We start from the raw sequence: 55,918 nt of genomic DNA, 5'->3' as shown, positions 1-55,918 counted from the left end.
GAGATGACCAACGGCGAGGGCACCGACAAGGGTGTGGACGCCGTCGGCTACCAGGCCCAGTCGCACAAGGACGTCAGCCACGAGGAGCCCGCCGTCGTCCTCAACACGCTGGTCGAGACGGTACGACCCACCGGCCTGCTCGGCATACCGGGGTTGTACGTGCCCTCCGACCCGGGCGGGCCCGACGAGCACGCCAAGCACGGCCAGCTGCTGGTCTCCATCGGCAAGATGTTCGAGAAGGGCCAGCAGATGGGTACCGGCCAGTGCAACGTGAAGCAGTACAACCGCCAGCTGCGCGATCTGATCATCGCCGGGCGCGCCAAGCCCAGCTTCGTGGTCTCCCACGAGCTGCCGCTGGCCGACGCGCCCCAGGCGTACCAGAAGTTCGACAAGCGGATCGAGGGCTACACCAAGGTGGTCCTGCACCCGGGCCACGCGCTCGCTGCGTGAACGCGGGCTGAGACGAGCCGCCGCGGCCGGCTCCGCCCCGGGCCCCGTTCGGGTCCGGGGCGGAGCTCCGTGGCGGCTCCTTCACGCATGCGAGACGCGCGGGTCGGTGGGAAAGGAACAAACGGCAGCGGTTCCCTGTTGACGCCGGTCGGAAAAGGCACGGCCAAGAACAGGGAGGCACCCGTGGCGGGAGACGAGATCAGGGGCACGGCACTCGGGACCGCCCCGGTACCCCTGTCCGTACTGGACCTGGTGACCGTGGGCGCGGGGTACACCGCGACCGACGCGCTGCGCACCAGCGCCGCCCTGTCGAGGACCGCGGAGTCCCGCGGCTACCACCGCTACTGGGTCGCCGAGCACCACTCGATGCCGGGCGTCGCCTCCTCCTCGCCGGCCGTGATCCTCGCCCACCTCGCCGCCCACACCGACCGGATCCGCCTCGGCTCCGGCGGCGTGATGCTGCCCAACCACGCTCCGCTGGTCATCGCGGAGCAGTTCGGCACCCTGGAGGCCTTGGCGCCCGGCCGCGTCGACCTGGGTCTCGGCCGCGCCCCCGGCACGGACGGCGCCACCGCCGCCGCCCTGCGGCGCACCGACCACCTCGACGGGGGCGCCGACGACTTCCCCCAGCAGCTCGCCGAGCTGATCCGCTTCCTCGACGACGACTTCCCCGACGGCCACCCCTACCGCCGCATCCACGCCGTGCCCGGCCCGGTCCAGGCGACCTCCCCGGGTGGCGTGCAGTCCCGGCACCGTCCGCCGGTCTGGCTGCTCGGCTCCTCCGGCTTCAGCGCCCGCCTGGCCGGCACGCTCGGCCTGCCGTTCGCGTTCGCCCACCACTTCTCCGCGCAGAACACCGTCCCGGCCCTCGACCTCTACCGAGATTCGTTCCGCCCGAGCGCGGTGCTGGACGCCCCGTACGCCCTCATCGGCGTCGCCGCCCTCGCCACCGAGGAGGAGCGCGAGGCGCGCCGCCAGGTGCTGGCCGCCGCCCTGAACATGGTCCGGCTGCGCACCGGCCGTCCCGGCCTCGTGCCCACCCCGGAGGAGGCGGAGGCGCACGAATTCAGCTCGATGGAGCGGGAGTTCGTCGATTCCTGGAACGCCAACGTCGTCCACGGCACCCCCGACGAGGTCCGCTCCGGCCTCGACGACCTGCAAAAACGCACCGGCGCCGACGAGTTGATGATCACGAGCAATGCGCACAGCGGCGCCGTACGCCTGCGCAGCTACGAACTCATCGCGGACGCCTACGGACTGCCGGCGGACGTCCGGTCACTGCCCGGCGACTGAACGGGCCCGGCACCAGCTCCGGCCGAGCGAACGGGCCCGGCTCCGTCCGGCCGAACAGGTTCAGCTCCGGCCGTCCAGCAGCTCGGAGATGCGGTCGGGCGACACCGGCCGGGAGTACAGCCACCCCTGTCCGGTGTCGCAGCCGATCCGGCGCAGCCTGCTCGCCTGGTCGGACGTCTCCACGCACTCGGCGGTGACGGTCAGCCCCAGCCGGTGGGCGAGCTGGATCATCGCCTCCACGATGACCTCGTCCGCGGGGCTCGGCCGGCTCGCCGCGCCCTCCGGATCCTCGTGCTGGAACCCTCGTACGAAGGAGCCGTCCAGCTTCAGCGCCGACACGGGCAGGCGGCTGAGGTAGGCGAGGTTGGAGTACCCGGTGCCGAAGTCGTCGATGGCGATGTGCACGCCCATGTCGTTCAGGGACCGCAGGGCCTCGAGCGGCCGCCCGGCCGAGCCCATCACGGCGGACTCGGTCAGCTCCAGCTGGAGCAGGTGCGGCGCCAGCCCGGTCCGGGCGAGCACCTCGGCCACGTCCGCGACCAGGTCGGAGTCCCACACCTGGCGGACGGCCACGTTGACGCTGACGAAGATCGGCGGCTCGTCCGGGTGGTCCAGCTGCCAGCGGCGGGCCTGGTGGCAGGCGGTGGCCAGGATCCAGCGGCCCAGCGGCACGATCGAGCCGTCCTCCTCCGCCAGCGCGATGAACCGATTCGGCGTCAGCGTGCCGAGCTCCGGGTGCCGCCAGCGGACGAGGGCCTCGACCCCGCGGAGCCGTCCGTCCTCCATGCCGACCAGCGGCTGGTACTCCAGGGCGAACTCGCCGCGTTCGACGGCCGCGCGCAGCGTGGAGACCAGGGCCTGACGGGTCATGCGGTGCGCGTTGCGCTCGGGGTCGAACAGGGTCCAGCGGGCCTTGCCGTCCGCCTTGGCCCAGTACAGCGTCGTGTCGGCGGCCTGCATCAGCGCGGTGGCCGACGATCCGGCCGCGTGCCGTTCGACCACGCCGATGGACGCCGACACCGACAGGAGCCGGCCGGCGACCTCGAAGGGATCCTGGAGGGCCGAGAGCACTGACTCGGCCAGCTCCGCGAGCTGCTCGGTGCCGGTCGAGTCCTCGACGAACAGCGCGAACTCGTCGCCGCCGAGCCTGGCCACCAGCGGTGTGCTGGTGCGGCCGTGGCCGGCCTCGTCGGCGCACCGGGTCAGCCGTTCGGCCACCGCGGCGAGCAGCCGGTCGCCGACACGGTGGCCGAGGGTGTCGTTGACCGCCTTGAAGCCGTCGAGGTCCAGGTAGCACAGGCCGACCCGGCCGCTCCCGCCGCGCTCGTACGACTCCGTCTCCAGCGCGGCGGACAGGCGCTCGAAGAACAGGGTGCGGTTGGGCAGCCGGGTCATCGGGTCGTGGTTCTTCAAGTGCCGCAGCCGGGCCTGGAGTTCCCGCCGGGCGCTGATGTCGGCCACGGACAGCAGCACGCCCGGGGAGCCGGGGGTCAGGGGCGCGACCGTGACCTGGACCCACAGCCGGTGGCCGTCGGGGTGCTTGAGCCGGCGGGCACAGCGCAGTCGGGCTTGCCGGCCGCGCAGCACCTCGCCGTAGGCGTGCCGGGTGCGCGTGTCGGAGGCCAGGTCCACCAGTTCGGCGGCGGGCTGCCCCGCCAGTTCGTCGGGGCCGGCGCCGAGGAGCGCGCCGAAGGTCTCGTTGGCGCTGACGACCAGGCCCTCGTGGTCGACGACGGCCATCGCCAGCGGCGCCGCGGCGAACGCGGACCGGAAGGGTCGGTCGGCCCCGGTGGCCGGAGCGGCGTTCAGGAGGGAGTCCGGGGCGGAGCCCGGGGCCGGTTCCAGGACGGATTCGGGTGCCGGTTCCAGGATGGGTGCCGGGGCTGATTCCCGGGCGGGTTCCGGGGTGGTGCAGGCCGCTGGTGGTGCGGACCCGAGCAGGTCCATGACGGGCACGGATTCGGCCAGGACGGTGAATCGGGGGCCGGCGGGGGCCGGTTCCGCCATTGGGGTGAGGCCGTGGACGGGGAGGAACTCGGCGGGACCGGTGCCGGAGGGCGCGGGCGCGGTGGGGGCGTCGGCCCGCTCGGCGGCGGCGGCCGTGACCGGGTCGGTACCCGGAGATCTCCCGGCATCACTCTCTGTGACAGTAGGTCGGATGAGGTCTGCCGCGGGCGTCGGCCCTTCGGACGTTCCGCTCACCGCTCGCTCCCGCAGTGCACTCGGTTCTTCTTATCGGTCTCGTCGGGTGGCCGGCCGGGTGATGGACGGCGGCTCGGCCCGTGTCCGCGCAGGAAAGTGCAGGGAAAGTGTGTCGATCATAGATGCCGTCGGCGAACCCCTTCCAGCCACTCACCGGTCCCGCGCGGCGACTGGCCGTTCGCCCGGATCGCTTCCGATCACACCTGGACGCGTTCTTTATATGGCTGACCACTTGTGACGTTCCGTGAGCGGTTCGGGGGTGTCGTATCCCCGGACCCGCGCCGGACCGTCCTGTCGTGAACTCGCGTCCCTCACCCTTCCGGTGCAGACAAACAGGGCGTACCCCTACAAACTCCCACAGGCTGGGTGCGTTGTCCCGCGAACCGCCCCGGAGGTCCTCGTGCCGTGTCAGCTGCCCCTGAAGGCGCTCGGCCATGACGTCCTCAGGGCGCTGAACCATGCCGGGGTGCGCCCCCGGCTGCGCAGCACCGCGGCCGTGGTCACCACCATGTCGGCGGTCGCCGCCACCTCGATCCTGGGCGGGCCGTCGGTCGCCGAGCCGTTCTCCACCGCGCCCTGCGCCCTGCAACGCACGGACGCCCACCACTCGGAGGGGCTGGACACCTGGAACCCCTCCTACGCACGGCCGACCGGGACGCTGAACGCCGTCATGGTGTTCCTGTCCTTCCCGGACTCCACCCCGCGCACCACCCCGGCCGAACTCACCGCCGACCACTTCCCGGCCACCAGCCGGTACTTCGAACAGGCGTCGTACGGCAGGTTCACCCTGCGCCCCCACCCGCTGCGGCACTGGCTCCGGATGCCGCGCCCGTCCACCGCGTACGCCATGCACCGGGACTGGAACGCCCGGGACCGCACCGCGTATCTGCGCGACGCGCTCGCCGCGGCCGACCCCGAGGTCGACTTCTCGCGCTACGACGTCGTCTACTTCGTCGCCGACCCGGACGCGCCCGGTGTCGACGCGGACGCGACGAAGGTCGTCAATCTGGACACCCCGCTGCGGGCCGACGGCAAGGAGATCCGGCGGGTGGTGACCGTCTTCGAACGGCACCCGCCGGACCGGTTGGTGCTCGCCCACGAGTCCGGGCACGTCTTCGACCTGCCCGACCTGTACCACCGGCCCGCGGACGGCAAGGGCGACTGGGACACCTACGTCGGGGACTGGGATCTGATGGGCAGCCAGTTCGGCCTCTCACCCGACCTGTTCGCCTGGCACAAGTGGAAGCTCGGATGGCTGGACCCCCGTCAGGTGACCTGTGTGCGAGGAGGGCCGACCCGGCTGACCCTGGAACCGGTGGAGGTGGGCCCGGCGGGTGCGGGTTCGTCGGTGACGGCCACCGCGGGGTCGCCACTGTTCGGGCTCGGCAGCGGAACGAAGCTGGTGGTGGTGCGCACCGGGAGAGACAGCGTGCTGGCCATCGAGGCGCGGGCGGCGGTCGGCAACGACGTGACCGGGTGCCGGCAGGGGGTGCTGGTGTACCGGGTGCGCGGCGGGGCGGAGTCCGGCGGCGGCCCGATCGAGGTGATCGACGCCCATCCGCACACCGCGGCCTGCGAGGAGACCTCGGTCCAGCCCGCGCTCGCCGACGCCCCGATCGACGTGGGGGAGAGCTTCACCGTGCCGGGCGACGGGATCCGGGTGGAGGTGGAGAACCGTACGGCGTCCGGCGCGTACACCGTCAAGATCACCACGGTGTGACGCCCGCCGCTCACAAACAGCGACGGCGAGACCGGTTCGCTCTCCGCGACCCTGTCTCGCCATCGTCATCGTGCGCCGCCAGGGACTCGAACCCCGGACCCGCTGATTAAGAGTCAGCTGCTCTAACCAACTGAGCTAGCGGCGCCTGCTGACGTCGTAGACCTTAGCATCCTGGTCGCTGGGAGGAAAAATCGATATCCGCACCGCCGTGCGGGCCGCCCGCACGGCCGCCCAGAGCATGATCTCCGGGCCCGGCAGCCAGGGACGGCGGGTGTCCGGGGCGACGAGCCAGCGGGAGGCCGGCCGTGCGAGGAGGGTGTCGTCGGACAGGGCCGGGAGGGTCACCGCGTCGCCGTTGCCGTGGCACAGCAGGGGCGGAATGCCCTCCTTGCGGCCGGCCTCCCGGCCCCGGGACCCCCACTCCTCCCACTCCAGCAGCGAGGGCAGCCGGTGCGCGGTGCCCGGCGCGGCGAAGAGCAGCATCCGGCCCCGGTGGACGGCCACCGGGCCCGACCCCGGGCCCTCGTCCCACAGCCGGTCCAGCATCCGGCGGCCGAAGATCGCGGGCACGTTCACCATGTCGAAGACGGTGCCGCAGGGCAGTACGAGCGGTGCGTCCGGCCGCTCCCGCCAGAGAGCGAGCGTGCTGCGGGGATTTGCGCCCGCCGAGGCCAGCCAGCTGGCGCCGTCCGCGGTGACGCCCGAGGCGCCGGAGCGGTGGCCTGCCCACTGGTCGAGGTGGTCGGCGAAGGGGTCGTTCCCTGTGCGGCTCATGGCGGATATATCTACTCGCTGTGAAGGGACGATTCCACAGGGTTGTGGGAAACCGGGACACGGAAGGGCGGGTCGGAGTATCTTGCGCGCTCGGCATATGCCAGAGCCGGGGGAAGCGCGAGGCGCGGGGGGTCAGACGGGGTCGGCCGGGTTGGCGTGCACGCCGCCCTCGGCTCCGCTCAGCAGATCCCGCCCGAACTCCACCATCTTCTTGGCGTAGTCCTCGGTCCAGTCGGCCCGCTCGGCGATGGCCGCCGGGGTCAGCCGGTCGAACCGCCGCGGATCGGCGAGCTGCGCCGCCGCGATCGCCTGGAACTCCACCGCCCGGTCGGCCGCCGCGCGGAACGCGAGCGTCAGCTCCGTCGCCCGCGCGAGCAGCGCCCGCGGATCGTCGATCGACTCCAGGTCGAAGAAGTGCTCGGGATCGGCGGCCGCCTCGGCCGGCTCGAAGAGCAGGGGCGCGGGGCGTAGCCGCGGTTCGTCACGACGCGGCGTTGGCTCCGCCATGTCTCGACCTCCTCGTACGGTTCGGATGACACCGCCCTGTGAAAGGGCCACCCTCCATTGTCTCCCGCGAACGCAAGGGGGCGGGGGCGGCCCGCCCCGGCCCACCCGTCAACTCGTCAGCACCGCCAGGCCACCCGGGTTGCCGTGCCTGGAACGCCGGTCACGGTCGCCAGGCCACTCGGTGTTCGCGCAGGTGGGCCAGCACGGTGTGGTTCGCCTCCCAGCCATCCGGGCTGTGTTCGTCTGCCGCCTCCGGTGGCGTGTCGGACTCCGTCCGGCGGAAGGCCGTGTGCCGGTCACGGTCGCCAGGCCACGCGGTGTTCGCGCAGGTGGGCCAGTACCGCGTGGTTCGCCTCCCAGCCATCCGGGAACTTCACCGTGACGCCCAGCTGGACCGGCTCCGTCGACGGGTGGTCGTCCAGGAGGTCGGTCACCCCCGCGCGGCAGACCACGACGCAGGCGTGCCGGTGGCGGGAGGCGAGGACGCACAGGCGGCCGGTCTCCAGGTGGAACGCGGTGGCGTCGGGGCGCCCGGAGAGCGGGTGCAGGACGACCGTGACGTCGAACTCACGACCCTGGAGGCGGTTCGCCGTGTCCACGGTGACATCCGTCACCCCCAGCTCCGCCAGCGCCGCGCGCACGACGGCCGCCTGGTCGCGGTGCGCCGTACCGACGGCGATCCGGTCGGCGGTCAGCGGCGCCGGGTCCGGCGACCGCTCCGAGACGGCCGCACCACCCCGCTCCAGCAGCCGCCGTACGACCGCCGCCACCGCCCGCACCGCCTCCGGATCGGTGCGCGGAGTGTGCCGCGCGGGCAGCTCCAGCAGGCCCCAGCCGGACTCGGCGGCCTCGTCGAGCACCCGGTCGGGGCCGGAGCCGTCCGAGGGGACCGCGAACGTCAGCCGCCGGTCCCCGGCCGACGTGCCGCTGCGGAACGGCGTGTACGGGTAGAACGCGTCGGAGACCAGCGGCGCCGCCGACGCCGGAAGCCGCCAGGACACCGGCAACCGGTGCTGGGGAAGCTGCGGGTTGTGAGCCAGCAGCGTCGTCACCGCGGACGCCGACGGGTCGTAGGACAGGCCCGCCCACTGCTCGCTGCCGACGATCGCGAACGGGTCCAGCTGACCCGGATCGCCCACGAACAACGCCCGCTCGAACAGCCCGGCCACCGCGAGCAGGGCGTCCGAGCGCATCTGGTACGCCTCGTCGACGATCGCGTGCCGCCACGGCTCGTCGACCTTCACATGCGCCCACTTCGCGGCGGTCGACAGGACCACGTCGAGTCCGGCGAGGTCGGCCGCCTTCGCCGACTTCCGTACGTTCGGCAGGTCGTCGAGCGTCTTGTCGTACGGGTCTGCGTCACTGCTGTGCAGCCGGCCCACGGGCAGTTCGGGGTTCTTCTCCGCCAGCCGCAGCACCAGGTCGTCGACCTGGGCGTTGGTCTGCGCGACCACCATCAGCGGCCGTCCGGCGGCGGCCAGCTCCAGCGCCGCGCGCACGACCAGCGTCGACTTCCCCGCGCCGGGCGGGGAGTCGACGACGACCCCGCGGTGCGAGCCGTGCAGGGTGTCGCGGAGGATCGCGTCGGTCGCGCGGGCGGCCGACGCCCCGGGGTCGAAGGGCGCCCGGAGGCCGCCGGGGCCGATCGCGGGGTCCTGGGCGGGGGCGGTCACAGCAGATCCTCCTCGGTCACCGGGTCCGGGGCCTCCGGTGTGCTCTCCTCGCCCGGCGGGCCGCCGTGTGTCCATGGGGTCTGCTCCGGGTCGGGCAGCTTCGCACCGCCGCGCTGCTCGTGCTCGAAGAGCGTGAAGCACATGCGGTCGCCCTTCTCCGGCACGGAACCGGGCGCGGGTTCCTTGCCGCGGCCCATCCTGTCCAGGATCCGCAGGACGACGAGCGTCCCCTCGGCGGTGTCCTCCTCGCAGGCGACGAACTCGGCCGACTGCGGCTTGCCGTCCAGCGACCGGTACGCCCTGGCCCGCTCGCCCAGGTGCGGCCGGTCGTCGGTGCGCAGGGTGACCAGCGGGCGCGGACTGGGCCGCTTGCCCTCGCTGTAGGCCGGGACGACGTCCGTGACCTCGCCCGCGAACGCCTCTCCGGCCAGCCGCCGCCCTGCCATGACCAGCGGGTCGTCCAGCGCCTCCTGGGCCTCCAGACGGGCCTGCTCCCGTTCGCGCGTGGCCAGCTTGTTGGCCGCGGTGACCGCGTCGTCGCGGCGCGGCTGCGGCGGTTCACCGGCCTGCACCCGGTCGCGGTGGCCGGTGAACGACCAGCGGTCGCGCGTCCAGCGCTCCTCGACGTGCGCGCCCTCGGGCAGCGCCCGCAGCAGGTCCAGGCCGCGCCAGACGTTGTCCCAGGTGGGGCGGGCGCACTTCTCGACCAGGTCGCGGATCCCCTGCTCGGCCGCGGTGACGGCGCCCAGCCGCTCGTCGGCCTCCAGGCCGTCCTCGGCGGCGGCGAGCGCGGTACGCGCGCGGTCGTAGCGCTCGATCGCGGGCGCCAGCAGCCTGTTGTCGAAGGCCGGGTCGGTGGCGGGGCCCGCGGGCGGGCACTCCAGCTGGCCGTCGGTGGTGCGCGCCAGCTCGGCCCGCAGCGCGGCCTCGGCGCCCGATGTGCCGTCCGGCGGGGCGATCCACGCCAGCAGCGCCCCCAGGTGCTGGTCCTCCAGGCTGGACTGGCCGGTCGTCCAGTGCTGGGCCAGCAGGTCGGTCATCGCCGGCAGCAGCGAGGAGCCGGGCACCCGGGCCCGCTCCCCGAAGTGGGTCAGCCACCGCCCGAGCAACGGCACGTGCGGCGGCGCCGGGTGCGGCGTCTCCGGGTCCTGCTCGGCGGTGCGGCGGAAGCGCATGGAGCGTCCGAGGAGCCGTACGAAGTCGATGCCCGCGCGGCTCGGCACGATCAACTGCGGCGCGTCCGCGCACAGCTCCACCTCGACCTTGACCCGCTTGCCGCTCTCCGGGTCCGTCTCGTTGCGCTCGGCGGCCTCGACGGCGTCGGCGTAGGAGTCGATGTACGGCAGGACCACGTCGGCCAGTTCGGCGAGGAACGCGAACCGCAGGTCGCGGTCGCGCGGCTGCGGCACGGCCAGCAGCCGCGGCGCGTCACGGTCCGTGCCGACCAGCGCCCCGAGCGGGGCGCCCGCCTCACCGGCGGTGGTGAGCGGCACGAACACCAGCGGCCGCTCGGACACATGCCGGTGCCGGACGGTCGCGGCGGGCTGGGCCCGCCCGGTCCGCACCGCCTCCAGACGGCCCAGGGTGGCGATCAGCGACACGCCGCCTCCCGCCCGGCCGGCTCCAGGGCCTCGGCCCGCAGCGCGGCGGCCCGGCGCAGCGCCGCCACCGCCGGGTCGTCCGGGTCGCCCGCCTCGCCGTGGGCGGCCGCCAGCACGTCCTCGACCGTCGACAGCCCGCCCAGGTCGGCGCGGATCGAGCGGCCCAGCGCGGTCACCGCGCCCTGCGCGTGGGACCGCGTACGGCAGTGGAAGGCCAGCTCGCACGTGGCCAGGCACTCGGGCGCGTACGTCGCCGGCACCGCCTCCACCGCGGCCGTCAGCTCCTCCGAGGACAGCTCGGGGGAGAAGCACACGCCCTCGGGCAGGGCGTCGGCGATGTCCTCGACACGGGTCAGCCGGGTCAGCTGGCGGGCGGTCACCGCGCGCTGCTTGCGGACGTCGACGGCGGACGCGGTGGGCAGGTTGGAGAAGTCCTTGGGGCACACCAGGAGCACCCGGTGCCGAACGCGCGGGACGGGGTCGAGGCGTGCGGCGACGTCCTCCAGCGCCAGCACGTACACCGCCGACTGCCGGGCGGCCGCGCCCACCTTCGCCGGGTCGGCGGAGCCGTCCAGCATCGGGAAGGACTTGATCTCCACCACCGTCCAGCTGCCGTCCGGGTGCACCACCACCGCGTCCGGCTCCAGGTAGGCGGGCGAGCCCGCCACCTCCAGGGCGAGCATCGGATGATCGAGGAGCGTCCAGGCGCCCGCCTGCGTGGCCTCGCGCAGCGCCAGCGCCGTACGCGCCGTACGCCCCTCGGGGCCGACGGCGCTCAGGTCGGGCACCCGGCCCTCCGTCGGCGGTTCGGCGCCCGGGTCCAGCCTGGTGTGCGCAAGCCTCAGCAGCTCGGCGCCGCCGTCCGCCTTGACCCGCGCCTCGAACGCGTTGCCCCGCATGAAGGCGAACTGCGACTGCCCGAACGCGGCGGGCGCGCCCAGCGCTTCCGCGAGCGCGGCCTTGTCCACGCCGGCGCCGTCCAGGATCGCGCGCCGTCCGCAGCCGGGGTTCGCGGCCAGCGCGGCCAGGGCCCGGGCGTCTAGCGCGCGGGCCGGTACGCCGGGCCCGCGCAGCTCAGCGAGCCTTCCCCAAGCTCTCGACTTCGCTCGGGCGGGGGAGCCCCCAGGCTGGATCGCCGTCTCCCGCGTCCTCGGGGACGGCACCCGGTTCGGCTCCGGGACCGAACCGTGTTTCGCGCTGCCGTGGAATTCGCTCACCCGCCGAAGTCTGGCATCCGCCACTGACAATCGGGGAACCTGCGGCACCGGAGTCCCCTGTGACGGCGGTGACGCGGGACGTCAGCAGTGCCTTGGCGCGGTCCGCGCCCCGCATCACGAACGGCGCGAGCAGCATCCCGACGCCCATGACGGCCACGCCCGCGACCGCGTCCAGCAGGTAGTGGTTGGCGGTGCCCATCACGACCAGTGCGGTCAGCAGCGGATAGGCGACGCCCGCGACCTTCGCCGTGCGCGTGCCGCCGTGGCGCCACAGGATCACTCCGCACCACAGGGCCCAGCCCACGTGCAGGCTCGGCATGGCCGCGTACTGGTTGGTCATACCACCCAGGCCGCGCGGTGCGCTGGCCTCGCCGCCCCACCAGCCGTACGCGCTGTACTGGGCCATCGTGTCCACGAACCCGTGGTCCGGGGAGAGCAGGCGGGGCGGGCAGGTGGGCAGCAGGGTGAAGCCGATCAGTCCTATGAACGTGGACGTCATCAGCCAGGTGCGGGCCGCCCGGTAATGCGTGGCGCGCGCTCTGAACAGCCACACCAGGAGCACGGGGGTCACCAGGTAGTGCAGCGACGCGTACCAGAAGTCGGCGGGGACGCCCAGCCACGCCTCACGGGTGAACAGGCGGTTGAGGGGGTGCTCCGCGTTGAGGCGCAGCAGCTTCTCGACACGCAGGATCGCCAGGCCGTGGTCGACGGCCGTGGAGACATCGCCGCGGGCCAGCAGCCGGCCCGCCGAGTAGCAGCCGTACACCAGCAGGATCAACGGCAGCTCGGTCCACCAGCGCAGCCGGGTGCGCGGGGCCGTCTCGGTGCGCCGTGCCGGTGCCTCGGTCTGCGGCATCCGATGCCCTCCCCCTTCGTCGCTGCGCTGCCCGGCGGTGCCCGCACGGTCGTGCCACTTTACGGTGTTCGACCCGGCCACCTCGGGGTGCCCCCGGCCCTGATAGACGCGCGGACCGCCCCCCGGGTTGCCCTCCGGCAGAGTGCGCGATGATGGAGGGATTCCGTCCGAAGATCTGAGTTTTTCCGGAAGGTTCTCCATGGCACCGCGCATCCTGTTGGCCCGGCACGGACAGACCGAGTGGTCGCTGTCCGGCAGGCACACCGGCAGGACCGACGTTCCCCTCCTGGAGGAGGGCCGGCGCGGCGCCAAGCTGCTCGGGGAGCGTCTCCAGCGGGCGCCGTTCGACGGCCTGCCCGGGGTCGAGGTCCGCACCAGCCCGCTGGCACGCGCGCGTGAGACGTGCGAGCTCGCCGGGTTCGGCGACCGTGCCATGTGCTGGGACACGCTGATGGAGTGGGACTACGGCGCGTACGAGGGCCTGACGCCGCAGGAGATCCAGGCCGAGCGGCCCGGCTGGCTGATCTGGCGCGACGGCGTTCCGCGCGGGGAGACGCTCGCCGAGGTGACCTCCCGCGCCGACGAGGTGGTGGCCTGGGCGCGAGGCGAGGACCGTGACGTGCTGGTCTTCGCACACGGGCACATCCTGCGCTCGATCGGCGCGCGGTGGCTCGGCCTGCCACTCGACTTCGCGGCACACATCCGCCTCAACCCCACGTCGCTGTCGGTACTGGGCTGGGCGTACGGAGAGCCGGCCCTCGAACACTGGAACGACGTGGGCCACCTCTCGTGACCCGTGGCACCTCCTGCCGCCGGGGGCGGTAGGAGGTGCCACGGGGGCTCTCGCCCGAGGGCCGGGGGAGGCACTCACGGTGCGACTGGGAGCATCCATCCCCACGGCCCGGCAACCGCGCGCGGGGTTCTTGCCCGAAGGACTGTGGGAGCGACTGCGCGGTGCGGCTGGACGCATCCCCCCGCGGTGCGATGTTGGTCGCCCGGCTGACCCGGGGCGTGAGGCTCTCTTGCCCCGGAGGGTCGTGGGAGGGATCGCGCGGCGAGGCTGAATGCCCGCCCTCACGGGCGCGGTGCCGGGCGTCCGGCTGGTCCGTGGGGCGGGGCTTTCGCCCGAGGGGGGGCCGTGGGCGGCACCCCGCAGCGGTGTCTGGGCGAACCCGCCCCTCACGGCGCGTCACACCGGTCGAGGGGCGCTCGTGTGTCTCTCCAGGAAGACGGACACCCCCCTCGTCTGGCGGTGCGGCAGCAGTACCCGCGCCGTTCCCGCCAGCATCGTCTGGATGCGGGACGACTGGACCTGGTCCAGCAGGTCCAGGACCCGCATTCCGGCGGCGGCCGCCTCGTCCGGCCGACCCCCGCGCGCGAGGTCGTCGGACAGCTCGGCCGTGTAGAGCGCGATGTTCCGCGTGAAGTGGGGATCCTGGAGCTGCGCGGCACGCCGCGCGTGCCGGGCCGCCCGCGGCCAGTCGCCCAGCGTGGACCAGCACTGCGCCTCGAGCCCCGCCAGCTCGGCCTCGCCGTAGAAGCTCATCCACTCGGGGTCGGCGTCCGAGGCGCCCCGCTCGTACAGGGCCTGCGCCCGCGCGAGCGCCCGCTCGCAGCCGGCGCGGTCGGTGAGCCCGGCCCAGCCGCCCGCCTCGCGCAGCGCGAGCAGCGACATCAGCCGCGCCGAGCCCAGCCCGCGGCCGACGCGCTGCGCGGCCTGCGCGGCCCGCACCGCCTCGCGGGGCCGTCCCGCGTCCCGCGCGAGGAACGCCGTGTTGCAGAAGGCGTGCGCCTCCAGGGCCGGGTCCCCGGTCATGCGCGCGGTGGCCAGTGCCTCGGCGTAGTGCGAGCGCGCGTCGTCGAAACGCCCGGAGTCGTGGGCCAGCCAGCCCACCGAGATGGCCAGTTCACCGGCGCCCGAGTGCAGCCGCTCCGCGGTGGTCTGCCGGGTCGCGCCGGCGTCGAGCAGCGCGTAGGCGGCGCGCAGCGGAGCGGCCGCGCGGCGGTAGAGACCGTCCGCTCCGTGCCGGTCGTCGAGCAACCGGATCCGGCGGACGGCCTCTTCGACGGCCCCGGCGTCGCTCGTGCCGGCCCGGCGCGCGGGGCGATCCGCGGCCGAGGCGTCGAAGGCGGGTCCCAGGGGGCCCAGCGAGGCGGCGGCCACCGTGGCGCCCCCGCGGGTCATGAATGCGCGACGCAGCACGTCGCTCTCCTCGTGGTTCTCGTGGTCTTCGTGCGGGTGGTACGGGTGGTGCGGGTGGTACGGGTCGTGCAGGTCGTGCGGATCCGGTGCATCGGTGGAGTGGTACGGGTCGTACGCCTCCCGTTCCTCGTGCGGCGCGCGCGAGGCGCGTCCCCGAACGGCTGACCGGGGTGCGAACCCCAGGTCGGTCAGCGCGCGGCCGGGGAACATGTGCAAGAACACACGTTCGTAGGCGTAGTTGGGGCAACGGATCTCACCCGCCTCCACCCGACCGATGTAGCGCGCGTCACAGCTGACCCGCTCACCGATCTCGTGGGCGGCCCGCCGTACCGCCGCGGCGAACTCGGCCGGCGAGCGCTGTCCGCGCAGTTGCCGGAAGGCGAGATTCGGCCGTGGCGGGCGGGGGGACTGAGACGAGGTCACCGTCGACGACGTCATGGCCGGGCCCTCTCGTGCGAACCGTCGAACCATGCCGGACGCAGGGGAAGTTGCCCGAGTCATCTGGTCGGCGGGTGACCCGTCGCCCGAGTCGTCCCGGTCGTGCGGACGACGCCCTGTTTCCGGCGAGCAAGAAAGTACCTGCTGTGTCCGCCCGGACACGCTGCGTTTGGCTACAAACCGGATATCTCATCCGTGATCTGCCATGAAGTGCCACCCTTCTCGGCGGACTTCGCCCGTAGCCGTTGACGTCCTGCCGCGTTGAACCCCGTGGACCGGGAGCCGCCAGGCTCCCGACCCGCTCGTTCACGAGGAGGGATTTTCGTGATGGAGGTCGGGATGGAAACCCCGCGGAGTGTCGATCCCCGTACGCAGGCCCCGTGCGACGTGGTCACGGTGCCGGCCCGGCAGGGGCTGGAGGCGGTCGACATCCTGCGCCGCGGGCCGGGGGACGCGGTGGGGCCCGTACTGCACGACGACGGAGGCGACACGCTCGGCTTCGTGGTGCCGGCGGGCACGGCAGCGGCCTGGGACGTGCCCGGGAGCACCTGCACCGGGACCGACGGACGGGGCCTGAGGCTGGCCCCGGAGCCGCCGGTGGAGGGCTCGGACTGGCTGGTCCCGCCCGACGAGGCCGACCTCGCGACGGACCCCGCGGTGCTGCGGCGGGCGCTGGGGGAAGCGGCCCGGATGATCGAGGCCGCGGACAGCTGCTGCTGACTCCGGCGCCCCGCCCGCCGGAACGTTCGCCCACGGCTCCCGCCACCTGTGGGTGGCACCCCGCGCCGCTTGCGACAATGGGCGAATGGGAAGGTCCAGGAGCCCCCGCGGGCGAGGAGCCGTCGAAGCCGTCACCGAACAGGTCGACGGCGGGCTCGCGCAGCTCATACCCGACCGGGAGCGGGCACGGGGCTGGACCCTGCTGATCGACGGCGCCCCGCAGTCCTACGTCGACCTCGACGACCCGGCGTACCTCTCCTTCGAGTACCAGCGGCGGCTCGGGCACGTGATCGACCTCGCCGCACCCGCCGGCCGGCCCGTCCACGCCGTACACCTCGGCGGAGGGGCGTTCGCCCTCGCCCGGTACGTCGCCGCCACCCGGCCCCGTTCCACCCAGCAGGTGGTCGAACGCGACGCGGCCCTCGTCCAACTGGTACGCCGTGAGCTGCCGTTGGATTCCGGAGCCCGCCTTCGGGTGCGGTCGGTGGACGCCCGCGAAGGCCTCGCCAAAGTGCCGGACGGCTGGGCCGACCTGGTCATCGCGGACGTGTTCAGCGGTGCCCGCACGCCCGCCCACCTCACGTCGACGGAGTTCCTCGACGGGGTGCGCAGGGCGTTGAAGCCGGGCGGTGTCTACGCCGCCAACCTCGCCGACGGCCCGCCGCTGACCCATCTGCGCGGCCAGATCGCCACCGCCGCCGCCCGGTTCACCCAGCTCGCGCTGGTAGCCGACCCGACCGTGCTGCGCGGCCGGCGTTTCGGCAACGCCGTGCTGGTGGCTTCCGACCTCCCGCTGCCGGTTGCCGAACTGACCCGCAGGGCCGCCACCGACCCGCACCCGGGCCGTGTCGAACATGGCCGCGCCCTCACCGACTTCACCGGCGGGGCCGTACCGGTCACCGACGCCGCGGCGGTCGCCTCACCGGCCCCGCCGCCGTCCGCCTTCCGCTGAACCGGCCGGACCGGCGGAACCGGGCGTACTGGATGGGCCGAACGGGGCTTGTTCCTCTAGTAGCTGCCGATCTCCACGTGCGGCGGCCCGTCGTGCCAGGCGCAGATGACCGACACCCGGTCGGTGTCCGAGGTGAACTCCACGCGGATCCAGGTCTCCGTCTTCCACACCTGCATCGACCAGCCCGTGCCCGGAGTCGCGGAGACCAGGTTCGCCGAGACCTCGCCGAGGTCGAAGACCACCCGGCCGCCGTCGGTGTCGTAGCTCCTCACCTGGCCGGAGGCGGTGGGGGAGGGGGTGGGACTGCTCGCGGGGCGCGCCGGCCGGGAGGGACTCGGAGTCACCGTCCGCCCGCCGGACGGCTTGCTCGGACCGGCCGAGGGGCTCCTGGACGCGGCCGGCCGAGGGGTGGGGGTAGTGGCCGGTGCCGACTCCTGCCTGGTCGCCTCTACCGCGGTGATCGGCAGGGCGCGCGGCGGATCGTAGGCCGTGCCCGCCATCACCGTGTGGACGCCCCACCACGACAGGGTGGCCGCCGCGCCCGTGGCGAGCGACCACGCCAGCAGGTGTACGAGTCCTCTGAGCATCGCCGCCATCCTGCCGCACCCGTCCCCATGGTGTCGCAGGAACGCGATCGGGGTGAGGTTGTCCACAAGCGGCCGGGGCTCTGCCGGAGTTGTCCACAGGCCCCTGCCGGGTCCGCGCCCATCGCGTACGGTGCGGCGCATGGCAAGTGTTCTCGTGGTCGAGGACGACCCGTTCGTGCGCTCGGCGCTCATCCGGCACCTGACCGACGCCTCGCACACCGTGCGCAGCGTCGGTACGGCGCTGGAGGCGCTGCGCGAGGTCGCACACCTCCGCTTCGACGTGGTCGTGCTGGACCTCGGACTGCCCGACCTGGACGGCTCCGAGGCGCTGAAGATGCTGCGCGGCATCACCGACGTGCCCGTCATCATCGCCACCGCCCGGGACGACGAGGCGGAGATCGTCCGGCTGCTCAACGCCGGAGCGGACGACTACCTGACCAAGCCGTTCTCCGTCGAGCACCTGTCCGCGCGCATGGCCGCCGTACTGCGCCGCGCCCGCTCCGCCACCGGGGAGCACCCGCCGTCCCCCGTGCTCCGGGTCGGCGGCCTGACCGTCGACCCGCTGCGCCGCCAGGCCGAGTTGGACGGGATGCGGCTGGACCTGACCCGCCGTGAGTTCGACCTGCTCGCCTTCCTCGCCGGCCGGCCGGGAGTGGTCGTGGCGCGCAAGGAGCTGCTGGCCGAGGTGTGGCGGCAGACCTACGGCGACGACCAGACGATAGACGTCCATCTGTCCTGGCTGCGGCGGAAGTTGGGCGAGACGGCCGCCCGGCCTCGCTATCTGCACACCCTGCGGGGCGTCGGCGTGAAGCTGGAGCCGCCCGGATCGGAGCCGCCGCGATGAGATGGGCACTGGTCAAGGTCTGCCTCGCGGTCACCACGATGGTCGTGATCGCCTTCGCCGTCCCGCTCGCCCTGGTCATCAAGGAGATGGCCCGGGACCGCGCCTTCTCCAACGCCGAGCGCCAGGCCGCGGCAGTCGCCCCCGCCCTGTCCATCACCACCGAGCGCGAGCAGTTGGAGCGGGTCGTCGCCTCGGCCGGCTCGGACGCCGGGATTGCGGTGCACGTACCGGCCGTCGACGGCGCGGCGGCCGTCGAGATCGGCCGCGCCCGAGCCACCGGCGAGGACATCGCGACCGTGCGGGCAATGGGCCGCGCCTCCACCGCCGAGGTGCACGGCGGGTCCACGCTGCTCCAGCCGGTCGCGCTGAGCTCCGGCGCCATAGCCGTCGTCGAGGTCTACGTCCCCGAGTCCGAGGTCCGCAACGGCGTGGGCACGGCTTGGGCGGTGCTGGCCGGTGTGGGCGCGGCGCTCGTCGTCGGCTCGGTCGCCGTCGCCGACCGGCTCGGCGTGCGGATGGTGCGGCCCGCGCAGCGGCTCGTCGAGGGCGCGCACGAACTGGGCGAGGGCAGGCTGGGCGCCCGGGTGCCCGAGGAGGGGCCGACCGAACTGCGGCTCGCGGCGGTCGCGTTCAACTCCATGGCCGACCAGGTCGTCCAACTGCTGGCGAACGAGCGCGAACTGGCGGCCGACCTGTCCCACCGGCTGCGCACGCCGCTGACCGTGCTGCGGCTGAACGCGGCCTCGCTCGGAGCCGGACCCGCCGCCGAGCAGACCCGGACGGCGGTCGCCCAGCTGGAGCGCGAGGTCGACACGATCATCCGCACCGCCCGCGAGGCCAAGCCGCAGACGGCGGCCGCCGGTCCGGGCGCCGGGTGCGACGCGGCCGAAGTCGTGCGGGAGCGGATGGAGTTCTGGTCGGCGCTCGCCGAGGACGAGGGCCGCAAGTGGCGGGTGGCCGGGGTCGAGCGGCCGGTGCGCATACCCGTGGCCCGCGCCGACCTCGCGGCCGCGCTGGACGCCCTGCTCGGCAACGTCTTCCGGCACACCGCCGAGGGCACGGCGTTCGCGGTCGACGTGCACAACGGCGACGACGCGGTGATCGTGCTCGTCTCCGACGCCGGACCCGGCATACCCGACCCGGACGCGGCGATGCTGCGCGGGCGCGGATCGGGGAACGACGGCTCCACGGGGCTCGGCCTGGACATCGTGCGCCGGCTCGCGGAGTCCACCGGCGGGGACGTCCGCATCGGCTCCTCCGTGCTCGGCGGCACCGAGGTGCGGGTCTGGATCCAGCTCGACCCGCGCTCCCCGGTGCGCTCGGGCCACCGAGGAGCGGTGCGCCGCCGCCGGCCGGGCAGCTCCGCCGCGCGCCTCAGCCGCCCCCGGTTCCTTCCCTGAACACCTGCGTCGCGGGCGGGAAAGCGCCCCGGCCGGTTCACCCCCGATCCGGCCGGGGCGCGCTGGGGGCCGGACGGGCCGTCAGGCGGCGTCCGGCGGCGGCAGCTCCCCGGTGCGGGCCGCCTTGCCGTACCAGTGGGCGCTGGACTTCGGGGTCCGGGCGAGGGTGGTGTAGTCGACGTAGACCGCGCCGAATCGCTTGCTGTACCCGTAGGCCCACTCGAAGTTGTCCATCAGGGACCACAGGTAGTACCCGCGGACGTCCGCGCCGTCGGTGATGGCCCGGCGCGCCGCCGCCAGGTGGGAGTGCAGGTAGGCGATGCGCTCCGGGTCGTGCACGCGGCCGTCGGCGTCCACCTTGTCGTCGTAGGCGGCGCCGTTCTCGGTGACGTACAGCGCCACCCCCGGCGCCTCCCGGGAGTAGCGCATGATCAGCTCGTGCAGGCCGCTCGGGTCGATCGTCCAGCCCATCTCGGTGCGGTCGCCCGGCGTCTGGTGGAACGCCACGTCGTCCGCGCCGGGCCACGGCGAGTGCGCGCTGGCCCCGTGGCCGTCGGCCCGCGGGCCCTCCAGCGTCGTGTCCGCCGCCGACACCAGGGCCGGTGTGTAGTAGTTGAGGCCGAGCGCGTCCAGCGGCTGGTGGGCGGCGCGCAGATCGCCGTCCAGGACGTAGGACCAGTCCGTGATCGACGAGGTGGCCTCCAGCAGCGTGGCCGGGTACGCCCCGTGCAGCATCGGGCCGTGGAAGACCCCGTTGGCCAGGTCGTCGATCTTCCGGGCCGCCGCCAGGTCCGCCGGGTCCTGCGAGACGGTGCGGACCACCGAGGAGTTGAGGCTGACCGCGACCGAGTTGCGGGCCGGCATCACCGACCGCAGCGCCTGCGTGCCCAGGCCGTGCGCCAGGTTCAGGTGGTGGGCCGCGCGCAGCGTGGCCGCGGGCTCGGTGCGGCCCGGCGCGTGTACCCCGGAGCCGTAGCCCAGGAAGGCGGTGCACCACGGCTCGTTGAGGGTGATCCACTGCTCCACCCGGTCGCCGAGCGCCTCACCGACGATCTGCGCGTACTCCGCGAAGCGCAGGGCGGTCTCGCGCTCCGGCCAGCCGCCCGCGTCCTCCAGTTCCTGCGGCAGGTCCCAGTGGTAGAGGGTGACCGCCGGCTTGATCCCGCGCGCCAGCAGCTCGTCCACGAGACGGCGGTAGAAGTCCAGGCCCACCTGGACGGCGGGGCCGCGGCCGGTCGGCTGCACGCGCGGCCAGGAGACAGAGAAGCGGTAGGCGTTCAGGCCCAGGTCCGCCATCATGGCCACGTCATCGCGGTAGCGGTGGTAGTGGTCGACAGCGATGTCACCGGTTTCGCCACCGGCGGTCTTGCCCGGGGTATGGCTGAAGGTGTCCCAGATCGAGGGCGTACGGCCGTCCTCCCGCACCGCCCCCTCGATCTGGTACGCGGAGGTCGCGGCGCCCCAGAGGAAGGCGGGCGGAAAGGTCACCGGGGTCACCGGCTGTGCGGACTCAGGCATGGAAGCGCTCCCATAGATGGTCGTGAAAGACCGACGGTTCGAAAGGGGAGGGTGGACAGGGATCGACGTGGACAGAGGGACAAGGGGCCGGGACCACGGTGACCCGGCCCCCGGAAAGGCGGGGGTGTGCGCGGCGGCCGGGCCGCCGCGCGTGCGAGGACGGGCCGCGGGCGTCAGCCCTTGACCGCGCCCTGCATGATGCCGCCCACGATCTGCTTGCCGAAGATCGCGAAGACCAGCAGCAGCGGCAGCGTGCCGAGCAGCGCGCCCGCCATGATCAGGGACTGGTCGGGGGTGTAGCCGCGGCCCAGGCCCGCGAGGGCGACCTGCACGGTCGGGTTGCCGGTCTGGGTCAGCACCAGGAAGGGCCACAGGAAGTCGTTCCAGGTCTGCACGAACATCAGCATCCCCAGCACGGCCATCGCAGGACGCGCCGCAGGGAACACCACGTGCCACACCACGCGCCAGCTGCTCGCGCCGTCCACGCGGGCGGCCTCGATGATCTCGTCCGGCAGTGCCTGAAGCAGGTACTGCCGCATGAAGAACACACCGAATGCACTGACCAGCGACGGCAGGATCACCGCCTGCAACTGGTCGGTCCAGTCCAGCTTGGCCACCATCATGTACAGCGGGATGATGCTGAGCTGCGGCGGCACCATCATCGTGCCGATCACGATCAGCATCAGCGCGCCCCGGCCCCGGAAGCGCAGTTTGGCGAAGGCGAAGCCGGCGATCGTCGACAGGAACACGACCGTCGCCGCGGAGATACCCGCCACGATCGTGGTGTTGACGAAGGCCTTGCCCAGATTGGCGTCCGTCCAGGCGACCTGGAGGTTGTGCATCAGGTTCGAGCCGAACCAGAAGGGCGGCGGGGTCTGCGCCAGCCGGTTGTTGTTCCGGGACGCGGCGATCGCCGTCCACACCAGCGGGAACAGCGATCCGATGGTGAACAGGGCCAGGATCACGTACGCGATCGGGCCGGCGTGCAGTTGTCCGCCCGCGCGGGCGGCCTTGGGCCGGCGCGTCCGGCGGGGCCCGGCGGTCGGCGTCTCGGGTTCGGTCAGGGTCGTCGTCGTCACGGCCGGTACTCCTTAACTACTGGCGCGCAGCCGGCGCGAGATGACGTAGTTGACCACGCCGATCACGATCAGGATCAGGAACATCGTCCAGGCGATCGCGGAGGCCCGGCCCAGGTGCTGGTTCACCCAGCCCTGCTCGTACAGGTACAGGCCCAGCGTCTGGAACTGGTGCTCGGCACCGCCGGAGGCGCCCTTGTTGGCGTCGAACAGCAGCGGCTCGCCGAAGACCTGGCTGGCGCCGATGGTCGAGACCACGGCGGTGAACAGGATGGTCGGACGCAGCTGCGGCAGGGTGACGTGGAAGAACTGCCGGAACCGGTTGGCACCGTCCAGGGCCGCCGACTCGTACAGGTCGTTCGGGATGGCCTGCATCGCCGCGAGGTAGATCAGCGCGTTGTAGCCCGTCCAGCGCCAGATGATGATCGTGGAGACGGCTATCTGGGAGGGCCACTTGTCGTTCTGCCAGTCGACGTGGTCGAAGCCGACCGAGTGCAGCACCCAGTTGATCATGCCGTAGTCGCGCCCGAAGAGCAGCACGAAGACCAGGGATGCGGCGGCGATCGAGGTCGCGTACGGCGCGAGCATCGCGACCCGGTAGAAGGTCGAGGCGCGCAGCCGGTAGTTCAGGATGTGCGCCAGGCCCATCGCCATCAGCAACTGCGGGACCGTGGAGATGATGCCGATGGTCAGGGTGTTCCGCGCCGCGTTCCAGAAGAAGTCGTCGTCGAAGATCCGGGTGTAGTTGCGCAGCCCCGCCCACTCCATGTCGGTCGGCGCCGTCAACTCCACGGTGTGCAGCGAGGCCCACGCCGTGTAGAGCAGCGGGAACAGCCCGAAGGCGACGAACAGGAGGAAGAACGGCGAGACGAACGCGTACGGGCTCCACCGCATGTCCCGCTGCCAGCGGCGGGACAGCCGCGCCCGGCGCCGGTGCTCCGCGTCGGCGGTGTCGGTCCCCGCCGGGCGGCCCGGGGCCGCGCCCCCCTCCTCGGGGGGCGCGGCGGTGTCGTGCCGGGTGGCCATACCGGTCACTTCTCCAGGTTGTTGTCGATGGTCTTCGTGGCCGTCGTCCACGCGTCGGCGGGCGACTTGCCCTTCGTCACAAGGAAGACGCCGTTGTCCGTCAGACCCTGCTGGATGATCTGGTCCTTCGGGCCGATCACCTGGACCGGGATGGACTTGGCGGCCTCGGCGAAGATCTTGCCGATGGGCGCGTCACCGGTCATCTCGTTCTTCGCGCCGGTGACCGACGACATGTCGTAGGCGGCCGGCGCGCTCGGGAAGCTGCCCTGGACGGCGAACAGCTTCGCCTGCTGCTCGGGAGCCGTCAGCCAGGCGATGAACTCCGTCGCCTCCTTCACGTGCTTGCCGCTCTTGGGCACGGCCAGGAAAGAACCGCCCCAGTTACCGCCCTTCGGCGGCACGGCCACGTCCCACTTGCCGGCCGCGTCCGACTTCGACTTGCCCTTGATGTAGCCGAGCATCCACGGCGGGCAGGCCATGGTGGCGAACTTGTTGTTCGCAATCGTCTGGTCCCAGGTCGGCTGGAACTGCGTCTGCGACTGGAGCAGCCCCTCCTGGGCGGCCTTGGCGGTCAGGTCGAAGGCGGCCTTGACGGCGGGGTTCGTCTTGTAGATGACGTTGCCGGAGGAGTCGTAGAACTTCTCCTCCTCACTGCTGAGGATCGCGTTGATCAGACCGCCGGGGGAGTCCATGAAGTAGGTGCCCTTGGGCGCCTTCTTCTTGAACGTCTCGCCCGTGGCGACGAACTTGTTCCAGTCACCCGCCCACAGCTTGGCGACCGCCTCGCGGTCGGTGGGCAGACCGGCCTGCTGGAAGAGGTCCTTGCGGTAGCAGAGCGCCATCGGGCCGATGTCCGTGCCGAGACCGATGGTCTGGTCGTCCTTGGTGGTGGCCTGCTGCCACTTCCAGTCCAGCCAGTTGCTCTTGTTCACGCCCGAGGCCTTGGAGAGGTCCTCGAACTTGCTCGCCTGGGTGGCGACGACCTCGGCGATGTTGCCGACCTCGACGGCCTGGACGTCCATCAGGCCGCTGCTGGTGGTGAGGTGGTTGACGAGCGCCGGGTAGTAGTTCTCATTGCGCTCGGTGACGTTTTCCTGAATCTTGATGTTGGGGTGCAGCTTCTCGTACTCGGCGTAGAGGCCGGCCTCCTTGAAGCCCATCGTGCCGAAGAGGCCCATCGTGATCGTGACCTTGGCACCGCCGCCGTCGCCACCGCCGTTCGACGAGCCGGACTCGTCTCCGCTGTCGCTGGAGCAGCCGGCCAGCAGCCCGGCGCCCAGCGACGCGGCTGCCGCCAGGACCACCGCCTTGCGGGCGATGGGGGTCCCCCCACTCGAACGAAGCCGAGAATGGGGGAGGAAACGTGCTCGCATTGCGACCTCCTGTTGCCCTGACGTGCCGACCCCCCGGCCAACTGCATGTTGGGCCCGTTTGTACTCGCTGCGGCTCGGGCGGGGAACGTGCGGGTTGTGTATGTGTCAGGTACTGTGGGAGCGCTCCCACCAGTGATGTGTTGAAGAGTCGCGGGTTCGAGCGGGGGTGTCAAGGGTGTGAGCGAGGACAAATGCGTTCAGTTATCGGCCTGTTAACTAACGCGGGAGGGGGAGGTCCTCGATCCGGGTACGCGGAGCCGTCCCGTCCCCCGGGGCCCGCCGCGGCGGCCCCCGGGCACGGCGTCCGCGCTCGGGAGACTGTTACATTCCAGGCCAAGGCGGTTTCGACGGCGGAAGGGCGGAGCCAATGACAGGCCACGGAGCGCGGGGCCGGAGCGGCGGTCGGCCGACCCTCGAAGAGGTCGCCGCGCGGGCCGGCGTCGGCCGCGGCACCGTCTCGCGGGTGATCAACGGCTCGCCCCGGGTCAGCGACGCCACCCGGGCCGCCGTCGAGGCGGCGGTGGCCGAACTCGGCTACGTCCCCAACACGGCCGCTCGCGCCCTCGCCGCCAACCGCACCGACGCGATCGCCCTCGTCGTGCCCGAGCCGGAGACCCGCTTCTTCGCCGAGCCGTACTTCTCGGACATGCTGCGGGGGGTCGGCGCCGGACTGTCGGACACCGAGATGCAGTTGCTGCTGATCTTCGCCGGCAGCGACCAGAAGCGACAGCGGCTGGCCCAGTACCTGGCCGCGCACCGGGTGGACGGCGTCCTGCTCGTCTCGGTGCACGCTGACGACCCGCTGCCGGACATGCTGGCCCAGCTGGAGATCCCGGCCGTGATCAGCGGTCCGCGGTCGGCGGGCGAGACCCTGACCTCGGTGGACTCCGACAACTACGGAGGCGCCCGCTCCGCCGTGGAGCACCTGATGGCCCGCGGTCGCCGCACCGTCGCCCACATCACCGGCCACATGGACGTCTACGGTGCCCAGCGCCGCGTCGACGGCTACCGCGAGGCCCTGCGGGGCGCGGGTCTGGAGGTGGACGAACTCCTCGTGGCCCAGGGGGACTTCACCGAGGGCGGCGGCCGCCGCGCGATGACGCGCCTGCTGGAGCACCGCCCCGACCTGGACGCCGTCTTCGCCGCCTCCGACGTCACGGCGGCCGGCGCCCGCCAGGTGCTGCGCGAGGCGGGCCGCCGCATCCCCGACGACGTGGCCCTCGTCGGCTACGACGACTCCGCCATCGCCCGCCACATGGATCCGCCCCTGACCAGCGTCCGCCAGCCCATCGAGGAGATGGGCCGCGCGATGATCGACCTCCTGCTGAACGAGATCGCCGACCGCCGCCCTGCGGTGTCCCGGGGGCTGGAGCGACGGCAACTCGTGCTGCCTACGGAGCTGATGGTGCGGACGTCGTCGTAGCGGGCCTCGGGCCGCCGCGTCAGGTGGCTCCCGCCGCGACGAGGAGGGCGACGGTCTCGGAATGGGAATCGGCGACCGCCCACTCCAGGGGAGTGCGGCCCGTGCCGTGATCCTCACGAAGATTCGGATCGGCACCGTGCGCCAGCAGTTCGCGCACGGTCTCGGTGTGCCCCCAGCAGGCGGCCGCGCACAGGGGCGTGCCCTCCGATCCGTGCCCGCTCTCGGCGTCCGGGCAGGCCCCGGCCGCGAGGAGCAGCCGGGCCATCTCGACCTGCCCTTGCACGGACGCCACATAGAGCGGGGTGGTGCCCTCCCTGTCCGCTCGCCCCGGATCGGCACCGGCCCGCAACAGCGCCTCCGCGCGGGCGGTGTCGCCCAGCATGGCCGCCGTGACGAGGTGACCGGAGAGCTTCTTGCGCCGCCGTCGGTTCATGACTGCCGAGGTTACCGGCCCGGCACGCGGTCCTGGGCCGGTCAGGAGGAAGCGGAACCACCGTCGGCCCCATGCGCTGACGCCTGGCGGGCGCCCGGGCGGGCCGGGACGGCGGTCGGCGCCGCCGGAGCGGCGGGCGCCGGGGCGGCCTGCCCGCAACTGACACGAAAAGACCGGTGACCTGGAATATCAGGTCACCGGCCTCTCGGTGAAGGGTGAGTGACGGGACTCGAACCCGCGGCATCCTGGACCACAACCAGGTGCTCTACCAGCTGAGCTACACCCACCATGACCGGTCAGAGGGATTCTGCGGTTTCCCCGACCGGCCGAGAAGAAGTCTACAGGGTCGGAAGGGGTGCTCGCGTACGGGTTTCGCGGCGCCCCTTCGCGGAGCCCCGCTACGCCTGCTGAGCAGGCAGGACGTGCTTCGCCGCGATCGCCTTGGCGGTGTCGGAGTCGGGACCGGGCTGCGGGACGAAGACGGCCTCGCGGTAGTAGCGCAACTCCGCGATGGACTCGCGGATGTCGGCCAGGGCACGGTGGTTGCCGTTCTTCTCCGGGCTGTTGAAGTACGCCCGCGGGTACCAGCGCCGGGCCAGCTCCTTGATCGAGGACACGTCCACGATCCGGTAGTGGAGATAGCCCTCCAGCGTCGGCATGTCGCGCAGCAGGAAGCCGCGATCGGTGCCGACCGAGTTTCCGCACAGCGGGGCCTTGCCGGGCTCCTTGACGTACTCCCGCACGTAGGCCAGCACCTGCTCCTCGGCGTCCTTGAGCGTCGTGCCGCCGGCCAGCTCGGTGAGCAGGCCGGACGCGGTGTGCATCTCACGCACCACCTCCGGCATCGTCTCCAGCGCCGAGTCCGGCGGCCGGATGACGATGTCGACTCCCTCGCCGAGCACGTTCAGCTCGGAGTCGGTGACGAGGGCGGCCACCTCGATGAGCGCGTCGTCGGACAGCGAGAGGCCGGTCATCTCGCAGTCGATCCACACCATGCGATCGTTCATGTGTCTCACCTTACGGCGCCGCGCCGCGACCCGGACCGACCGTGCGGCGCCCTTGTCGGACAACGGCAGGCGCGGCCCCGCGCCGGGACGGCCGGGCGGACGGGACCAAGGAGGCCCGTCCACCCTGCAGCCGTGGGTCAGGAGCCGCCGCGCTGGCCCGGAACGCTCGCCGACAGGGCCGCCGTGCGGCGCGCCTGGTGGGGCACCTGACCCTCCGGGTGGAAGGAGGGCAGCGGCGACGCGGGCCCGGCCGGTGCCGCCGCTGAGTGCGGTCCCGGGCCGCCCGGCATGCCGGCCGTCCCCGACACGAGGTCGCCGTCTCCCGGCCGCTCGTTCTGCGGCCGCCGCGCCCGGTAGGCCGCCCGGTACGCCGCCGGGGACGAGCCCAGCTGCCGTCGGAAGTGGCCGCGCAGCGCCACGGGGGAGCGGAAGCCGCAGCGGCCCGCCACCTCGTCGACCGAGTAGTCGGACGTCTCCAGCAGCCGCTGCGCCTGGAGCACCCGCTGGGTGATCAGCCACTGCAGCGGCGCGCTCCCGGTCAGGGAGCGGAAGCGGCGGTCGAACGTACGTCGGCTCATGTAGGCCCGCGCCGCCAGCGTCTCCACGTCGAACTGCTCGTGGAGGTGCTCCAGCGCCCAGGCGACGACCTCGGCGAGCGGGTCGGCGCCGATCTCCTCTGGTAAAGAGCGGTCCAGGTAGCGTTCCTGGCCTCCGCTCCGGCGAGGCGGGACCACCAGCCGCCGGGCCAGCGCGCCCGCCGCCTCGTTGCCGTGGTCCGAGCGCACGATGTGCAGGCACAGGTCGATCCCGGCCGCCGTACCTGCCGACGTCAGCACATCGCCGTCGTCGACGAACAGCTCTCTGGGATCCACGTGCACCGACGGATAGCGCTTGGCCAGCGTCGGCGCGTACATCCAGTGCGTGGTCGCCGGCCGGCCGTCCAGCAGCCCGGCCGCGGCGAGTACGAACGCCCCGGTGCACAGGCCCACGATGCGGGCCCCCTCCTCGTGCGCCCGGCGCAGCGCGTCGAGCGCCTCCTCCGGCGGCGGCGAGGTGATCGAGCGCCAGGCCGGCACGACGACCGTGCCCGCCCGCGAGATCGCCTCCAGGCCGTGCGGTGTGGTGAGTTCCAGGCCCCCTGTGGTCCGCAGCGGGCCTTCCTCGCCGCCGCACACCAGCAATCGGTAGCGCGGTACGCCGGCGTCCTGGCGGTCAACCCCGAACACCGACAACGGTATGGAACTCTCGAAGATGGGGCCGCCGCTGAACAGCAGCACCGCGACGATCTCCTTGCGGCGTCGCCCGGAAAGCTTCCGGGCCGCGGTTTCCGGCGCGGCAGTGGAGTCGTGGCTCATACTGCTAAGCCCCCCTCGGTGGTCGCGGCTCCTCGGTTGTGTCGCTCCTGCACGTTTCCCCTCGGTCCTGCACGAGTCCCCCGCCGTAAGACAGTCAAGATCGAATCTACTGCGTCCCGCAGTGCCGTGTTGACCAGTTCGTCACCCGGCACATTGTCGACATGGCAACTTGGCGTGAAGCATTCGATCACGAAGCGTTGCACTCGGGGAGCGCGCAGGGAAGTGCGCCTCCTGGTGGTGGCCAATCCACGTAGGGTGCGCGGTGCCGCGGAGGCCCTTTCCGTGCAGGTCGAACGGGGGGTGAGGGGTGCTTCGGCCGGAGAATGCACGGATGCGGGAAGTTGGCTGAAAAGCTACGTCCGCGTGCGCAAAAACCGGTCAGCCGACCGGTGCCGTTCCGCCCGGGTGCCGACCACCCCGGTGGGCCCCGGTCCCCGTCCGTGGTGGCGGCCCCGGTGCGGGGCGCGCTCCTCGGCGCGCAGCCGGGCCGCCCCGCGTTCGGAGCGGCGCAGCAGCGCCCGACAGGCCCCGGTGGCGGCCGCGAGGCCCAGGCCGGTGCCGGTGACGCCGGCGAACGACGTGCCGTACCAGAGCAGGGCCACGGGGACGAGTACGCAGCTGAAGACGGCCCAGCGCACCACTTCGCCCGCGGTGTCGCCCATGGCGCCGTGCTCCCCGTCGGCCGCGGCGCGCTGCCCGGTGTCCTGCGCGATGCCCGGTGTGGTGTCCTGTGCGGGGCCCGGGTGTCGGTCGGGGGCGGTGCGGGCTCCGGACACGGCGTGCTCCCTACGGCGGCGGTTCTCCGGGTTCAACGCCCGTTCGATCGGCCGGTCACTGTGTGGCACCGTGCGGGCTCCACGCCGCCGCCCGGTACCCCGCGCGACTCCCCAATGGCGCCCCGCCGTTACCGTGATCCTGTCCGCCGCGGAAAGTGAATCCCGTACAAACCGCCTGTACGGGGCACCAACCATTGCGTTGCGGGCGTGGCTCGTGCATGCTCCGGTGAACCGCCACGGAGAGTGCGCGGGATCTGGGCTAAGGAGGCGTGCCGCCGTACCCTTGGGGGTATGGGGACGGGAAGACCATTCCCGGACACAGCTTCGCCGCAGACTGTCGTCCCCGACAAAGGATCACATCCCCGAGACAGCCATGGCCGGTCACGAATTCTTCGAACCCGCGGACCGCAAGCGACCGCTCGCCGACCCCACGGCGGCCGATCCCCAGGCGGCGGAAGAGCCACGTCATCCCTGCGATCCGGCGTTCAAGCACGGCGTCGTCGTCGGCTTCGACGGATCCACCTCCAGTGAGCGCGCCCTCGCCTACGCGATCGGCATGGCGCAGCGCACCCACTCGGGCCTGATCATCGTGCACGTCGCCAACCGGCTGCCCACCACGGTGTGGGCGGGCTGCGAGCCCCCCGTCTTCGTGGACGTGCCGGACCACCGCACCGAGGTCCTCGGTCTCGAACTCGCCTGCGCGGAGTACCTGGCGGAGGTGCCCTGGATCCTCGTCGAGCGCGGCGGCGACATCTGCCACGAACTCGAAGAGGTGGGCAAGGAGTACGAGGCGGACGCGATCGTCGTGGGCTCCACGCACGGGCTCGTGGGGCGCCTGTTCGGCTCGGTCGCGGGCCGGCTCGCCAAGCGCGCGCAGCGGCCGGTCGTCGTCATCCCCTAGCCGGTTCCGGCCCGATCGGGCCGACGTTGGCCAAATCCCCTTCCGGCCATGACTTTCCGCGAAGCTACTCGCACGTAGAGGTGTTTGTGCCCTTGTGAAGGGCATATACCGGTCACCGCACAACTGCGCAGGCATGAAGGGAGCTTGCCGTGGCCAACGACGTCTCTGCGGGAAGCACCACGACCACCATCCTCGGCCGACTCGCCCTCGGTGTCACCCTGCTGGCCTTCGGCCTCGGGTACACCGAAGTCATCAACGGAGTGACGGCGAACGACTCGGTGACACTCGCTCACTATGTGGGCGGCGTCGCGCTGTTCGTCGCCGGACTGCTGGCCTTCCGCGATCGCGACACCGCGACCGGTACGGCCTACTGCGCGCTCGGCGCCCTCTGGTTCACCTGGGCCGTCTCGGCGGGCAACCAGGTCTCCGGCAACGGCGCGGGGCTTTTCCTGCTCCTGTTCGCCCTCGTGGCCCTGACGTTGACGCTCGCCGGCGGCGACGTGCTCGGACAGGGCACCTACGGGCTGCTCTTCGTCTCCCTGGTGCTGCTCGCCATCGCGCGCTTCGCCGACAACGGCGGCCTGGCGAAGGTGGGCGGCTGGTTCGCCGTGGCGGCCGGAGCGGTCGCCTGGTACGCGGCCACGGCGGCGCTCGCCCACTGGCCCACGCAACTTCCGCGACGCGCTGCCGGCCGGGGGGTGACGGCCACCGGTTAGCTGCGCAGGCTGGGGGGTTGGGATGCTCCCCGCCGATGGAGACGGACCCCCGCGTGATGGGTGGCACACGTGGGGGTCCGGTCTGTTTGTTCTGCCTGTGCGGGTGCGTGGGGGGCTGGTCGCGCCCCCGCGGCGGAGCCGCATGTCGATACAGCCCCGCGCCCCTTCGGCGCCCCTGCGGGGCGATCTGTCGGGGCGCCGTTGACGGCTTGCTCTTACTCCACCGTTACCGACTTGGCCAGGTTGCGGGGCTTGTCGATGTCTCGGCCCAGGGCCAGTGCCGTGTGGTAGGCGAGGAGTTGAAGGGGGATGCCCATGAGGATCGGGTCCAGTTCGTCCTCGTTCTTGGGCACGACGATCGTCTCGTCGGCCTTCTCCTGCTCCTGGTGGGCGACGGCGAGGATCCTGCCGCTGCGGGCCTTGATCTCCTCCATGGCCGCGCGGTTCTTCTCCAGCAGGTCGTCGTCCGGCACGATCGCCACCGTCGGCAGGGCGGGCTCGATCAGGGCCAGCGGGCCGTGCTTGAGCTCGGAGGCCGGGTAGGCCTCGGCGTGGATGTAGGAGACCTCCTTGAGCTTCAGGGAGGCCTCACGGGCCACCGGGTAGCCCCGGACCCGGCCGATGAAGAGCATCGAGCGAGCGTCGGCGTAGTCCTGGGCCAGCCGCTCGATCTCCTCCTCCTGCTTCATGATCTCGGAGATCTGCGCCGGCAGCCTGCGCAGGCCCTCGATGATCCGCTTGCCGTCGCGCACCGACAGGTCGCGGATGCGGCCCAGGTGCAGGGCGAGCAGCGCGAAGGCGACGCAGGTGTTGGTGAAGCACTTGGTGGACACCACGCAGACCTCGGGCCCGGCGTGCACATAGATGCCGCCGTCCGCCTCGCGGGCGATGGCGGAGCCCACCACGTTGACGACGCCGAGCACCCGCGCGCCCTTGCGCTTGAGTTCCTGCACGGCCGCCAGCACGTCGTACGTCTCACCGGACTGGGAGACCGCGATGTAGAGCGTGTCGGGGTCGACCACCGCGTTGCGGTAGCGGAACTCGGAGGCCGGCTCGGCGTCGGCGGGGATGCGGGCCAGCTCCTCGATCATCTGGGCGCCGATCATGCCCGCGTGGTAGGAGGTGCCGCAGCCGAGGATCTTGACCCGGCGCACCGCGCGCGCCTCGCGGGCGTCGAGGTTGATGCCGCCGAGGTGCACGGTGGCGAACCGGTCGTCGATCCGGCCGCGCAGCACCCGGTCCACGGCCTCGGCCTGCTCGTGGATCTCCTTGTGCATGTAGGTGTCGTGGCCGCCCATGTCGTAGGAGGCGGCCTCCCACTCCACGGTGGTCGGCTCGGCGGTGGTGCGGGTTCCCTCGGTGGTGTACGTACGGAAGTCGTCGGCCTTGAGGGTGGCCATCTCGCCGTCGTCGAGGGTGACTATCTGCCGGGTGTGGGTGACCAGCGCGGCGATGTCGGAGGCGACGAACATCTCCTTCTCGCCGATGCCGAGCACGACCGGCGAGCCGTTGCGGGCCACCACGATGCGGTCGGTGAAGTCGGCGTGCAGGACGGCGATGCCGTAGGTGCCCTCGACCTGACGGACGGCGGCGCGGACCTTCTCCTCGAGCGTCTCGGCCTCGGAGCGGGCGATGAGGTGGGTGAGCACCTCGGTGTCGGTCTCGGAGAGGAACTCCACGCCGTCCGCCTGAAGCTTGCGGCGCAGGTCGGAGGCGTTGTCGATGATGCCGTTGTGCACGACGGCGACCTTGTTGTCGGCCGACATGTGCGGGTGGGCGTTCACGTCGGAGGGGGCGCCGTGGGTGGCCCAGCGGGTGTGGGCGATGCCGGTGGTGCCCTTGAAGCGCGCCGGGACCTTGGCCTCCAGGTCGCGGACCCGCCCCTTGGCCTTGACCATCTTCAGGCCGGCCGTCTTCGGCGAGGTGACGGCGATGCCCGCGGAGTCGTAGCCGCGGTACTCCAGACGCTGAAGGCCTTCCAGGAGCAGGGGGGCGACGTCACGCTTGCCGATGTATCCGACGATTCCGCACATGTACAGGTATCCCTCAGCCGTAGACGATCCGGCGCAGCTGCCGGAGGGAGAGTTCCGGCGGTGCCACCGCCCGGTATTTCAGGTCCGCCCCGATCCGTTCGAAGATCTCCGCGTTCACCAGGCCCTGGGCCTGGAGCTCGCGGTGGCGGCGACGGACGAACCCTTCGGTCGTCTCGTCGAAGTAGGCGAGCACGTCCTGGACCACCCGCAGCGCCTCGCCCCGGTTCAGGGGCGTGGACCGCGTCAGGTGATCAACAAGTTCGTCGTGCACCCGGTGGATTCTGGAGTAAGGGACGGGCTTTCGCAAGAAACCTGCCCGATTTCGGGCAGGGGTGTTGGTGTGATTGTAGGGGTGAGGTGGTGGCGGCGCCCGGAGCGGTTCTCACATGCGTCTGAGGACCGCCTGCTTGGCCAGGGTGAACTCCTCGTCCGTGAGCACTCCCGCGCGGTGCAGCTCGCCCAGTTCGCGCAGCCGCCGCAGCAGGGCGTCGTGGTCCTCCTCGGCCCCCTCGGCGCTCCGGTCGGCGGCCACGGCCTCCATCGCGGCGGGCCCGCCCGGCACGGCCCCGTCCACAGTCCCGTCCACGGGCGCGGACGGATGCGGCAGCCGGGCCTGTACGGCCGCCGCGACCAGCGCCATCAGCGGGTCCTTCTTGAAGCCCCACAGCTCCACGGCGTTCGGGTCGTGCTTGGGCGGGACGTCGGCGGGCGCGCCCCGCACGGTGAGGCGCAGGAAGCCGTTCTCCAGCCCGGCGGCGGGCAGCCACTCCACCGCGGTGATGTCGGCCAGCGCGAGCGTGCGGGCCCCGTTGGCGGCCTTGGCGTCCTCCGTCTTCCAGTTCCACTCCAGACGCACCCGCTCGCCGTCGAAGCTCGCCGTGCCGTCCCCGGCCGACACCGACAGCGGCAGCGCGGGACCGGGCAGCAGGTACTCCGTCACCGGGTCCGAGGGCACCTGCTCCAGCCGCAGGGCGTCACGGACGACGTCCACGAAGTACTCGGCGACCCCGTAGCGCTCGGACTCGACCAGCAGCTGATAGGGGTCGTGCGGCTCGGTCAGCCGGCCCGCGGTCGCGTGCAGCAGCGGATCGGCGCCGTCGCGCAACCGCAGCCTGAGCCGCCCGGCCCGCTTGCCCTGCTCGAACGAAACGCCCGCCAGAGCGGCGAGCGGTACGCGGATCTCACCCAGGGTCCGGCGCAGCGGACCGACGTTCTTGTCCCGTCCCGGGGTCAGTCTCAGGGCGTCGCCGTCCAGGACCCACGTGCCGTCGCTCTGGATGATTTCCGTCATGGGGAGATTGTTTCACCGCATCTGCGAGAGAGTGGTCTATACCGTCGGGGCTCATGGAGTCCCCGAGCCGAACGAAGGGAGCGCATGTGAGACGGCACCACAGCACGACTCCCCGCAGAATCCGGATGCCCAGGACGAGCCGGGCCCTGGGCGCGCTGCTGCTCGTGGCGGCCGCCGGAGCCTTCACCGTGGGCGCCGCGCCCGCCGGGAAGGCGGCGCCCGCAGCGGCCGCGACACCGCTGGGCCAGGTGGTCCCGGCCCCCGCCTCCGTCCGGGCGGGTGGATCCCCGTACCGCATCACGGCGGGCACCCACATCCGCGTCGACGGCTCCCGTGGGGCGCGCCAGGTGGGTGAGTACCTCGCGGACGTCCTGCGGCCCTCCACCGGCTACCGCCTGCCTCTCACCACACAGGGTGACGGCGGCATTCGGCTGCGGCTGGCCAAGGGATCGTACGGCGCCGAGGGCTACCGGCTGGACAGCGCGGCGAGCGGGGTGACGATCACCGCCGGGGAGCCGGCCGGCCTCTTCCACGGTGTGCAGACCCTGCGGCAGCTGCTGCCCCCGGCCGTCGAGAAGAAGTCCGTGCAGTCGGGCCCGTGGCTGGTCGCCGGCGGCACCATCCAGGACAGCCCGCGCTACGCCTACCGGGGCGCCATGCTCGACGTCTCCCGGCACTTCTTCACCGTCGCGCAGGTCAAGCGCTACATCGACGAACTCGCCCTCTACAAGATCAACAAGCTGCATCTGCACCTGAGCGACGACCAGGGCTGGCGCATCGCCATCGACTCCTGGCCGCGCCTGGCGACCCACGGCGGCTCCACGCAGGTCGGCGGCGGCGCGGGCGGCCACTACACCAAGGCCGACTACAAGGAGATCGTCCGCTACGCCGCCTCCCGCCACCTGGAGGTCGTGCCCGAGATCGACATGCCCGGCCACACCAACGCGGCCCTCTCCTCCTACGCGGAGCTGAACTGCGACGGCGTGGCACCGCCGCTGTACACCGGCACCAACGTCGGGTTCAGCTCGCTGTGCGTGTCCAAGGACATCACGTACGACTTCGTGGACGACGTCATCCGCGAGCTGGCCGCCCTCACCCCCGGCCGCTACCTGCACATCGGCGGCGACGAGGCGCACTCCACGAGTCACGACGACTACGCGAAGTTCATGAACCGGGTGCAGCCGATCGTCGCCAAGTACGGCAAGACGGTGATCGGCTGGCACCAGCTGACCGGCTCCACCCCGGCCAAGGGCGCGCTCGCCCAGTACTGGGGCCTGGACTCCACCAGCGCCGCGGAGAAGGCGCAGGTCGCCCAGGCCGCGCAGAACGGCACCGGGCTGATCCTGTCCCCGGCCGACCGGGTGTACCTCGACATGAAGTACACCAAGGACACCCCGCTCGGACTGGCCTGGGCGGGCTACGTCGAGGTGCAGCGGTCCTACGACTGGGACCCGGGCAACTACCTGCCGGGCGCGCCCGCCTCCGCGGTGCGCGGTGTCGAGGCCCCGCTGTGGTCGGAGACCCTGTCCACCTCCGCCCACATCGACGCCATGGCCTTCCCCCGGCTGCCCGGCGTCGCCGAACTCGGCTGGTCGCCCGCGGCCACGCACGACTGGAACACCTACAAGACGCGCCTGGCGGCCCAGGCGCCACGCTGGGAGGCCCTCGGGATCGGGTACTACCGCTCCCCGCAGGTGCCCTGGCCCGCGCAGTAGGAACAGCGGGAGGACAAAAGGCGACGGGAACCCCGGAGGACCGTACTCCGGGGTGCCCGTCCGTCCGTGCCGGGGCTCACCGCCCCGCGAGGGGGTTCCGCAGGGTCCCGACCAGCTGGAGCGCCCCGGAGGGGTCCGCGAGGTCCACCATCTGCCGGTTGTCGCGCAGTTGGAGCCGGTTGAGGCAGGACAGCGCGAACTCGGGGGCGAACAGGTCGTACTGCCGGAACTTCCAGGCGAGTTCGGGCACCGACTCCTGGTACTCGCGGACCGTCTCGGCGACCGTCCGCCAGAAGTCGTCCTCCTCCAGGATCCCCTCGGAGGCGAGGCCCGCGGCCAGGAAGCGGAAGAAGCAGTCGAAGACGTCCGTGAAGAGGGACAGCAGCTTCTTGTCCTCCGGGACCTCCACCCGGATCCGCCGCACCTCGGGCGGCAGCGCGGCGTCCGGGTCCAGCACCGCGATCTCCTCGGCGATGTCCTTGAAGACCGCCCGGCGCACCTCGCCGTCCCGAAGCACCAGGATCACGTTCTCGCCGTGCGGCATGAACACCAGGTCGTAGGCGTAGAAGCTGTGCAGGAGAGGAGTGAGGTAGGCGCGCAGACAGCCGCGCAGCCACTGCCTCGGGGACAGCCCGGAGCGATCGATCAGCGCACCCGCGAAGGACGCGCCCTCGTGGTCCACGTGCAGCAGCGAGGCCATGGTGGCCAGGGACTCGCCGTCCCGCAGCGAGGGCACCGGGCTCTCGCGCCACAGCGCGGCCAGCATCTTCCGGTACGGCGAGTAGCGGTCCGTCGCCTCCTCGTACTCCAGGTGCCGGTAGCCGACGGCCGCCCGCTCGCGGATGATCGTCAGGCCGGTCGACTTCAGTACCGGGTCGTCGGCGATGAGCTGGGCCAGCCAGTCGTTGATGGCCGGGGTGGCCTCCATGTAGGCGGCCGACAGTCCGCGCATGAAGCCCATGTTGAGCACGGACAGCGCGGTCTTGACGTAGTGCCGGTGCGGGTTCGTGCGGTTGAAGAAGGTCCGGATGGACTGCTGGGCCAGGTACTCGTCGTCGCCCTCGCCCAGGCAGACCAGGAGCCGGCGGGCGATCTCGGCGGCGAAGGTGACGGTGAGCTTGTTCCACCACTGCCAGGGGTGGACGGGGATGAGCAGGTAGTCGGCGGGGTCGAGGCCCTGGCCGGTGAGGCGGGCGTGGAAGCGTTCGACGGTCTCCGCGCCCAGCTCCTCGCGCAGGAAGGCCTCGTACTCGATGCCGACGCCCGCCGTGAACGCCGCCCGTGAGCGGTGCGCTGCCAGCCACACCAGCCGGACGGGGCTCGCGGTCTCGGGGGCGTACGACAGGTACTCGTGGACCCCGAAGCCGAGCCGCCCGTTGTTGGCGACGAAGCAGGGGTGGCCCTCGGTCATGCCGCTCTCGATGTCCTGGAAGGAGCCCTTCGCCAGCTCGGCCGAGGTGACCTGCGGCTTGGCGAGCTTGTAGCAGGTGCTCGCCAGGGTGGAGGAGATCTCCTCCAGGTAGATCGGGAGGATCTCGTCGCTCAGCCCCAGCGACGCCCTGAACTCGATGAAGAAGTCCAGTGCGGCGAGCGGCAGTTCGGCGCCGTCGCGCCGGCGGGTGATCGAGTCCGGGTCCACCTGCCAGTGGTCGAGGGCGCGGCGGACGGCGGTGAAGCGGTAGTGGGTGAGGCCGTCGTCGCCGTGGACGACCCAGTGGTCTCCGTCAGGCCGGGGAGCGAGCAGCCGCTCGTGCGTGAACTCGGCGAGCGCCTTGCGTATGAGCAGGCGGTTGGCGGTCTCCCAGCGCTCCGGGGAGAGATGGGACACGGCGTCGGCGAGGGTCATGCCGTCACCCCCGTGGCCGCGGTGAACTGCTCCCGGGTGCAGAAGCTCAGCAACGCCGTCTTCTCCGGCTTGCCGATCTCGCGTTCCGGCACGAACCCGACGGCCGTGTTCAGCGCCTGCACGGCCTTGTTGCGCACGTCGGGCTCCACCACGACCCGGCGCGTCGCCGGATCCTCGAACAGCTGCCGCATCACGGCGGTGAGCACGGCCCGGGTGAACCCGTGCACCGGCGTGTCACTCGGCGCGACCAGGAAGTGCATGCCGACGTCGCCGGGTTCCGGCTCGTACAGCCCCACCAGCTCGCGGTGGGCCGGGTCGTACCGCTCCATCAGGAAGGCGGGCTCGCCGTCGTGCAGGCCGAGGAAGGCGTCGTGGTGGCGGTCGGCGGCGATCTCCATGTAGGCGCGCTCGACGTCCGTGAGCGTCGCGTCCCGCATCATCCAGAACGCCGCCTTGGGATGGGTGACCCAGCCGTGCAGCAGCTCGGCGTCCTTGAGCGGGTCGAGCGGACGGATCGTGAAGGTCATACGGCGAACTCCTGGAAAGCGATGGTCTTCTCGACCGGGTAGTGCTCGGTGCCGAGCAGCTCGCGGATGATGCAGCTGTTGCGGTACGCGCCCATGCCCAGGTCGGGGCTGGTGACGCTGTGGGTGTGCACGCCGGCGTTCTGGAGGAAGACGCCCCGGCCGGTGACGTCGATGGCGTAGTTGCGGCCGACGTCGTGGTTGCCGTGCGAGTCGTAGCGCAGCCGGTCCCGGATCGGCTTCAGGAACTCCGGTTCGGCGTACCGGTAGCCGGTGGCCAGGACCAGGCCCTCGGAGCGCAGTTCGAAGTCCTTCCCCTGTTCCTCCTGGCGGAAGGTGAGGGTGTACGCGCCGTCGTGGTGGACCGCCCCGGTGAGCGCGGAGTTGGTGAGCAGGCGGGTGGGGACCGGGCCGCCGAGGTTCTTCTGGTAGAGCAGGTCGAAGATCTCGTCGATCAGGGTGCCGTCGATGCCCTTGAACAGGCCCTTCTGCCGCTCGGTGAGACGGTAGCGGGTCTCCTCCGGCAGCGCGTGGTAGTAGTCGATGTACTCCGGGGAGGTCATCTCCAGCGTGAGCTTGGTGTACTCCAGCGGGAAGAAGCGCGGGGAGCGGGTGACCCAGTTCAGCCGGTAGCCGTGGACGTCGATCTCGCCAAGTAGGTCGTAGTAGATCTCGGCGGCGGACTGGCCGCTGCCGACCAGCGTGATCGACTCCTTGCACTGGAGCGCCGCCTTGTGCTCCAGGTAGCGGGAGTTGTGCAGGTGGTCGCCGGGCAGGTCGCGGCAGGCCTCGGGAAGGTACGGAGGCGTGCCCGTGCCGAGCACCAGCCGGCGGGCGCGGTACGCGGCTCCGGTGTGCGTCCGCACGGTGTACAGCTCGTCGCCCTCGTCGTACGTCACCTCGGTGACCGTCGTGCCGAAGCGGACGCTGCTCAGCCGGGACGCGGCCCAGCGGCAGTAGTCGTCGTACTCGACGCGCAGCGGGTAGAAGCTCTCCCGGATGTAGAACGAGTACAGACGGCCCTTCTCCTTCAGGTAGTTCAGGAAGGAGAACGGGGAAGTCGGGTCGGCCAGGGTGACCAGGTCCGACATGAACGGGGTCTGGAGGTGGGCGCCGTCGAGGAACATTCCCGAGTGCCACTCGAAGCCGGGCTTGGACTCCAGGAAGACGCCGTTCAGTTCGGCGATCGGCTCGGTGAGGCAGGCCAGGCCGAGGTTGAAGGGGCCCAGACCGATCCCCACGAAGTCGTAGGCGGTCTGGGGCTGTTCCGGGGCCCCGGGGGCCTCGGTCGCTTCAGGACGCGCGGTCAAGGGACTCTCCCAGGTACTGCTCGGCGTGGCCGGCGATCAGGTCGAGGACGGCGGTGAGGTCGTCGGTGGTGGTCTCGGGGTTGAGCAGGGTGAACTTCAGGTAGTGGCGGCCGGCGACCTTGGTGCCCGCGACGGCCGCGGCGCCGGAGGCGAACAGGGCCTTGCGGGCGTAGAGGTTGGCGCGGTCGATCTCGGCCGGGTCGGTGACGGCCGCCGGGATGTAGCGGAAGACCAAGGTGGACAGCGCCGGCTCGACGACGACGTCGAAGCGCGGGTCGGAGGCGAGCAGTTTCCAGCCCCCGGCGGCCAGGTCGCACACCTCGTCGAAGAGCTGTCCGACGCCGTCGGCGCCCATCACGCGCAGGGTCATCCACAGTTTGAGGGCGTCGAAGCGGCGGGTGGTCTGGAGGGACTTGTCGACCTGGTTGGGGATGCGCTCGGTCACCGCGCGACGCGGGTTGAGGTAGTCCGCGTGATAGGTGGCGTGCCGCAGGACCGAGGCGTCCCGGACCAGAACAGCGGAGGAACTCACCGGCTGGAAGAAGGACTTGTGGTAGTCGACGGTCACCGAGTCGGCGCGTTCGATGCCGGCCAGCATCTCGCGCCGGGTGGGGGAGACCAGCAGTCCGCAGCCGTAGGCCGCGTCGACGTGCAGCCAGGTGCCGAACCGCTCGCAGAGTTCTGCGATCTCGGGCAGCGGGTCGACGGAGCCGAAGTCGGTGGTGCCGGCGGTGGCGACCACGGCCATCGGGACCAGTCCGTCGCGGCGGCAGCGCTCCAACTCGTGAGCGAGCGCGAGGGTCTGCATGCGCTGGTCGCGGTCGACCGGGACGCAGACCACGGACTCGGGTCCCAGGCCGAGCAGTCGGGCGGATGTGCGCACACTGAAGTGGCTCGCCTCGGAGGTGAGGATCCGCAGCCTGGAGAGGGCGTCGCTCCCGGTCTCCTCGCGGGCCAGCAGCAGCGCCTGGAGGTTGGACTGGGTACCGCCGGAGGTGAACACACCGTCGGCGTCGGGGCCGAGGCCGATGCGGGCGGACGTCCAGTCGATGAGCCTGCGCTCGATCAGGGTGCCGCCCGCCGACTGGTCCCAGGTGTCGAGGGAGGAGTTGACGGCGGACAGGATGGCCTCGCCGAGCACCGCCGGGATGACGACCGGGCAGTTGAGGTGGGCGAGGTAGCGGGGGTGGTGAAAGTAGACGGCGTCCTGGAGGTAGACCTCCTCCAGTTCGTCGAGGGCCGCCGTGGTGTCGTTCAAGGGCCGGTCGAGGTCGATCCGCTCGATACGGGGGGCGAGGGCGTCTGCGGTCACGCCCGTGAACGGCCGGTCGGTGGTGGCCAGTCGGGCGGCCACCCGCTCCACTCCTTCTTTCACGGACCGTCGGTAGTGCTCCGCGGTCAGGTCATTGAGCAGGTGTGAGCGCATGTGGGGGGTCCTCCGGTGGGGTGGGGACGGTCCGTGCGGGACGGGAAAGCGGCACCGTTCGCGCGATCAACTTAGGTTAGCCTAACCTGAGTTGCTCTCAAGGCGGCGCCACCCGCGCCGTGACCGGTGTCACTCCTGTGCGCGCAACTGCTCCTCGCTCAGGCCGTGCCGCCAGTAGCCCACGAAGGTGACGCGGCGCCGGTCGGTCCCGCGCTCGCCGACGAAGTGCCGGCGCAGTGCCCGGACACACCCGGACTCACCCGCGAGCCAGACGTACGGCTGTGCGCCGTCGGGGAGTTGGGTGTCGCGCAGGGCGTCGAGCGCCATCGGGGGCCCCTCCGGGCGGCCCGGCTCGCGCACCAGCCAGGTGACCTCGGCGTCGGCGTCGGTCACCACGTCCTGGATGTCGCCCGCGTGCCCCACCTCCAGCCAGGCGCTCACCCGTGTGCCGGCCGGCAGGGACTCCAGGATCGCGGTCGCCGCGGGCACGGCGGTCTCGTCGCCCCACATCACCACCAGATCGGTGTCCTCGGGCGGGCGGAAGCGGATCGCCCGGTTGTCCGCGACCGCCGGACCGAGCAGCAGGACGCGGTCGCCCGGCATGGCACGGGCGGCCCAGCGGGAGGCGGGACCGGCGGGCACCGCGGCGCCGGGCTCCATGCCGTGCAGGGCGAAGTCGATGTCGATCTCGTCGGGCTCGCCAGGTCCGCGGCGCAGGGACCGCAGGGTGTACGAACGCATCACCGCCCGTACGTCGTCGGGGAGTTCGCGCCAGCCCTGCCACCAACTCTCGCCGAGTTCGAGCGGCACCACCGGCTCGGACTGGCCCGGGTGCGGCAGGAACAGGGAGAGGGACTGGTCGCGTCCGCCGGAGTGGAACGCGTGCAGATCGGGCCCGGCGAAGGTGACCCGCACGAGCGACGGGCCGAGCCGCCTCGTCCGTACGACCTGGAGGGAGAAGAAACGGAACGGGGCGGCCACGGCCGTCGTCATGGGTGCTCCTGAGTCATCGTCAGGGTGCGTGTATGTGGGGGGTGATGCGTGCGCGGGGGCGCGGGTCGGCTCAGGCGACCTTCTTCGCCGTCTCGATGGCCTTCGCGAGGACCTCGAGCAGCGGGGTGCACTTGTCGTAGGACAGGATCGGCTCGGGGTTGCGGGCGATGACCTGCCGCGCCTTGACCGCGGGGAGCTTCTGCCAGGTGCCCTGGGTGATGTCGGCGGGCTGGATGGCCGAGGTGCGGTTGTCCATCATGATGATGTCCGCCGCGTACTTGTTGGCGTTTTCCCAGCTCAGGGACTCGTACCAGCCACCGCCCTGCTTCTTGGCGCTCTCCGGGGGCTCGACGAAGTTCACGCCGAGGGCCTTGAAGTACTCCAGGTCGATGGAGAGATTGGTGCCGGAGACGTAGAACAGGTCCTGGCTCGCGGAGCCCGCCAGCACCTTGATGTCCGGCTTCGCCCGGGCAGCGGCGCGCAGCCGGGCGGCCGCGTCCTCGAACCGCTTCCTGGCCTGCTTCACCTTGTCGCCGGTGACATCGGCGCCGAGCGACTTGGCCAGCGCGAGCATGCGCTCCAGCGGCTCCGTCAGCTGCCGGTCGTAGACGGAGACCCCGACGGTGGGGGCGCCGACGGCGAGGATCTTCTTCTTCGACTCCTCCGGGACGTACCAGAGGGTGCCCGCGTCGTCGAACATGGTGGAGACGAGCAGGTCGGGGGCGAGGGACGCGTACTTCTCGATGTTGAACTGGCCCCACTCGTTGCCGAGCACCGTCACCTTGCTGACGTCCATGTCGCCGGCCTGTACATCGGCCTTGCCGTCCTTGGTCGTCGTCGGGCCGAAGACGCCCTCGACCCGGACGCCGTAGTCGTGCAGCGCGGCCGCGACCCCGACGAAGGCGACGATGCGCGAGGGAGCCTTGTCGGCCTTCACGGTCTGCCCGCGGTCGTCCTTGAAGGACCAGGGGCCGGACGCGCCGGCCGCCGCCTTGCCGCCCGAGCCGCCGCTTTTCGCGTCACCGTCACCGCAGGCTGCGAGCACGGCAGCGAGGCCGAGGGCGCCGCCCGCGGCGAGGATGCCGCGGCGGGAGAGATGAGTGGCACGGGCGTTGGGCATGGGTGTGACTGCTTTCGAACGGGGCGAAGCGCCCGCCGGACAAAATCGAGGCTAGGTTAGCCTAACCTTAGTAATTGTCCAACGGTCGTCCGTCCCGGGCGAAGGCATGGATGCGCGGCCAGGCCGATCGCCTCACGGGGTTCCGGGGCGGCCGACTGCGGCGCCGGCGTCTCAGGTGGCGGCGCCCTGCTTGCTGGCCAACGCCTCGGCGTCGGCGCGGCGTTGACCGGACAGGGCGTCGACAGGCGCGCCGGCCCCCTCGCCGGGCTCCGCCTCCCGGCCGCCGACTGTGATGTCCTGCGGTGCCGTGCATGCACTCGTCACGCGCACGCGTGTCGCTGCTCGTCAGCGGGGTTCCGTTGATGATGCTCTGTGCCCGGCAGTGGTTACGGGCCCCTGGCCGTACTTGACGGCCTCGTCGGCGAGTGCGTCCAGCGGGTTGAGCTTGCACAGCTCCCACAGGATCGGGGCCTGGGCCAGAGCCTTGCGGATCTTGAGGGTGCGGGCCAGGTTGGTGAAGAGCCAGTCGGCGTCCATCACCGTGTTGAAGGCCTCGGTCGTGGAGACAGCGCGGCCTTGTCGAGGTCGGTGTCCAGGTCGTTCTCCAGCGGACTGCCCGGGTCGAAGTCGCCCTGGCCGGCGTCGCGCCCTGAAGCGACGCCGTAGCCCGAGTTCTCGCCGATGGTCCGCATCACGCCGCGGAAGCGCGCGTTCCTGCGTCCGGCTGCCGGGCGGATCGGGGTCGGCGGGGCCCCGTCCGTCCGGCAGCCGAGGAGATCAGCCGACCAGCCCCAACTCGCGTGCGATCAGCATGCGCTGCACCTCGCTCGTGCCCTCGCCGATCTCGAGGATCTTGGAGTCGCGCCACATGCGGGCCACCGGATACTCGTTCATGAAGCCGTAGCCGCCGTGGACCTGGGTGGCGTCGCGGGCGTTGTCGACGGCGATCGTCGAGGAGTAGAGCTTGGCGAGCGCGGCCTCCTTCTTGAAGGGCTCGCCGGCCACCAGGCGGTAGGCGGCGTCGCGCCAGGCCAGGCGGGAGGTGTGGGCCTTCATCTCCATGTCGGCGATCTTGAACTGGATGGCCTGGTTGGAGCCGATGGGCTTGCCGAAGGCGTGGCGCTCCTTGGCGTACTTGACCGACTCGTCCACACAGCCCTGGGCCAGCCCGGTCGCCAGCGCCGCGATGGCGATCCGCCCCTCGTCGAGGATCCGCAGGAACTGCGCGTAACCGCGGCCCAGTTCGCCCAGCAGGTTCGCCGCCGGCACCCGGACGTCGGCGAAGGACAGCTCACGGGTGTCCGAGGCGTTCCAGCCGACCTTCGAGTAGGCGGGCGCCACCGTGAAGCCGGGCGTGCCGGAGGGGACGATGATCGAGGAGATCTGCGGGCGCCCGTCGGGCTTGTGGCCGGTCACCGCGGTCACCGTCACCAACCCGGTGATGTCCGTGCCCGAGTTGGTGATGAAGCACTTGGTGCCGTTGATCACCCACTCGTCGGTGTCCGGGTCCAGCCGGGCCGTCGTACGCGTCGCGCCCGCGTCCGAACCGCCGTCCGGCTCGGTGAGGCCGAAGGCGCCCAGTATCTCGCCGGAGCACAGCCGCGGCAGCCACTCGCGCTTCTGCTCCTCGGTGCCGAAGAGGTGGATCGGCATGGCGCCGAGCGAGACCCCGGCCTCCAGCGTGATGGCGACCGAGGAGTCCACCCGGGCCAGCTCCTCCAGCGCGATGCCCAGCGCCAGGTAGTCGCCGCCCATGCCGCCGTACTCCTCCGGGAACGGCAGCCCGAACAGACCCATACGGCCCATCTCCCGGACGATCTCGTACGGGAACTCGTGCCGCTCGTAGAGGTCGCCGATCTTCGGGGCGACGACGTCGTGGGCGAACTGCTCCACCGTACGGCGGAGTTCCTCCAGCTCGGGGGAGAGACGGTGGTTCATCGTCGATCACTGCTCCTTGTGGGAGAGGGCACGGAGGGTGCGGGAAGGGCTGGGGCGGCCCAGTTGGTCGGCCATCCATGCGCTGGTGGCGGTCAGGCGGCCGAGGTCGACTCCGGTCTCGATGCCGAGACCCCGCAGCATCCACACGAGGTCCTCGGTGGCGAGGTTGCCGGTGGCGGACTTGGCGTACGGGCAGCCGCCGAGGCCGCCGGCGGAGGCGTCGACGGTCGTGACGCCGTGCTGGAGGGCGGCCAGGGTGTTGGCGAGGGCCTGGCCGTAGGTGTCGTGGAAGTGCACGCCGAGCGCGGAGGTCGGCACGTGCTGCTCGTTGAGCGTGGCCAGCAGCTCCAGGACGTGTCCCGGGGTGGCGACGCCGATCGTGTCCCCGAGGCTCAGCTCGTCGCAGCCCATGTCCAGCAGCGCCCTGCACACGTGAGCGACCTGGTGGAGCGGGACGGCGCCCTCCCAGGGATCGCCGAAGCACATGGAGACATAGCCGCGGACATGGGCGCCCTTCTCCTTCGCGCGGGCCACGACGGGATCGAAGACCGCGAGCGACTCCTCCACCGTGCGGTTGAGGTTGGCCTTGGCGAAGGACTCGGTGGCGCTGGCGAAGACGGCGATGCGGTCCGCTCCCAGGGCGAGCGCGCGCTCCAGCCCGCGCGCATTGGGCACGAGGACCGGCAGACGCACTCCCTTCAGATCTTTGACCTGCGGGAACAGCTCCTCCGCGTCCGCCAGTTGGGGAACCCACTTCGGGTGGACGAAGCTGGTGGCCTCCACGGTGGTCAGGCCCGCGTCGGCGAGGCGGCGGATGAACTCCGCCTTGACCTCGGTCGGCACGGTCGCCTTCTCGTTCTGCAGTCCGTCGCGCGGTCCGACCTCGTGGATCCTGATCCGCGCGGGCAGGTCGGGGGCCGGGACCACCATCGGGAGGCCGGTGTCCGAGGTGCTCAAGCCGTCCGAGGTGTTCATGCCGTCTCCTCCTCCACGGGGGCGATGACCGCCAGGACCTGGTCCATGACGACCGTCGTGCCCGGTGTGACGTCCAGTTCGGTGACGGTGCCGGCGTGCGGCGCGGAGATGACGTGCTCCATCTTCATCGCCTCGACCACCAGCAGGCTCTGCCCCGCGGCCACCTCGTCGCCGACCGCGACCTTCACCACCGTGACCGTGCCCGGCATGGGGGCGGTGAGCGAGTCGGCGCCGGAGTGGGCCGCGCGGCTGAGGGAGGCGGCCACCGGGTCGTGGTCGCGCACGTGCCAGGCGTCGCCGTCGCGGGCCAGCCAGTCGGCGGCGCGGTGGAAGGTGTGGCGGACGCCGTCGAGAGTCACGGACACCGTGTCGTCGGTGACGGTGCGGGTGCCGCGCACCTGGTGAGTGACGGGTTCGAGTCCCGTCACCCGCAGCGGGAACGCCATCGGCTTCGGCTCCCCGCCCAGCCGCCAGCCGCTCGGCACGGAGAACGGGTCGGTCCAGCCCCCGCCCTTCGGCCGCAGGTCCTCCAGCCGTACGGCCGCGGCGGCCTCGTAGACCTCCTCCGGCACCTCCGCGGGGATCAGCTCGTCCGCCACCCGCTCCACCAGCCCGGTGTCCAACTCGCCCGCCACCACGGCCGGGTGGGCCAGCAGCCGGCGCAGGAACCCGGCGTTGGTCTGCACGCCCAGCGTGACCGTCCCGGCGAGGGCCGCCCGCAGTTTCCTGAGCGCGGTGGCGCGGTCCGGGCCGTGGGCGATCACCTTGGACAGCATCGGGTCGTACAGGCTGCCGACCTCCGTGCCCTCGCTGAGCCCGGAGTCGGTGCGCACACCGTCCCCCTCCGGCTCGCGCAGCCCGAGCACCGTGCCGCCCGAGGGCAGGAACCCGCGTGCCGGGTCCTCCGCGCACAGGCGGGCCTCGATCGCGTGACCGGTCAGCCGGACGTCCTCCTGGGCGAACGCCAGCGGCTCGCCCGCCGCCACCCGCAGCTGCCACTCCACCAGGTCGAGCCCCGTGATCAGCTCGGTGACCGGGTGCTCCACCTGGAGGCGGGTGTTCATCTCCATGAAGAAGTACGACGCCGGGTCCCCGCCGGGGACGATGAACTCCACCGTGCCCGCGCCCCGGTACCCGCAGGAGCGGGCCGCCTGGACCGCGGCCTCGCCCATCGCGGCCCGGGTCTCCTCGTCCAGGAGCACGCTCGGCGCCTCCTCGACGATCTTCTGGTGGCGGCGCTGGAGGGAGCACTCGCGCTCGCCGAGGTGCACCACGTTGCCGTGGCCGTCGGCCAGGACCTGGATCTCGATGTGCCGGGGGCGGTCGACCCAGCGCTCGACCAGCAGGGTGTCGTCGCCGAAGGAGGCGCGGGCCTCACGGCGGGCGGCGGCGATCTCCTCGTCGATCAGGCCGGCGTCGCGCACCAGCCGCATGCCCTTGCCGCCGCCGCCGGCGGACGGCTTCAGCAGCACCGGCATGCCGATCCCGCGGGCTGCGCCGGCAAGCTGGGCGTCGGTGAGCCCGGAGCCGCTGGAGCCGGGCACCACCGGCACCCCGGCGGCCTTCACCGTCTCCTTGGCGCGGATCTTGTCGCCCATGAGGGAGATCGCGTCCGCCGAAGGGCCGATGAAGACCAGTCCGGCCTCCTCGCAGGCGCGCGCGAACCCGGCGTTCTCCGCCAGGAAGCCGTACCCCGGGTGGACGGCCTGCGCGCCGGTGCGGGCGGCGGCCTCCAGGATCCGCTCGACGGACAGATAGCTCTCGGCCGCGGGCGCCGGGCCGATCCGGACCGCCGTGTCGGCCTCCCGGACGTGCCGGGCGCCGGCGTCGGCGTCGGAGAAGACGGCCACCGAGCGCACGCCGAGCGCGCGCAGCGTACGGATGACCCGGACGGCGATCTCGCCCCGATTGGCCACCAGAACCGTTTCGAACATCGTCACGAGGTCCCCCCTCACATCCGGAAGACGCCGAACTGGGGGTCACCCAGCGGGGCGTTGGCGCACGCGGTCAGAGCCAGGCCCAGCACCTGGCGGGTCTCCAGCGGGTCGATCACGCCGTCGTCCCAGAGGCGGGCGGTGGCGTAGTAGGCGTTGCCCTGGTGCTCGTACTGGGCGCGGATGGGGGCCTTGAAGGACTCCTCGTCCTGCGCCGGCCACTCCTCGCCGCGGGCTTCGAGCTGGTCCCGCTTGACGGTGGCGAGCACGGAGGCGGCCTGCTCGCCGCCCATGACGGAGATCTTGGCGTTCGGCCACATCCACAGGAAGCGGGGCGAGTAGGCCCGGCCGCACATGGAGTAGTTGCCCGCGCCGTACGAACCGCCGACCACGACGGTCAGCTTGGGCACACGGGTGCAGGCGACCGCGGTGACCATCTTGGCGCCGTGCTTGGCGATGCCGCCCGCCTCGTAGTCCTTGCCCACCATGAAGCCCGAGATGTTCTGCAGGAACAGCAGCGGGATCCCGCGCTGGTCGCACAGCTCGATGAAGTGGGCGCCCTTCTGGGCGGACTCGGAGAACAGGATGCCGTTGTTGGCGACGATCCCGACCGGGTGGCCGTGGATCCGGGCGAAGCCGGTGACGAGGGTCTGCCCGAACTCGGCCTTGAACTCGGCGAAGCGGGAGCCGTCGACCACGCGCGCGATGATCTCGCGGACGTCGTAGGGGGTGCGGGGGTCGGCGGGCACCGCGCCGTACAGCCCGTAGGGGTCGATCTTGGGCTCGACCGTCTCGGTGACCTCCCAGGGCAGGGTGCCGCGCGCGGGGAGGGTCGCCACGATGTTCCGCACGATGCGCAGGGCGTGGGCGTCGTCCTCGGCGAGGTGGTCGGTGACACCGGAGATCCGGGAGTGCACCTCGCCGCCGCCGAGCTCCTCGGCGGTCACGACCTCGCCGGTGGCCGCCTTCACCAGGGGCGGCCCGCCCAGGAAGATCGTGCCCTGGTTGCGGACGATCACGGCCTCGTCGCTCATCGCCGGGACGTAGGCCCCGCCGGCCGTGCAGGAGCCGAGGACGGCGGCGATCTGCGGGATCCCGGCGCCCGACATCCGGGCCTGGTTGTAGAAGATCCGCCCGAAGTGCTCCCGGTCGGGGAAGACCTCGTCCTGCATGGGCAGGAAGGCGCCGCCGGAGTCGACCAGGTACAGGCAGGGCAGGCGGTTCTCCAGGGCCACCTCCTGGGCCCGCAGGTGCTTCTTCACCGTCATCGGGTAGTAGGTCCCGCCCTTGACGGTGGCGTCGTTGGCGACGATCACGCACTCGCGGCCGCTGACCCGTCCGATGCCGGCGATGACCCCGGCGGCCGGGGCCTGACCCTCGTACATCCCGTCGGCGGCCAGCGGTGCCAGCTCCAGGAAGGGCGACCCGGCGTCGAGGAGGGTGTCCACGCGGTCGCGCGGCAGCAGCTTCCCGCGCGCGGTGTGCCGGGCGCGCGCCCTCTCGCCGCCGCCGAGCCGTGCGGCGGCGAGCTTGCCGCGCAGTTCCTCGGCGAGCTCGCGGTGCGCCTGTTCGTTGGCTTGCCAGGCCTCCGACGCGGGATCGGCCGCGCTCGTCAGCTCCGGTGCCTCGTGCATCCTTGCGGTCCCCTCACCCGGTGGTCGGTGCGCCCGACTGTTAATGAGCGTTAACCCGTTTCCCTTCAGGTTAACGAGCGCTAACCTCCCTGTCTAGAATTACTTCCATGGCCACCCGAACCGATGCCCCCACCCGCCGCGAGCAGATCCTCAAGGAAGCCGCGAGGCTCTTCGCCGAACGCGGCTTCCACGGTGTCGGCGTCGACGAGATAGGCGCCGCCGTGGGCATCAGTGGGCCGGGTCTGTACCGGCACTTCGCGGGCAAGGACGCGATGCTCGCCGAGCTGCTGGTCGGCATCAGCGGTCAGCTCCTGACGGGGGCGAAGCGGCGTCTGGCCGAGGCCGACGGGGTGGCCGGGCCGGAGGCGGTGCTCGACTCCCTCATCGAGGGGCACATCGACTTCGCGCTCGACGACCGTCCCCTCATCACCTTGCACGACCGGGAGCTGGACCGCCTGCGGGACAGCGACCGCAAGCTGGTGCGCCAGCTTCAGCGGCAGTACGTCGAGCTGTGGGTGGAGGTGGTCCGCCAGGTCCATCCGGATCTCGGCGAGCCGGCCGCGCGGTCGGCCGTGCACTCGGTGTTCGGGCTGCTGAACTCCACGCCGCATCTGGGGCGGGCCGGGTCTCTGCCGGGGCGCGGGGCCACGGCGGAGTTGCTGCATCGGATGGCTCGGGGGGCGTTCGCGTCGGCACCCTCGCCTGCGGCTGGCTGAGCGGTTTGCGGGTGCGGCCCGGCTTGTGATGGGGCTGTGCCCCATGCCCCCGGGGGGTGTGGTGTTTGGTTCGCCCCCGCCGCCCCTACCCGTCCCATCCCGGGTGGCTTCGCCCCCGGACCCCCGTGGTTGCCTGCGGGTTCGTGGGGGCTGGGCGCGCAGTTCCCCGCGCCCCTGGTGGGCGAGGGGCTTCGCCCCCGCCCACTCCCGCTCGCCGCTTCCGTGACCTGTCTTACCCGGGCTGCTCTTTACGGCGTTGTGTACTCGCCGGTACGTTGGTGTGAGCAAGCGCTTAGACAGTCCGTGTGTGGAGGTGGCGGCGTGCGCCGTACGGTGTTCAGTGAGGATCACGAGGCGTTCCGGGAGACCCTCCGCGCCTTCGTCGAGGCCGAGGTCGTACCGGTCTACGACGAGTGGTGCGCCGCCGGCCAGGTCCCGCGCGAGTTCTACTACAGGCTCGCCGAGCTCGGCCTGTTCGGCATCAACGTCCCCGAGGAGTACGGCGGCGCCGGACTCCAGACGCACCGGTTCGAGGCCGTCCAGTACGAGGAGACCGCCCGTGCGGGCGTCACCTTCGGCGGCTCCGGCGTCCACGTCCTGCTCGCGCTGCCCTACCTCAAGATGCTCGCCACCGACGAGCAGAAGAAGCGCTATCTGCCCAAGTTCGTCTCCGGCGAGGAGATGTGGGCCATCGCGATGACCGAGCCCGGCACCGGCTCCGACCTCGCGGGCATGAAGACCACCGCCCGGCTGAGCGAGGACGGCACGCACTACGTCCTCAACGGCGCCAAGACCTTCATCACCGGCGGCGTCCACGCCGACAAGGTCATCGTCTGCGCCCGCACCGCCGCCCCGACGGCCGAGGACCGCCGCCACGGCATCTCCCTGTTCGCCGTGGACACCCGGTCCGAGGGCTACTCGGTGGGCCGCAAGCTCGACAAGCTGGGCCTGAAGGCCTCCGACACCGCCGAGCTGGCGTTCGTCGACGTCAAGGTGCCGGTCGAGGACCTGCTCGGCGAGGAGAACAAGGGCTTCTCCTACCTCGGCGCCAACCTGCCCTCCGAGCGGTGGGGCATCGCCTTCGGCGCCTACGCGCAGGCCGCCGCCGCCGTCCGGTTCGCCAAGCAGTACGTGCAGGAGCGCACCGTCTTCGGCAAGCCGGTCGCCCACTTCCAGAACACCAAGTTCGAGCTGGCCGCCTGCCAGGCCGAGGTGGACGCGGCGCAGGCCGTCGCCGACCGCGCGCTGGACGCCCTCGACGCCGGAGAACTCACCCCCGCCGAGGCCGCCTCCGCCAAGCTGTTCTGCACCGAGGTCGCCCACCGCGTCATCGACCGCTGCCTCCAACTGCACGGCGGCTACGGCTACATGAACGAGTACCCCGTCGCCCGCCTGTACGCGGACAACCGCGTCAACCGCATCTACGGCGGCACCAGCGAGATCATGAAGTCGATCATCGCCAAGGACATGGGCCTGTAAGGGCAGGCCGGCGTATGAACCCAGCACTTCGGTCCCTGCTCGATCTGCTCGACCTGGAGCGGATCGAGCGGGACATCTTCCGCGGCCAGTCCCGCTACGCGGTCGTCCCGCGCGTCTTCGGCGGGCAGGTCGCGGCGCAGGCGCTGGTCGCCGCAGGGCGCACGGTCCCCGGGGACCGGCACGCGCACTCGCTGCACGCGTACTTCCTGCGCCCCGGCGACCCGGGCGCGCCCATCGTCTACACCGTGGACCGCATCCGCGACGGCCGCTCCTTCACCACCCGCCGGGTCGTCGCGGTCCAGCACGGGCAGCCCGTCTTCCACCTCTCGGCGTCCTTCCAGACGTACGAGGAGGGGCTGGAGCACCAGGCGCCCATGCCGCCCGCCCCGGACCCGGAGACCCTGCCCACCTCGCAGGAGCGGATGCGCGGTTACGGCCATCTCCCGCGCCAGGTCGTGGAGCGGTTCCTGGAGGCCCGCGAGGCCGTCGACCTGCGCTACGCCGACGAGCCGCCGTACGGCAGGTTCGGCGAGCCGCGCGAGCCGCACTCCCAGGTGTGGTTCCGGGCCAACGGCAAGCTCGACGGCGACATCGACGAACCGCTCCTGCACGTCGTCCTCGCCACCTACGTCTCCGACATGACGCTGCTGGACTCCGTGCTGCTCGCGCACGGCCGCGGCGGCTGGGCGGTCGGCGACGTGGTCGGGGCCTCGCTGGACCACGCGATGTGGTTCCACCGGCCGTTCCGGGCCGACGAGTGGCTGCTGTACGACCAGGAGTCCCCCTCCGCGCACGGCGGGCGCGGCCTCGGCCAGGCCCGCATCTACACGCAGGACGGCCGGCTGGCGATCTCGGTGATCCAGGAGGGTGTGGTCCGCGTGCCCCGGTCCGAGGACGCCCCGCCGGCCCGATCCGAACGAGAGGCCTAGCCCAGGCCCGCCCGGTCCAGCAGGTACGCCGTCATCGGGTCGTAGTACCGGGGGCTGACCACGTGGTCGTCGAGCGGCACGGTCACCTGGACGATCCCCTCGGCCTCGGCGACGAACAGGGCCGGGTCGTTGCAGTCGGCGTAACCGACCGAGTCCACGCCGTGCTGACCGGCGTATCCCGCCCAGCCGTGGTCGGCGACGACCAGGTCGGGCAGTGGGCGGCCCTCGCGCTCCAGGCCGGTGAGGATGGCCCGCATCGGCTCGCCGGAGTGGGTGTGCCACAGCGTGGCGCCGTGTTCCAGGACGGCCACGTCCGCGAACTGCATGACGTACCCCTCGTTCGTCTGGAGTCCGTCCGGGATCACCACGATCTCGCAGCCGGCGGCGCGCAGGGCGGCGGCGGTGGCGCGGTGCACGTCGAGCAGGCCGCCGGGGTGGCCGGTGGCGAACAGCACGCGCTGACCGCTGTCGGCCGCCTTGCGCAGCCGGCCGGCCATCCGCTCCAGGGCGTCGACGGTCAGTTCGGGGTCGATGGTGTCCTGGCCGTGGCGGTGCTCCGGGTCGTCGTTGACGCCGACGCGCTCCGCCATCACCGCCAGCACGTCCTGCTCGTCGCTCCAGCGGTCGCCGAGCTCCAGACCGAGCCAGAAGTTGCGGTCGCCGTTCGCGAGCTTGCGGTAGTGGGAGAGGTTGTTCTCGCGAGGGGTGGCGACGTCCCCGGCGATACGGGTTCTCACGAGATGGTCGACGAGCTCGGCGCGGCTGGGTGTCCCGGATATCGGCATGGCTCCCATTGTGGTGCAGCGCACTGCCCGCGTCGCCGGTGTTCCGGCCGCTGGGACGCGGGTCACGCCCGCCGCAGGGCGAACCACAGCTCCATGCGGACGTCGGGGTCGTCCAGGTCGGTGCCGAGGAGGGCGGCGCAGCGGGCGACGCGCTGGCGGACGGTGTTGCGGTGCACCGACAGGGCGACCGCGGTGCGGTCCCAACTGCCGTGCAGGGACAGCCAGGTGCGCAGCGTCTCGGTGAGCGCGGGAGCCGCGCCGAGCGGCGCGAGCAGCGCCTGGGCGTGGGCGTCGGCCTCGTCCCGCGGGAGCAGGTCGGTCAGGCCGGGGCGGGTGCCGTGGCCGACCAGGGCGGTGCGGGTGGCGCGGGCGCGGGCCAGGGCGCGGGCTGCCTGGGAGTCGGCCGTCGCCCACTCGCCGGGGCTTACGGCGGTGCTCACCCCGAGGGCCCAGCCGGGCTGGGGGCCCGGCTCCCGCTCGGCGGGCAGGAGGACCCGTACGACCCCGTCGGCGAGGTCGACCAGGGCCGAGCCCAGGGCGGCGCCGAGCGCGGCGGCGGCCACGGCGTCGGCCGCCTGGGTCTCCGGCCGCGCGTGCACGACGACCCACCGCCCGGTCCCGAGCAGCGGCGCCACCTCCTCGGGCGCCGCGCCCAGCAGCACCCGCACCAGCGCCGAGGAGCGGGCCGCCCCCGTACCGCTGCGGTGCTCGCCGGTGAGCAGCGAGAGCAGCACGGCGGCCACCGACGCGATGGTGTGGTCCCCGGGCTCACGGCGCGGCGAGGACACCCCGAGTACGAAGCCCTGCCCGGTCCCGAGGGCGTAGGCGGCGAGATGGCTGCCGGCCACGGTGTCGGTGGCGGAGGAGGGCGCGGCCCGGCCGGTGGGGGCGGCTGCCGGTGCGGGACGGCCGGTCGGGGGCGGAGCCGGGACCGTGGGCGTCCGGACGGGCGTGCCCGGCGGGGCCGGGGGCGCCGGCGCCGCGGTCGTCGAGGCCGGGCGGACCACGTCCGTCAGATGGGCGAGCGCCTGGCGGGCCGCGTCGTGCGGGGCGCGGCCCGCCGAGGCGATCTCCGCGCCGTCGGGGCCGTACAGGGCCGCCCAGCCGGTCAGGCGCTGGGCCAGCTGGCGCAGGACGGAGGGGACGGGGTCGGGGCGGGAGGCGGCGGCCGCGAGCCTCTGCTGCGCCTCCGTGACGCGGCGCAGTTCGGCCAGCCGGGCCTGCGCCATCAGCTGCCAGACGGCGCGGGCGACACCGGAGAAGGTGGTCTGCGGCGGGACCTCGAGCAGCGGCAGGCCGTGGGCCTCGCAGGCCGCCACCAGGGTGCGCGGCACCGCGTCGTGCACCGGTGCCAGGCCGAAGCCGATGGCCGCGCCGCCCGCCGCCACCACCCGGGAGACGTAGGTGTCGAAGTACGGGCCGGTGGCGTCCGCCGGGGTGACGTGCACGCCGGCCGTCAGCAGCAGCTCGCCGCCCAGCAGGTACGGGTAGGGGTCGGCCATCTCCGAGGTGTGCGCCCAGTGGATCACGGTGTCCCGGTCGGCCGGGCCGGCGATCAGACGCAGCGCGAGGTCCTCCCGGGCGAGCAGCGCGGACAGCGGAATCGGTGGGGTCGGTGGGACCGCCGGGGCCAGTGACACAGATGCGTCCGGCATGATGTGCATTCCCTCCATACCGCCGCGACTCGAATGGATGAAAAGTACACTTCGCAGTCGCTTTTCGGCCACCTAGTGTCTAGGGGGCCGGCAGCCACGGGTACGGGCGATGTCCCCGCGAGCCCTTGCCGACGTCCACCCCACATATCTGCACGAACCCATACATCTGCACGACACCGCCACCCGGATGTGCGCGAAGGAGGGCCCCACATGGCCGTCGACTACACAGTGATCGTCGTCTATCTCGCCGGCATGCTGGCCATGGGCTGGTGGGGCATGCGCCGCGCCAAGTCCAAGAGCGAGTTCCTGGTTGCGGGCCGCCGCCTGGGTCCCGCGATGTACTCCGGCACCATGGCGGCGATCGTCCTCGGCGGCGCGTCCACCATCGGCGGCGTCGGCCTCGGCTACAAGTACGGCCTCTCCGGCGCCTGGATGGTCTTCACCATCGGCCTCGGGATCCTCGCCCTCTCGATCTTCTTCTCCGCCCGCATCGCCCGCCTGAAGGTCTACACCGTCTCCGAGATGCTCGACCTGCGCTACGGCGGCCGGTCCGGCGTCATCTCGGGCGTGGTGA

At 72.1% G+C, this 55,918-nt stretch carries 51 protein-coding genes and 2 tRNA genes (2 of these 53 cut by a window edge); 16 read left to right on the top strand and 37 right to left on the bottom strand.

What is annotated here, in order from left to right:
* Together ACIQFZ_RS05510 and ACIQFZ_RS05505 are read left to right on the top strand one after the other, a co-directional pair.
* Positions 1-450 carry the 3' portion of a glutathione-independent formaldehyde dehydrogenase gene (locus ACIQFZ_RS05510; RefSeq protein ID WP_365425246.1) on the top strand. It extends 705 nt beyond the left edge of the window, so 450 of the gene's 1,155 nt are visible here — the last part of the coding sequence; the start codon falls outside the window, past its left edge; the stop codon is at positions 448-450.
* A gap of 183 nt (positions 451-633) precedes the next feature.
* Positions 634-1,743, top strand: a complete 1,110-nt coding sequence (locus ACIQFZ_RS05505; RefSeq protein ID WP_361415433.1) for an LLM class flavin-dependent oxidoreductase — start codon at positions 634-636, stop codon at positions 1,741-1,743.
* A gap of 60 nt (positions 1,744-1,803) precedes the next feature.
* Here ACIQFZ_RS05505 and ACIQFZ_RS05500 read toward each other — a convergent pair whose 3' ends face one another.
* A complete protein-coding gene (locus ACIQFZ_RS05500; protein ID WP_402690670.1) occupies positions 1,804-3,945 on the bottom strand; it encodes an EAL domain-containing protein in 2,142 nt (713 codons plus the stop codon).
* 400 nt (positions 3,946-4,345) lie between these two features.
* On the opposite strand from ACIQFZ_RS05500, the gene ACIQFZ_RS05495 reads away from it, so the two are divergent.
* Positions 4,346-5,665: a M6 family metalloprotease domain-containing protein gene (locus ACIQFZ_RS05495; protein WP_383055635.1), complete on the top strand. Its 1,320-nt coding sequence runs from the start codon at positions 4,346-4,348 to the stop codon at positions 5,663-5,665.
* Between the two features lie 71 nt (positions 5,666-5,736).
* Here the strand turns inward: ACIQFZ_RS05495 and ACIQFZ_RS05490 are convergent.
* The 7 genes from ACIQFZ_RS05490 to ACIQFZ_RS05460 form a co-directional block, all read right to left on the bottom strand.
* A tRNA-Lys gene (locus ACIQFZ_RS05490) sits at positions 5,737-5,810 on the bottom strand.
* Entirely contained in the window at positions 5,801-6,439 is a 639-nt protein-coding gene (locus tag ACIQFZ_RS05485) for a bifunctional DNA primase/polymerase (RefSeq protein ID WP_402690669.1), read from the bottom strand. The genes ACIQFZ_RS05490 and ACIQFZ_RS05485 overlap by 10 nt, the downstream gene beginning before the upstream one ends.
* A 132-nt stretch (positions 6,440-6,571) precedes the next feature.
* Complete coding sequence (locus tag ACIQFZ_RS05480; protein ID WP_365425239.1) at positions 6,572-6,946, bottom strand: hypothetical protein; 375 nt, start codon at positions 6,944-6,946, stop codon at positions 6,572-6,574.
* A gap of 296 nt (positions 6,947-7,242) precedes the next feature.
* A complete protein-coding gene (locus ACIQFZ_RS05475) occupies positions 7,243-8,592 on the bottom strand; it encodes an AAA domain-containing protein (RefSeq protein ID WP_365773873.1) in 1,350 nt (449 codons plus the stop codon).
* 23 nt (positions 8,593-8,615) lie between these two features.
* Positions 8,616-10,220: a hypothetical protein gene (locus tag ACIQFZ_RS05470; RefSeq protein WP_402690668.1), complete on the bottom strand. Its 1,605-nt coding sequence runs from the start codon at positions 10,218-10,220 to the stop codon at positions 8,616-8,618.
* Positions 10,211-11,383, bottom strand: coding sequence for a hypothetical protein (locus ACIQFZ_RS05465; protein ID WP_376650860.1), 1,173 nt, complete (start codon positions 11,381-11,383; stop codon positions 10,211-10,213). The genes ACIQFZ_RS05470 and ACIQFZ_RS05465 overlap by 10 nt, the downstream gene beginning before the upstream one ends.
* Positions 11,295-12,293, bottom strand: a complete 999-nt coding sequence (locus tag ACIQFZ_RS05460) for a phosphatase PAP2 family protein (protein ID WP_365435229.1) — start codon at positions 12,291-12,293, stop codon at positions 11,295-11,297. The genes ACIQFZ_RS05465 and ACIQFZ_RS05460 overlap by 89 nt, the downstream gene beginning before the upstream one ends.
* A 199-nt stretch (positions 12,294-12,492) precedes the next feature.
* On the opposite strand from ACIQFZ_RS05460, the gene ACIQFZ_RS05455 reads away from it, so the two are divergent.
* A complete protein-coding gene (locus tag ACIQFZ_RS05455; RefSeq protein ID WP_365435232.1) occupies positions 12,493-13,086 on the top strand; it encodes a histidine phosphatase family protein in 594 nt (197 codons plus the stop codon).
* Positions 13,087-13,482: 396 nt separating this feature from the next.
* On the opposite strand, the gene ACIQFZ_RS05450 is transcribed toward ACIQFZ_RS05455, so the two are convergent.
* Complete coding sequence (locus tag ACIQFZ_RS05450) at positions 13,483-14,934, bottom strand: hypothetical protein (RefSeq protein ID WP_402690667.1); 1,452 nt, start codon at positions 14,932-14,934, stop codon at positions 13,483-13,485.
* 339 nt (positions 14,935-15,273) lie between these two features.
* Here ACIQFZ_RS05450 and ACIQFZ_RS05445 point away from each other — a divergent pair, with 339 nt between their 5' ends.
* Positions 15,274-15,654 (top strand): hypothetical protein, encoded by a 381-nt coding sequence (locus ACIQFZ_RS05445; RefSeq protein WP_365427362.1) that lies wholly within the window; start codon positions 15,274-15,276, stop codon positions 15,652-15,654.
* An 85-nt stretch (positions 15,655-15,739) separates the two neighbouring features.
* On the top strand, positions 15,740-16,606 hold the full coding sequence (locus ACIQFZ_RS05440; RefSeq protein WP_383055630.1) for a spermidine synthase: 867 nt from the start codon (positions 15,740-15,742) through the stop codon (positions 16,604-16,606).
* A 56-nt stretch (positions 16,607-16,662) separates the two neighbouring features.
* On the opposite strand, the gene ACIQFZ_RS05435 is transcribed toward ACIQFZ_RS05440, so the two are convergent.
* Entirely contained in the window at positions 16,663-17,193 is a 531-nt protein-coding gene (locus tag ACIQFZ_RS05435) for a hypothetical protein (RefSeq protein WP_365773751.1), read from the bottom strand.
* A 139-nt stretch (positions 17,194-17,332) separates the two neighbouring features.
* Between ACIQFZ_RS05435 and ACIQFZ_RS05430 the strand changes: the two genes are divergently transcribed.
* Both ACIQFZ_RS05430 and ACIQFZ_RS05425 read left to right on the top strand, forming a co-directional pair.
* On the top strand, positions 17,333-18,037 hold the full coding sequence (locus tag ACIQFZ_RS05430; RefSeq protein WP_402690666.1) for a response regulator transcription factor: 705 nt from the start codon (positions 17,333-17,335) through the stop codon (positions 18,035-18,037).
* Positions 18,034-19,437 (top strand): HAMP domain-containing sensor histidine kinase, encoded by a 1,404-nt coding sequence (locus ACIQFZ_RS05425; protein ID WP_365427373.1) that lies wholly within the window; start codon positions 18,034-18,036, stop codon positions 19,435-19,437. Before ACIQFZ_RS05430 ends, ACIQFZ_RS05425 begins: the two co-directional genes overlap by 4 nt.
* Before the next feature lie 81 nt (positions 19,438-19,518).
* On the opposite strand, the gene ACIQFZ_RS05420 is transcribed toward ACIQFZ_RS05425, so the two are convergent.
* The 4 genes from ACIQFZ_RS05420 to ACIQFZ_RS05405 form a co-directional block, all read right to left on the bottom strand.
* Positions 19,519-20,955: a GH1 family beta-glucosidase gene (locus tag ACIQFZ_RS05420; protein WP_402690665.1), complete on the bottom strand. Its 1,437-nt coding sequence runs from the start codon at positions 20,953-20,955 to the stop codon at positions 19,519-19,521.
* Between the two features lie 173 nt (positions 20,956-21,128).
* Positions 21,129-22,034 carry a carbohydrate ABC transporter permease gene (locus ACIQFZ_RS05415; protein ID WP_365427377.1) on the bottom strand — a complete coding sequence of 302 codons (906 nt, stop codon included), beginning with the start codon at positions 22,032-22,034 and terminating at the stop codon, positions 21,129-21,131.
* Positions 22,035-22,046: 12 nt separating this feature from the next.
* Entirely contained in the window at positions 22,047-23,057 is a 1,011-nt protein-coding gene (locus tag ACIQFZ_RS05410; protein WP_365427380.1) for a sugar ABC transporter permease, read from the bottom strand.
* A 5-nt stretch (positions 23,058-23,062) separates the two neighbouring features.
* Entirely contained in the window at positions 23,063-24,430 is a 1,368-nt protein-coding gene (locus tag ACIQFZ_RS05405; RefSeq protein WP_365773755.1) for an extracellular solute-binding protein, read from the bottom strand.
* A gap of 367 nt (positions 24,431-24,797) precedes the next feature.
* On the opposite strand from ACIQFZ_RS05405, the gene ACIQFZ_RS05400 reads away from it, so the two are divergent.
* Complete coding sequence (locus ACIQFZ_RS05400) at positions 24,798-25,853, top strand: LacI family DNA-binding transcriptional regulator (protein WP_402690664.1); 1,056 nt, start codon at positions 24,798-24,800, stop codon at positions 25,851-25,853.
* A gap of 19 nt (positions 25,854-25,872) precedes the next feature.
* Here ACIQFZ_RS05400 and ACIQFZ_RS05395 read toward each other — a convergent pair whose 3' ends face one another.
* The 5 genes from ACIQFZ_RS05395 to ACIQFZ_RS05375 all read right to left on the bottom strand — a co-directional run bounded on the left by ACIQFZ_RS05395 (position 25,873) and on the right by ACIQFZ_RS05375 (position 29,424).
* On the bottom strand, positions 25,873-26,286 hold the full coding sequence (locus ACIQFZ_RS05395; protein ID WP_365773757.1) for an ankyrin repeat domain-containing protein: 414 nt from the start codon (positions 26,284-26,286) through the stop codon (positions 25,873-25,875).
* Between the two features lie 214 nt (positions 26,287-26,500).
* Positions 26,501-26,573, bottom strand: a tRNA-His gene (locus ACIQFZ_RS05390).
* 111 nt (positions 26,574-26,684) lie between these two features.
* Positions 26,685-27,293: an oligoribonuclease gene (orn, locus tag ACIQFZ_RS05385; RefSeq protein ID WP_365425027.1), complete on the bottom strand. Its 609-nt coding sequence runs from the start codon at positions 27,291-27,293 to the stop codon at positions 26,685-26,687.
* A 137-nt stretch (positions 27,294-27,430) separates the two neighbouring features.
* Complete coding sequence (locus ACIQFZ_RS05380) at positions 27,431-28,648, bottom strand: helix-turn-helix domain-containing protein (protein WP_361415473.1); 1,218 nt, start codon at positions 28,646-28,648, stop codon at positions 27,431-27,433.
* A 353-nt stretch (positions 28,649-29,001) separates the two neighbouring features.
* Positions 29,002-29,424 carry a hypothetical protein gene (locus ACIQFZ_RS05375; protein WP_402690663.1) on the bottom strand — a complete coding sequence of 141 codons (423 nt, stop codon included), beginning with the start codon at positions 29,422-29,424 and terminating at the stop codon, positions 29,002-29,004.
* 373 nt (positions 29,425-29,797) lie between these two features.
* Between ACIQFZ_RS05375 and ACIQFZ_RS05370 the strand changes: the two genes are divergently transcribed.
* Positions 29,798-30,325, top strand: coding sequence for a universal stress protein (locus tag ACIQFZ_RS05370; RefSeq protein ID WP_361415475.1), 528 nt, complete (start codon positions 29,798-29,800; stop codon positions 30,323-30,325).
* A gap of 149 nt (positions 30,326-30,474) precedes the next feature.
* Positions 30,475-31,041, top strand: a complete 567-nt coding sequence (locus tag ACIQFZ_RS05365) for a GPR1/FUN34/YaaH family transporter (protein ID WP_383055620.1) — start codon at positions 30,475-30,477, stop codon at positions 31,039-31,041.
* Between the two features lie 215 nt (positions 31,042-31,256).
* Here the strand turns inward: ACIQFZ_RS05365 and glmS are convergent, their stop codons facing one another.
* The 3 genes from glmS to ACIQFZ_RS05350 all read right to left on the bottom strand — a co-directional run bounded on the left by glmS (position 31,257) and on the right by ACIQFZ_RS05350 (position 34,365).
* On the bottom strand, positions 31,257-33,074 hold the full coding sequence (gene glmS, locus ACIQFZ_RS05360) for a glutamine--fructose-6-phosphate transaminase (isomerizing) (RefSeq protein WP_365425032.1): 1,818 nt from the start codon (positions 33,072-33,074) through the stop codon (positions 31,257-31,259).
* 13 nt (positions 33,075-33,087) lie between these two features.
* Complete coding sequence (locus ACIQFZ_RS05355) at positions 33,088-33,345, bottom strand: hypothetical protein (RefSeq protein ID WP_361415479.1); 258 nt, start codon at positions 33,343-33,345, stop codon at positions 33,088-33,090.
* A 111-nt stretch (positions 33,346-33,456) separates the two neighbouring features.
* Positions 33,457-34,365, bottom strand: coding sequence for a DUF4429 domain-containing protein (locus ACIQFZ_RS05350; protein ID WP_365425034.1), 909 nt, complete (start codon positions 34,363-34,365; stop codon positions 33,457-33,459).
* A 125-nt stretch (positions 34,366-34,490) separates the two neighbouring features.
* Here ACIQFZ_RS05350 and ACIQFZ_RS05345 point away from each other — a divergent pair, with 125 nt between their 5' ends.
* Positions 34,491-36,080: a beta-N-acetylhexosaminidase gene (locus tag ACIQFZ_RS05345; RefSeq protein WP_402690662.1), complete on the top strand. Its 1,590-nt coding sequence runs from the start codon at positions 34,491-34,493 to the stop codon at positions 36,078-36,080.
* Positions 36,081-36,156: 76 nt separating this feature from the next.
* Here the strand turns inward: ACIQFZ_RS05345 and ACIQFZ_RS05340 are convergent, their stop codons facing one another.
* From ACIQFZ_RS05340 to ACIQFZ_RS05280, 13 genes are all read right to left on the bottom strand, one after another.
* Entirely contained in the window at positions 36,157-37,926 is a 1,770-nt protein-coding gene (locus ACIQFZ_RS05340; protein ID WP_402690661.1) for an IucA/IucC family protein, read from the bottom strand.
* On the bottom strand, positions 37,923-38,453 hold the full coding sequence (locus ACIQFZ_RS05335; protein ID WP_383055615.1) for a GNAT family N-acetyltransferase: 531 nt from the start codon (positions 38,451-38,453) through the stop codon (positions 37,923-37,925). The genes ACIQFZ_RS05340 and ACIQFZ_RS05335 overlap by 4 nt, the downstream gene beginning before the upstream one ends.
* Positions 38,450-39,760, bottom strand: a complete 1,311-nt coding sequence (locus ACIQFZ_RS05330) for a lysine N(6)-hydroxylase/L-ornithine N(5)-oxygenase family protein (RefSeq protein WP_402690660.1) — start codon at positions 39,758-39,760, stop codon at positions 38,450-38,452. The genes ACIQFZ_RS05335 and ACIQFZ_RS05330 overlap by 4 nt, the downstream gene beginning before the upstream one ends.
* A complete protein-coding gene (locus ACIQFZ_RS05325) occupies positions 39,744-41,186 on the bottom strand; it encodes a pyridoxal phosphate-dependent decarboxylase family protein (protein ID WP_402690659.1) in 1,443 nt (480 codons plus the stop codon). Before ACIQFZ_RS05325 ends, ACIQFZ_RS05330 begins: the two co-directional genes overlap by 17 nt.
* A gap of 129 nt (positions 41,187-41,315) precedes the next feature.
* Positions 41,316-42,179 carry a siderophore-interacting protein gene (locus ACIQFZ_RS05320; RefSeq protein ID WP_383055611.1) on the bottom strand — a complete coding sequence of 288 codons (864 nt, stop codon included), beginning with the start codon at positions 42,177-42,179 and terminating at the stop codon, positions 41,316-41,318.
* A 70-nt stretch (positions 42,180-42,249) separates the two neighbouring features.
* Positions 42,250-43,299 (bottom strand): ABC transporter substrate-binding protein, encoded by a 1,050-nt coding sequence (locus ACIQFZ_RS05315; protein ID WP_402690658.1) that lies wholly within the window; start codon positions 43,297-43,299, stop codon positions 42,250-42,252.
* A gap of 171 nt (positions 43,300-43,470) precedes the next feature.
* Positions 43,471-43,623: a hypothetical protein gene (locus ACIQFZ_RS05310; RefSeq protein ID WP_402690657.1), complete on the bottom strand. Its 153-nt coding sequence runs from the start codon at positions 43,621-43,623 to the stop codon at positions 43,471-43,473.
* A gap of 21 nt (positions 43,624-43,644) precedes the next feature.
* Complete coding sequence (locus tag ACIQFZ_RS05305; RefSeq protein WP_402690656.1) at positions 43,645-43,836, bottom strand: hypothetical protein; 192 nt, start codon at positions 43,834-43,836, stop codon at positions 43,645-43,647.
* Complete coding sequence (locus tag ACIQFZ_RS05300; RefSeq protein WP_365425053.1) at positions 43,836-43,994, bottom strand: hypothetical protein; 159 nt, start codon at positions 43,992-43,994, stop codon at positions 43,836-43,838. Before ACIQFZ_RS05300 ends, ACIQFZ_RS05305 begins: the two co-directional genes overlap by 1 nt.
* An 82-nt stretch (positions 43,995-44,076) precedes the next feature.
* The gene (locus ACIQFZ_RS05295) at positions 44,077-45,237 is read right to left on the bottom strand and encodes an acyl-CoA dehydrogenase family protein (protein WP_361415501.1); all 1,161 of its coding nucleotides are present in this window, start codon (positions 45,235-45,237) and stop codon (positions 44,077-44,079) included.
* A gap of 6 nt (positions 45,238-45,243) precedes the next feature.
* Positions 45,244-46,212 (bottom strand): hydroxymethylglutaryl-CoA lyase, encoded by a 969-nt coding sequence (locus tag ACIQFZ_RS05290; RefSeq protein WP_365434860.1) that lies wholly within the window; start codon positions 46,210-46,212, stop codon positions 45,244-45,246.
* Positions 46,209-48,146 carry an acetyl/propionyl/methylcrotonyl-CoA carboxylase subunit alpha gene (locus ACIQFZ_RS05285; protein WP_402690748.1) on the bottom strand — a complete coding sequence of 646 codons (1,938 nt, stop codon included), beginning with the start codon at positions 48,144-48,146 and terminating at the stop codon, positions 46,209-46,211. The genes ACIQFZ_RS05290 and ACIQFZ_RS05285 overlap by 4 nt, the downstream gene beginning before the upstream one ends.
* A gap of 17 nt (positions 48,147-48,163) precedes the next feature.
* Positions 48,164-49,780 carry a carboxyl transferase domain-containing protein gene (locus ACIQFZ_RS05280; protein ID WP_402690655.1) on the bottom strand — a complete coding sequence of 539 codons (1,617 nt, stop codon included), beginning with the start codon at positions 49,778-49,780 and terminating at the stop codon, positions 48,164-48,166.
* 107 nt (positions 49,781-49,887) lie between these two features.
* Between ACIQFZ_RS05280 and ACIQFZ_RS05275 the strand changes: the two genes are divergently transcribed.
* The 3 genes from ACIQFZ_RS05275 (at position 49,888) to ACIQFZ_RS05265 (ending at position 52,904) form a co-directional block, all read left to right on the top strand.
* Positions 49,888-50,496, top strand: coding sequence for a TetR/AcrR family transcriptional regulator (locus ACIQFZ_RS05275; protein ID WP_361415507.1), 609 nt, complete (start codon positions 49,888-49,890; stop codon positions 50,494-50,496).
* 321 nt (positions 50,497-50,817) lie between these two features.
* A complete protein-coding gene (locus tag ACIQFZ_RS05270; protein WP_402690654.1) occupies positions 50,818-51,975 on the top strand; it encodes an acyl-CoA dehydrogenase family protein in 1,158 nt (385 codons plus the stop codon).
* Between the two features lie 14 nt (positions 51,976-51,989).
* Positions 51,990-52,904, top strand: coding sequence for an acyl-CoA thioesterase II (locus ACIQFZ_RS05265; RefSeq protein ID WP_365417217.1), 915 nt, complete (start codon positions 51,990-51,992; stop codon positions 52,902-52,904).
* Here the strand turns inward: ACIQFZ_RS05265 and ACIQFZ_RS05260 are convergent.
* Both ACIQFZ_RS05260 and ACIQFZ_RS05255 read right to left on the bottom strand, forming a co-directional pair.
* Entirely contained in the window at positions 52,901-53,689 is a 789-nt protein-coding gene (locus tag ACIQFZ_RS05260) for a phosphatase (RefSeq protein ID WP_402690653.1), read from the bottom strand. The genes ACIQFZ_RS05265 and ACIQFZ_RS05260 overlap by 4 nt on opposite strands.
* Positions 53,690-53,751: 62 nt before the next feature.
* On the bottom strand, positions 53,752-55,344 hold the full coding sequence (locus tag ACIQFZ_RS05255; protein WP_402690652.1) for a PucR family transcriptional regulator ligand-binding domain-containing protein: 1,593 nt from the start codon (positions 55,342-55,344) through the stop codon (positions 53,752-53,754).
* A 210-nt stretch (positions 55,345-55,554) separates the two neighbouring features.
* Between ACIQFZ_RS05255 and ACIQFZ_RS05250 the strand changes: the two genes are divergently transcribed.
* Positions 55,555-55,918: the 5' end (the start) of a sodium:solute symporter gene (locus ACIQFZ_RS05250; protein ID WP_365417208.1), read on the top strand. 1,097 nt of this gene lie beyond the right edge of the window; the window shows 364 of its 1,461 coding nt (coding positions 1-364); its start codon is at positions 55,555-55,557; its stop codon lies off the right edge, out of view.

This window comes from Streptomyces sp. NPDC093064, assembly GCF_044754605.1.
Lineage (GTDB): Bacteria > Actinomycetota > Actinomycetes > Streptomycetales > Streptomycetaceae > Streptomyces.
Note: the sequence above shows the minus strand (reverse complement) of the source record. Positions and strands in the feature narration are given on the sequence as shown.

Bases quoted from the DNA above. Each gene is read 5' to 3' on its own strand.
- ACIQFZ_RS05325 (WP_402690659.1), bottom strand. From the start codon at position 41,186: ATGCGCTCACACCTGCTCAATGACCTGACCGCGGAGCACTACCGACGG.
- ACIQFZ_RS05405 (WP_365773755.1), bottom strand. From the start codon at position 24,430: ATGCGAGCACGTTTCCTCCCCCATTCTCGGCTTCGTTCGAGTGGGGGG.
- ACIQFZ_RS05420 (WP_402690665.1), bottom strand. From the start codon at position 20,955: ATGCCTGAGTCCGCACAGCCGGTGACCCCGGTGACCTTTCCGCCCGCC.
- ACIQFZ_RS05320 (WP_383055611.1), bottom strand. From the start codon at position 42,179: ATGACGACGGCCGTGGCCGCCCCGTTCCGTTTCTTCTCCCTCCAGGTC.
- ACIQFZ_RS05340 (WP_402690661.1), bottom strand. From the start codon at position 37,926: ATGACCCTCGCCGACGCCGTGTCCCATCTCTCCCCGGAGCGCTGGGAG.
- ACIQFZ_RS05485 (WP_402690669.1), bottom strand. From the start codon at position 6,439: ATGAGCCGCACAGGGAACGACCCCTTCGCCGACCACCTCGACCAGTGG.
- ACIQFZ_RS05425 (WP_365427373.1), top strand. From the start codon at position 18,034: ATGAGATGGGCACTGGTCAAGGTCTGCCTCGCGGTCACCACGATGGTC.
- ACIQFZ_RS05305 (WP_402690656.1), bottom strand. From the start codon at position 43,836: ATGGACGCCGACTGGCTCTTCACCAACCTGGCCCGCACCCTCAAGATC.
- ACIQFZ_RS05260 (WP_402690653.1), bottom strand. From the start codon at position 53,689: ATGCCGATATCCGGGACACCCAGCCGCGCCGAGCTCGTCGACCATCTC.
- ACIQFZ_RS05275 (WP_361415507.1), top strand. From the start codon at position 49,888: ATGGCCACCCGAACCGATGCCCCCACCCGCCGCGAGCAGATCCTCAAG.
- ACIQFZ_RS05285 (WP_402690748.1), bottom strand. From the start codon at position 48,146: ATGTTCGAAACGGTTCTGGTGGCCAATCGGGGCGAGATCGCCGTCCGG.
- ACIQFZ_RS05435 (WP_365773751.1), bottom strand. From the start codon at position 17,193: ATGCTCAGAGGACTCGTACACCTGCTGGCGTGGTCGCTCGCCACGGGC.
- ACIQFZ_RS05460 (WP_365435229.1), bottom strand. From the start codon at position 12,293: ATGCCGCAGACCGAGGCACCGGCACGGCGCACCGAGACGGCCCCGCGC.
- ACIQFZ_RS05440 (WP_383055630.1), top strand. From the start codon at position 15,740: ATGGGAAGGTCCAGGAGCCCCCGCGGGCGAGGAGCCGTCGAAGCCGTC.
- ACIQFZ_RS05450 (WP_402690667.1), bottom strand. From the start codon at position 14,934: ATGACGTCGTCGACGGTGACCTCGTCTCAGTCCCCCCGCCCGCCACGG.
- ACIQFZ_RS05350 (WP_365425034.1), bottom strand. From the start codon at position 34,365: ATGACGGAAATCATCCAGAGCGACGGCACGTGGGTCCTGGACGGCGAC.
- ACIQFZ_RS05315 (WP_402690658.1), bottom strand. From the start codon at position 43,299: ATGCCCAACGCCCGTGCCACTCATCTCTCCCGCCGCGGCATCCTCGCC.
- ACIQFZ_RS05335 (WP_383055615.1), bottom strand. From the start codon at position 38,453: ATGACCTTCACGATCCGTCCGCTCGACCCGCTCAAGGACGCCGAGCTG.
- ACIQFZ_RS05295 (WP_361415501.1), bottom strand. From the start codon at position 45,237: ATGAACCACCGTCTCTCCCCCGAGCTGGAGGAACTCCGCCGTACGGTG.
- orn (WP_365425027.1), bottom strand. From the start codon at position 27,293: ATGAACGATCGCATGGTGTGGATCGACTGCGAGATGACCGGCCTCTCG.
- ACIQFZ_RS05265 (WP_365417217.1), top strand. From the start codon at position 51,990: ATGAACCCAGCACTTCGGTCCCTGCTCGATCTGCTCGACCTGGAGCGG.
- ACIQFZ_RS05455 (WP_365435232.1), top strand. From the start codon at position 12,493: ATGGCACCGCGCATCCTGTTGGCCCGGCACGGACAGACCGAGTGGTCG.
- ACIQFZ_RS05400 (WP_402690664.1), top strand. From the start codon at position 24,798: ATGACAGGCCACGGAGCGCGGGGCCGGAGCGGCGGTCGGCCGACCCTC.
- ACIQFZ_RS05370 (WP_361415475.1), top strand. From the start codon at position 29,798: ATGGCCGGTCACGAATTCTTCGAACCCGCGGACCGCAAGCGACCGCTC.
- ACIQFZ_RS05255 (WP_402690652.1), bottom strand. From the start codon at position 55,344: ATGCCGGACGCATCTGTGTCACTGGCCCCGGCGGTCCCACCGACCCCA.
- ACIQFZ_RS05445 (WP_365427362.1), top strand. From the start codon at position 15,274: ATGGAAACCCCGCGGAGTGTCGATCCCCGTACGCAGGCCCCGTGCGAC.
- ACIQFZ_RS05380 (WP_361415473.1), bottom strand. From the start codon at position 28,648: ATGAGCCACGACTCCACTGCCGCGCCGGAAACCGCGGCCCGGAAGCTT.
- ACIQFZ_RS05280 (WP_402690655.1), bottom strand. From the start codon at position 49,780: ATGCACGAGGCACCGGAGCTGACGAGCGCGGCCGATCCCGCGTCGGAG.
- glmS (WP_365425032.1), bottom strand. From the start codon at position 33,074: ATGTGCGGAATCGTCGGATACATCGGCAAGCGTGACGTCGCCCCCCTG.
- ACIQFZ_RS05395 (WP_365773757.1), bottom strand. From the start codon at position 26,286: ATGAACCGACGGCGGCGCAAGAAGCTCTCCGGTCACCTCGTCACGGCG.
- ACIQFZ_RS05430 (WP_402690666.1), top strand. From the start codon at position 17,333: ATGGCAAGTGTTCTCGTGGTCGAGGACGACCCGTTCGTGCGCTCGGCG.
- ACIQFZ_RS05410 (WP_365427380.1), bottom strand. From the start codon at position 23,057: ATGGCCACCCGGCACGACACCGCCGCGCCCCCCGAGGAGGGGGGCGCG.
- ACIQFZ_RS05480 (WP_365425239.1), bottom strand. From the start codon at position 6,946: ATGGCGGAGCCAACGCCGCGTCGTGACGAACCGCGGCTACGCCCCGCG.
- ACIQFZ_RS05345 (WP_402690662.1), top strand. From the start codon at position 34,491: ATGCCCAGGACGAGCCGGGCCCTGGGCGCGCTGCTGCTCGTGGCGGCC.
- ACIQFZ_RS05290 (WP_365434860.1), bottom strand. From the start codon at position 46,212: ATGAACACCTCGGACGGCTTGAGCACCTCGGACACCGGCCTCCCGATG.